This is a genomic window from Variovorax sp. N23 (genome assembly GCF_025486315.1).
Lineage (GTDB): Bacteria > Pseudomonadota > Gammaproteobacteria > Burkholderiales > Burkholderiaceae_C > Variovorax.
The window spans coordinates 283,376-336,536 of record NZ_JAOOPY010000005.1 but is presented as its reverse complement, the minus strand read 5'-3'; the positions used below and the strand labels follow the sequence as shown (position 1 = coordinate 336,536).

Genomic DNA, 53,161 nt, shown 5'->3' with positions numbered 1-53,161 from the left:
CAGAACGCGACGAGCTCGGAAGAGCTGGCGGCCACGGCCGAGGAGATGAGCAGCCAGGCCGAGCAACTGCAGCGCACGATGAGCTTCTTCAAGCTGGCCGGTGCGGCTGCGACCTCGCAAGCACGCAAGCCGAACAAGAGCGCGCCTGCCAAGGTGGCCAAGCCGGTGGCAGCGAGCCGCAAGAACGCCCACCCGAGGCTGGCGTTGACGGGCGTCGACCTGGCTGACGTGGACGAGAGCCACTTCGCGAGTTACTGAGTCGCCAGCATGCAAGCGAAGGCACTTTCTCTGCTGAAGAGGTCGGCGCTGATCGTCGACGACAGCACCGTGCAGCGCCAGCATGCCGTGGCGCTGTGCCGTGCGGCCGGCATCGCGGCGGTGCACGAGGCCGCCGACGGGTTGGAGGCGCTGGCGGCCATCGAGTCGCTCGATGTGCTGCCGGGGTTGCTCATCGTCGACCTCGAGATGCCCCGCATGGACGGCATCGAACTGATCGAGGAACTGAACCGGCGCGGCATCCGTGCGCCCATCGCACTGGTGTCGTCCCGGGAGCATCCGCTGATCGAGTCGGTGCAGGCCCTGGGTCATTCGGTCGTCGCCGGTCTTCGCAAGCCTTTGTCGCGCGACACGCTGGAGCAGATCCTGAGCGCGGCGGCCGCCTTCCACGCTGCGATTCCAGCGCGCAGCCGCTTGCTGCGCCTGCCGATCACCGTGGCGATGCTGCGCCAGGCGATCGCCGAGCGCGCCATCGTCCCGCACTTCCAGCCCAAGGTCGACACGCAAAGCTGTGCGCTGCGGGGGGTGGAGGCGCTGGCAAGGTGGTCGCACCCCACGCTCGGCATGGTTCCGCCGGACGAGTTCATCCCGATCGCGGAGAGCACGGGCCTGATCCACGCGCTCACGCTGTCGATCATGGAGCAGGCCTTCGCCCAATGCGCGGCCTGGAACGAGCAGGGCCTGGTCCTGTCGGTGGCCATCAACCTGTCGCCAAGGCTGCTCGTGCATCCGGAGATCGTGATGCAGATCTGCGACTTGCAGCGGCGCTACCGGCTGCGCGCCGAGCAGGTGATTCTGGAGGTCACCGAAAGCTCGGTGGTCGATGCCACGGGGTCTGCGCCCGGCGTGCTTGCGCGCCTGCGGCTCAAGGGCTTCGGGCTGTCGATCGACGACTACGGCACCGGCTTCTCGTCGCTGCAGCAGCTCACGCGCATTCCCTTTACCGAACTGAAGATCGACCGCGCCTTCGTCTGCGGTGCGCACCGGCGCGACAGCATCCGCACCATCCTCGAGTCGGCCATCGACCTGGCGCACCGGCTGCAGCTCGCGACGGTGGCCGAGGGCGTGGATGCGGTCGACGACTGGCGGCTGCTGCAGTCCTTTCGCTGCACCCAGGGCCAGGGATGGCTGATCGCGCCAGCGATGGCGGGGCCAGAGCTGCAGGCCTGGGCGGCGACCTGTCAAGAACGCCTTGCGCCGTTGCAGGCGCCGACGCATCCATCCTCACCATGAACAGCCAGTCCATCTCCGACCGCGACTTCGCCAACTTCCAGCGCTTCATCTTCGACGCGGCGGGCATCACCTTGTCGCCGGCCAAGAAGGCGCTGGTCTGCGGGCGCCTGGCCAAGCGCGTGAGCGCGCACGGCCTGGACGGCTACGCCGCCTACTTCTCTCTCCTCAAGAAAGGCGACGCGCCCGGCGAAGTGCAGGCCGCCATCGACCTGCTCACGACCAACGAGACCTACTTCTTTCGCGAGCCCAAGCACTTCGAGCTGCTGCGCGCCGCCGCGGCGGCCCATACCGGCCCCGGGCCGTTCAGGGTGTGGAGCGCGGCGAGCTCCAGCGGCGAAGAGGCCTACAGCATCGCGATGGTGCTGGCCGACTGCCTGGGCGAGCGGCCCTTCGAGGTCCTCGGAACGGACATCAGCACCCGCGTGCTCGCGCGCGCCCGCCTGGGCCACTACCCCGAACAGCGCGTCCGGCAGATCCCGCAGAACTACCTCAAGAAGTACTGCCTCAAGGGCATGGGCGATCAGCAGGGCACCTTGCTGGTCGACCGCTCGCTGCGCCAGAAGGTGCGCTTCGCGCATGCCAACCTCAACGATCGGCTGCCCGAGCTGGGGAGCTTCGACGTGGTGTTCCTGCGCAACGTGCTGATCTATTTCAACGCCGAGACCAAGCGGCAGGTGGTGGCGCGCGTGCTGGCGCCGCTCAAGCGCGGCGGCTTCTTCTTCATCGGCCATTCGGAGAGCCTCAACGAGGTGAGTTCCGAGGTGGTGCAGATGGCGCCGGCCGTTTACCGCAAGCCCTGACCGAAGACCGGCATGAAGTCCACCATCAAGGTTCTCGTGGTCGATGATTCGGCGGTCGTGCGCCAGGTGCTGACGGCCCTGATCGACGCCACGCCCGGCATGGAGGTCATGCACGCCGCCGCCGATCCGCTGCTCGCCATGGAGCGCATGAGGCAGCAATGGCCCGACGTGATCGTGCTCGACGTCGAGATGCCGCGCATGGACGGCATCACCTTCCTGCGCAAGATCATGACGGAGCGGCCGACGCCGGTGGTGATCTGCTCCACGCTGACCGAGCAGGGCGCCAAGACCACGATGGAGGCGCTGTCCGCCGGCGCCGTGGCGATCGTGACCAAGCCCAAGCTGGGCCTCAAGCAGTTCCTGACGGATGCCGCGGACGACCTCGTCACCACCGTGCGGGAGGCCGCCCGGGCCAACGTGCGGCGGCTGGCGCCGCGGCGCGAGGCCGCGCCCTTGCAGCCGGTCGCCAAGCTCACGGCCGACGCGATCCTGCCGCCGGGTGCCGGCCGCGCCATGACGCAGACCACCGAGCGCGTGGTGGCCATCGGCACGTCCACCGGGGGCACGCAGGCGCTCGAGGAGGTGCTGACGGCGCTGCCGCGTGTGTGCCCGGGCATCGTGATCGTGCAGCACATGCCCGAGAAGTTCACGGCCGCATTCGCCAGCCGGCTCGACAGCGTCTGCCGCATCGCCGTGAAGGAGGCGGAACACAACGACCGCGTGCTGCCCGGCCGCGCGCTGATCGCCCCGGGCGGCAAGCACATGGTGCTGCGGCGCAGCGGCGCGCAGTACTACGTGGATGTGGTGGACGGCCCGCTGGTCAACCGGCACCGGCCGTCGGTCGACGTGCTGTTCCGGTCGGTGGCCAAGTGCGCGGGCGCCAATGCGGTGGGCATCATCATGACCGGCATGGGCGACGACGGCGCGGCGGGCCTGCTCGAGATGCACAACGCCGGCGCACGCACCGTGGCGCAGGACGAGGAAAGCTGCGTCGTGTTCGGCATGCCCAAGGAAGCGATCAAGCGCGGCGGCGTCGACAAGACGGTGACGCTGTCGGCGATCTGGCGCGAGATCGGCGCCTGACGGCGGCTAAGGCTTTTCTTCGGCGCCGCCGTCGGCGTCGAACACCATGCCGGGGCGGTACTTCGCCGATTCCTTCTGCAGTCGCAGGAACTCTGTCGCATAGGTGCCCGTGAGTTGCGGCCAGCGGCGGAACAGGTTGAAGTTCTCGGCGTTCTGCTCGGCCCCGGCACGGGTGAAGTTCATCGAGCCGAAGCCGACCGTGTCCTGGTCGATGACCACGAACTTGTGGTGCATGACCGGGTAGCGCGCGTTGATCCACAGCGGCACGCCGTGGTTGTGGAAGTAGGTCGCGCTCGAATAGCGCAGGCTCACCTGCGAGCGGTCGAGCAGCACGCGGACGTCGAGCCCGCGTGCATGCGCCTGCTCGAGCGCCTTGGCGATGGTCGAGGAGGTGAAGTAGTAGCCCGCGATCCAGACGCGCTGGCGCGCCTGGCCCAGGGCCTGGGCGATGGCGCGATCGGTTCCGTCGTCGGGGGAGAAGAAGACCTGGGCCTGGGCGCCCGCCGACGGGACCGGCAGCGGGACCACGGTGGCGTCGGCGTGGGTGGCCAGAACGGCCAGGAGCGCCAGGGCGCAGGCGAGGGTGGGCCCCCGGAATGGCTTCATGCAATCTTCCCTGAGTGAACGGCACCCGATGTGCCGGGCCGCTCATTGTCGCGGCCGCCGCGCGGGCCGTGTCAGGCCGGTACGGCCCGCCCAGCCGGTTGCGTCTTCGGGGTCGCGAGCGAAGGCAGGGGCAGCACGTCGAGCACGCTGCGCCAGAGGCGCGACCACTGGGGCCAGTCATGGCCACCCTCGGTCGTGAAGACGTGGCCATCGGGCAGCACGTCGGCCAGCAGCTGATGGTTCGCGGCGAAGCGATCGGCCAGGCCGTAGCCCAGGTACAGCGGCGGGAGCTTGCCGGCAGCCGGCTGCGGGGAGGCGTACTGCTGCAGCCAGGGCCAGAGCTTGCGGTCGATCTCGTCGTCGGTCGGCGCTTCGGGTGCCTTCCAGGCGCGCAGGCCGCCGGCCTTCTGGATGTCGGCGCCGAGCGGCCGGCGGCCCAGGTAGGGCGCGAGGACCACGATGCCGTCGACCAGGCCGGGGCGGCTCAGTTCATGGGTGAGGGCGCCGAAGCCGCCGATCGAGATGCCGACCAGCCAGATGGCGGCGTAGCCGGCGCTGCGCGCGGGGGCCAGCACGTCGTCGCTGAGCCGCTGCACGAAACTCTGGTCGTAGTAGTACGACACGTTCGCGTCGACCAGCATGACGTCGGCCGCGAGGTGCCGCTCGCGCACGGCACCGACGAAGCCCTCGCGCTCGAACTCCTCCGGCTTCAGAAAGGCACCCGGCAGGAACACCAGGAGCGTGTCCGAACGCTGGCCTGGCTTGGCGGTCTGCAGATGTGTATCCAACGGGGAGCCCCTTCATGTCGAGGCCCCGCTGAACACGGGCTTTTCAGCGGAAGCGCGACCTCGAATTAAGAAAATAGTTTTGTAAAACAATCACTTGGCGTGATCTTTTACACACCTTTCAGATTGAAGCATAAAAAAAGCCGGCCACGAATCTGGCCGGCTGAGGTCACGGGGGAAAAGTGTAAGTAAAAGCGGCGAGGTGCCGCCTCCACGCCCCTCAGTGGATGGCGAGTTGCTGCACCTGGCTCACGGGCACGACCTTGCCCAGCTTGAGGGTCAGGACGCCGTTCTCGAGCCGCGCGTCGCTGGCGGCCACGTCGATGGCCTGCGGCAGTTCGTAGGCGGCCTTGAAAGGGCGCTTGGCCTCGGCCCTGGTTTCGATGCGCACGACGGCGCCTTCGATGCCGATGCTCAGGTCGTCACGCGACAGGCCGGGGACGTCCAGGCTGAGCGTCCAGGTCTTGTCGTCCTGTTCGACGTTCAGCGAACGCTGCGGGCCGCTCGGGAGGGTGTCGTTGACGAAGCGCTCGAAGCTGCGGTCGAAGGCGCGGGGGGCGAAGCGTGCGGTGCGGACGGCGGGTGCAAAAAACATGGTGAGACTCCAGAGGATGAACACAATGGGGACAAGAAAGGTGTGTCCCGTACACTGCGCGGCCGTTCAACATGAGTGCCGCTTGCCACCTCATCTAGGCCTGCGCGCACGCGTTTCAAGAGAATGAATCAGAGCTTTATTTGGCGCCGTCGGGCCTTGAAATTCGCGGCCTCGGCGCTATGCGTGGCCGCCGCTGCGCCCGCCGTGCAGGCCCAGTCCGCGGCGCCCATCCGCCTGGCCCTGATCGAGAGCATGAGCGGCCCCTTCGCGAACACCGGCGAGGCCGTCTTTCGCAACATCCTCTGGGCCGTGGAGCGCGTCAACGCCCGCGGCGGCGTCAAGCTGCCGGGCGGCGCACGCCTGCTGCAGCTCGAGCGCTACGACAGCAAGGGCCAGAACGAGGAGGCGCTGTCGGCACTGCGGGCCGCCATGGACGACGGCGCGCGCGTCGTGCTGCAGGGCAACTCGTCGGCGACGGCGGCGGCGCTGATCGACGCCATCGACAAGAACAACGAGCGTGACCCGTCGCGCCGCGTGCTGTTCCTGAACTACTCCGCGGTCGACCCGGTGCTGACCAACGAGCGCTGCAGCTTCTGGCACTTCCGCTTCGATGCGCACGCCGACATGCGCGTGACCGCGCTGATGGACGTGGTGAAGGACGACGCGTCGCTCAAGCGCGTCTACCTGATCGGCCAGGACTACAGCTTCGGCCAGGCCGTGCTGCGCGAATCGAAGCGCCAGCTCGCGGCGCTGCGGCCCGATGTGCAGGTGGTCGGCGACGAACTGCACCCCATGGGCCGGGTGAAGGACTTCTCGCCCTACGCCACCAAGATCATCGCCAGCGGTGCGCAGGCCGTGATGACGGGCAACTGGGGCAATGACCTCACGCTGCTGGTCAAGGCAGCGCGCGAGGCCGGCTTCAACGGCAGCTTCTACACCTTCTACGGCAACGCGCTGGGCGCGCCCGCAGCCATCGGCGACGCGGGCATCGGCCGCGTGATCGCGGTGGCCGACTGGCTGCCGAACGTGCAGACGGCCCCATCGGAGGCCTTCTACCGGTCGTTCCGCGCACGCTTCCCGAAGCCTTCCGAGGACTATGTGCACATGCGCATGCAACTGCTGGTCGAGGCGCTGGCCCAGGCGATCGAGCGCGCCGGCAGCACCGACACGGTGGCGGTCGCGCGCGCCCTGGAGCGTGCCGACGTCACGCTGGCCGGCCAGCGCGGCCGTATGCGCGCGGCGGACCACCAGTTCCAGCAGCAGCTGGTCGTCGGCATGATGGACAGGCAGGGCGCGCCCGGCGTGAAGTTCGACGTCGAAGGCTCGGGCTACGGCTTTCGCGTCGTGAAGACCGTGGCTGCCGAGCGTGCCGAGATGCCCACCACCTGCAAGATGCAACGCCCCTGAACGGGGCCGGAGAAACAGACATGCGCCAAGCCATCCTCGACCTCGAGGCCTCCAAGATCCGTGAAGTCGCCAATGCCGGCATCGGTCGCGACGATGTGCTCGCCTTCTGGTTCGGCGAGAGCGACGAGGTCACGCCCGAGGTCGTGCGCCAGGCCGCGATCGATTCGCTGCAGCGCGGCGAAACCTTCTACGCCCACAACCTGGGCCTGCCCGAATTGCGCGAGGCGATCGCCGGCTACGCCAGCACGCTGCACCCGCGGATCGACGCGTCGCGCATCGCAGTCACCTCCGGCGGCGTGAACGCGCTGATGCTGGCGGTGCAGGCGCTGGTTGATGCGGGCGACGAGGTCGTGGCCGTGACGCCGGTATGGCCCAACCTGGTGGCGCAGCCGGCCATCATGGGGGCGACGGTGCGCACCGTTGCCCTCAAACCAGTCAATGGCGAGTGGACGCTCGACCTCGATGCGCTGCGCGCCGCCATCACGCCGCGCACCAGGCTGCTGATCGTCAACGCGCCGAACAACCCGACCGGCTGGACGCTGACCGGCGACGAGCAGCGCGCCATCCTCGACCATTGCCGCCAGACCGGTACGTGGATCCTGGCCGACGAGGTCTACGAGCGCCTGTACTTCGAGCCGACGCCGAACGGTTGCGCCCCCAGCTTTCTGGACGTGGCCGCGCCGGACGACCGCCTGGTCGTCGCCCACAGCTTTTCCAAGAGCTTCCTGATGACCGGCTGGCGCCTGGGTTGGCTGGTGCTGCCGCCGGCGCTGATGGACGGGATGGGCAAGCTGATCGAGTTCAACACCTCGTGCGCGAGCGTGTTCACCCAGCGTGCTGGCGTGGCCGCCATCCAGCACGGCCAGGACATCACGCCGCGCGTCGTGGCCCACCTGAAGGCCTGTCGCGACGTGCTGGTGCCGCTGCTGGCGGCCGTTCCCGGTGTGCAGGTGGCGCCGGCCAAGGGCGGCATGTATGCCTTCTTCAAGCTGGACGGCTTCGACGATTCGCTCGACGTCGCCAAACGCCTGGTCACCGAAGCCGGCCTGGGCCTGGCGCCCGGCAGCGCCTTCGCGCCCGAGGCGCAGGGCTGGCTGCGCTGGTGTTTCGCGTCGAAGGACCCGCAACGCTTGGTTGAAGGCGTCCGCCGTCTCCGAACCTGGCTTGCCGCCGAAAGTAAGTCCATCCGTTGAGCCGGCGCCGGCCGAAGGCCGCGCGCCTGTTCGTGGAACACCGCGGAACCGGCTTCGCCGGGCCGCTGGTGTTGCCCCCGGTAGGGGGTGCGGAGCGCTACACGCAGTGAGCGCGACCTGGGGGCGAGCTATAATCCTAGGCTATCCGCCGCAAGGCACACGGTGCGTGCAGTTCCAGCGCACACCGCAAGTCAAACTATTTGGAACGAAGGAAATCATCATGATCGCAGCCTCCATCAAGGCCGAAGTCGTCAAGGACAACGCCCGCGCCGCCAACGACACGGGCAGCCCCGAAGTGCAGGTCGCACTGCTGACCGCCCGCATCAACGAACTCACCCCCCACTTCAAGACCCACGCCAAGGACCACCACGGCCGTCGCGGTCTGCTGCGCATGGTGAGCCGCCGCCGCAAGCTCCTGGACTACCTCAAGTCCAAGGATGCCGACCGTTACACCGCGCTGATCGCCAAGCTGGGCCTGCGCAAGTAATTCGAATCGCATGCAAAAAACGCCTGGGTTAGTCCGCTAGCTCAGGCGTTTTTTACTTCGCGAACAAGTTTCGGAGCGACAGAACAGAGCGAAGCTGTGTCATTCCAGGGAGGCTCGAGCCGAGCTTCACTGGAATGGCATCGTGTTCTGCGAAGCGCTCCAACCCCTGCGGGTGCTGCCGATACGGTGGTTCGCCGCTCTCAAATCAGGAGCAAACATGAGCCTCTTCAACAAAGTCACCAAGTCCTTCCAGTGGGGCGACAAGACCGTCGTCATGGAAACGGGCGAAATCGCCCGCCAGGCCGGCGGCGCGGTCAAGGTCGACATCGACGGTACCGTCGTGCTCGCCACCGTGGTCGCCTCCAAGTCGGCCAAGCCCGGCCAGGACTTCTTCCCGCTGACCGTCGACTACATCGAGAAGACCTATGCCGCGGGCAAGATTCCCGGCAGCTTCTTCAAGCGCGAAGCCAAGCCCAGCGAACACGAAACCCTGACCAGCCGCCTGATCGACCGCCCGATCCGCCCGCTGTTCCCCGAAGGTTTCCTGAACGAAGTGCACGTGGTTATCCACACGCTGTCGCTCAACCCCGAGGTCGATGCCGACATCGCCGCCATGATCGGCGTGTCCGCCGCGCTGTCGGTCTCCGGCATTCCGTTCAGCGGCCCGATCGGCGCCGCCCGCGTGGGCTACATCAACGGCCAGTACGTGCTGAACCCGGGCCAGACCGCCCGCAAGGATTCGCAGATGGACCTGGTCGTCGCCGGCACCGAAGCCGCCGTGCTGATGGTCGAGTCCGAAGCCCTGCAGCTGTCCGAGGAAATCATGCTGGGTGGCGTGGTGTTCGGCCATGAACAGGCCAACATCGCGATCAACGCGATCCATGACCTCGTCCGTGACGCCGGCAAGCCGGTGTGGGACTGGTCGGCACCGGCCGAAGACGAAGCCTTCGTCGCCAAGGTCAACGGCCTGGCCGAAGAGAAGCTGCGCGCGGTCTACCAGATCCGCAGCAAGCAGGCCCGCACGCAAGCCCTGCGCGAAGCCAACGCCAGCGTGATGGCTGCGCTGAAGGAAAGCGGCGAGCCCTTCGACGCCGGCAAGGTCAACGACCTGCTGTTCGCGATCGAATCGAAGATCGTCCGCAGCCAGATCCTCGAAGGCGAGCCGCGCATCGACGGCCGCGACACGCGCACCGTGCGCCCGATCGAGATCCGCAATTCGGTGCTGCCGCGCACCCACGGTTCGGCCCTGTTCACCCGCGGTGAAACCCAGGCGCTGGTCATCACCACGCTCGGCACCGAACGTGACGCCCAGCGCATCGACGCGCTGGCCGGCGAGTACGAAGACCGCTTCCTGTTCCACTACAACATGCCTCCCTTCGCCACCGGCGAAGTCGGCCGCATGGGCTCGACCAAGCGCCGCGAGATCGGCCACGGCCGCCTGGCCAAGCGCGCGCTCGTCGCCGTGCTGCCGTCGAAGGAAGAATTCCCGTACACGGTGCGCGTCGTGTCCGAAATCACCGAGTCGAACGGCTCGTCGTCGATGGCTTCGGTCTGCGGCGGCTGCCTGTCGATGATGGATGCCGGCGTGCCGATGAAGGCCCACGTGGCCGGCATCGCCATGGGCCTGATCAAGGAAGGCAACCGCTTCGCGGTGCTGACCGACATCCTGGGTGACGAAGATCACCTGGGCGACATGGACTTCAAGGTGGCGGGCACGACCAACGGCATCACCGCGCTGCAGATGGACATCAAGATCCAGGGCATCACCAAGGAAATCATGCAGGTCGCCCTGGCCCAGGCCAAGGAAGCGCGCATGCACATCCTGGGCAAGATGCAGGAAGCGATGGGCGAAGCCAAGGCCGAGGTCTCGACCTTCGCACCGCGCCTGACCACGCTGAAGATCAACCCCGAGAAGATCCGCGACGTGATCGGCAAGGGCGGCGCGGTCATCCGCGGCCTGCAGGAAGAAACCGGCACGACGATCAACATCGACGAAGACGGCACCATCACCATCGCGTCGACCGACCCTGAAAAGGCCGAACTGGCCAAGAAGCGCATCGAGCAGATCACGGCGGAAGTCGAAATCGGCAAGGTGTACGAAGGACCGGTCACGAAGATCCTGGACTTCGGCGCGCTGATCAACCTGCTGCCCGGCAAGGACGGTCTGCTGCACATCAGCCAGATCGCCCACGAGCGCGTCGAGAAGGTCTCCGACTACCTGAGCGAAGGCCAGATCGTGAAGGTCAAGGTCCTCGAGACGGACGAGAAGGGCCGCGTCAAGCTGTCGATGAAGGCCCTGACCGAGCGTCCGGCCGGCATGGAGTTCCAGGAGCGTGCACCGCGCGAAGACCGCGGCGACCGTCCGCCGCGCAGCGACCGCGGCCCGCGTGAAGACCGCGGTGACCGCGCTCCTCGCGGTGATCGTCCCCCGCGCTTCGAAGAGCGCGGCAACGGCGGCGAGCCAGCACCCGAGCAGGGTGCAGCGCAGCCGACGCCGGACACCAACCGCGGCGGCGACCAGCAAGGCTGAGAAAGAAGAGGGCGGTGCGAGCCGCCCCATCTTTCGTTCCCATCATGAAAGCCATTGAAATCACTTCGTTCGGTGCGCCGGACGTGCTGCGTGTCGTCGATCGACCGGACCCGGTGGCGGGCGAGGGCGAACTGCTGATCCGTGTCGCGGCCAGCGGCGTGAACCGTCCGGATGTGCTGCAGCGCACCGGCAACTACCCGGTGCCGCCGGGGGCGTCGGACCTGCCGGGCCTCGAGGTGGCCGGTGAGATCGTCGCGGGCGACGCCAAGGCGCTGGCCGATGCCGGTCTGGCCCTCGGTGACCGCGTCTGTGCGCTGGTGGCGGGCGGCGGCTATGCCGAGCGATGCGTGGCGCCGGTCGCGCAGTGCCTGCCGGTGCCCAAGGGCTGGAGCGACATCGAGGCCGCTTCGCTGCCCGAGACCTTCTTCACCGTCTGGAGCAACGTGTTCGAGCGCGGTCGCCTGCAGCAGGGCGAGACGCTGCTGATCCAGGGCGGCTCCAGCGGCATCGGCGTGACCGCCATCCAACTGGGCAAGGCCATGGGTGCGACGGTGATCGTTACGGCCGGCAGCGACGACAAGTGCGAGGCCTGCCTGAAACTGGGCGCCGACCACGCGATCAACTACAAGTCGAGCGACTTCGTCGCCGAAGTGAAGCGCATCACGGACGGCAAGGGCGTCGACGTGGTGCTGGACATGGTGGCGGGTGCCTACGTCGCGCGCGAGATCGAGTGCCTGGCCGAAGACGGCCGGCTGGTGATCATCGCGGTGCAGGGCGGCGTCAAGGCCGAGATCAATGCCGGGCTGGTGCTGCGTCGCCGCCTGACGGTCACGGGTTCGACCCTGCGGCCGCGCTCGATCGCCTTCAAGGGCGCCATCGCGCAGGCGCTGCGCGACAAGGTGTGGCCCCTGCTCGAGCGCGGTGCGATCAAGCCGGTCGTGCACAGCACCTTCGCCGCCATCGGCGATCCCAGCGGCGGGGCGCAGGCCCATGTCCTGATGGAATCGAACCAGCACATCGGCAAGATCGTGCTGACCTGGTGAACAACGAGACAAGATGACGATGACCAATCGGAAGCTGATTGCCGGCAACTGGAAGATGAACGGTAGCCTGGTGGCCAACGAGGCGCTGCTGAATGCCGTGCTGCAAGGCATCGGCACGCCGGGTTGCGACGTCGCTGTCTGCGTGCCGGCGCCGTACTTCGCGCAGGTGCAGGCCCTGATTGCCGGTTCGCCTGTCGCGCTCGGTGCGCAGGACCTCTCGGCGCAGCCGCAAGGGGCCTTCACCGGCGAGCAGTCGGCGGCGATGCTCAAGGACTTCGGTGTGCGCTACGCCATCGTCGGCCACTCGGAGCGGCGCCAGTACCACGGCGAGACCGATGAGGCCGTGGCAGCCAAGACGGCGGCCGCGCTGGCCAACGGCATCACGCCGATCGTCTGCGTGGGCGAAACGCTCGCGGAGCGTGAGGCCGGCCGCACGGAGGAGGTGGTGAAGCGCCAGCTCGCCGCGGTCATCCACGTCAACGGCCATTGCATCAGCGAGATCGTGGTGGCGTATGAGCCCGTCTGGGCCATCGGCACGGGCAAGACGGCCACGCCCGAACAGGCGCAGGGCGTGCACGCCGTGCTGCGTGCGCAGCTGCACCACGCTGCCAGCGAGCACGCCGCGGGCATCCGCATCCTCTACGGCGGCAGCATGAATGCGGCCAATGCCGCGGAACTGCTGGCCCAGCCCGACATCGACGGCGGCCTGATCGGTGGCGCATCGCTCAAGGCGCCGGACTTTCTACACATCATTGCGGCCGCACGCTGAATCGCGCGCGGCCGATCCTTAGGAGAAACAACGAATGAACATGGTCCTCAACATCCTCGTCGGCGTGCAGATGCTCACCGCGCTGGCGATGATCGGCCTCATCCTGGTGCAGCACGGCAAGGGCGCCGACATGGGCGCGGCCTTCGGCAGCGGCAGTGCCGGCAGCCTGTTCGGCGCCAGCGGCAGCGCGAACTTCCTGTCGCGCACCACGGCCGTCCTCGCCGCGGTGTTCTTCGTGTGCACGTTGCTGCTGGCCTACTTCAGCCATGCACGCCCCGCGTCGGGCGGCAACAGTCTGCTCGAGCGTGCGGCCATCGGTGCGCCGGCACCGGCTGCCTCCGGTGCTGCAACGCAGATTCCGGCCCCCGGCACGCCTGCTGCGCCGAGCGCCGGCGCAGCGGCCTCGGCACCTGCCGTGCCCGCTTCCGGGGCAGGGCAGATTCCGACGAAGTGATGTGTGTGAATCTGTGTGCATTCATTGCACCGGCACAGTGAAAACAACTGTATTTCAGGGTAAACTCTAAAGCTGTCCGGAGAGCCAAAACCCTCTCGGGTTCCTCATGCCATCTGGACAGGCAAAAACCGCGGTCGTGGTGAAATTGGTAGACACGCTATCTTGAGGGGGTAGTGGCGAAAGCTGTGCGAGTTCGAGTCTCGCCGACCGCACCAAATCTCACCGGCAGGTGGCAACCATCGGGTGGCCGCCTGCCGGTGGCAAGCGGTATAGAACCCCCTGATGAACCTCGATTCCTACCTCCCCGTCCTGTTGTTCATTCTGGTCGGCATCGGGGTCGGCATCGCCCCCCAGGTTCTGGGCTATATCCTCGGCCCCAACCGGCCCGATGCGGCCAAGAATTCCCCCTACGAATGCGGCTTCGAAGCGTTCGAGAACGCCCGCATGCAGTTTGATGTCCGCTACTACCTGGTGGCCATCCTCTTCATCCTGTTCGACCTGGAAATCGCCTTCCTCTTCCCCTGGGCCGTCGCGCTCAAGGAAGTGGGGCCGGCGGGCTTCTGGGCGGTCGTGATCTTCCTGGCCATCCTCGTCGTGGGCTTCGCCTACGAATGGAAAAAGGGTGCGCTTGACTGGGAATAGCCGGAACTCGGCAACAAGGTACAGCCATGGCCATTGAAGGCGTTTTCAAAGAAGGCTTCGTCACCACGTCCTACGACTCGGTGGTGAATTGGGCCAAGACCGGCTCGTTGTGGCCCATGACCTTCGGTCTGGCCTGCTGCGCGGTCGAGATGATGCATGCGGCCGCTGCGCGCTACGACATCGGGCGCTTCGGCGCCGAGGTGTTCCGCGCCAGCCCGCGTCAGTCCGATCTGATGATCGTGGCCGGCACGCTGTGCAACAAGATGGCGCCGGCGCTGCGCAAGGTGTACGACCAGATGGCCGAGCCCCGCTGGGTGTTGTCGATGGGCTCGTGCGCCAACGGCGGCGGCTACTACCACTACAGCTACTCGGTCGTGCGCGGCTGCGACCGCATCGTGCCGGTCGACGTCTACGTGCCCGGCTGCCCGCCCACGGCGGAGGCTCTGATCTACGGGATCATCCAGCTGCAGCAGAAGGTGCGCCGCACCAACACCATCGCCCGCGCCTGAACGGGACCGACATGACAGTCTTTGCGATCGATCCTGGTGCCCTGAAGGACACCATTGCCCTGGCCCTTGGCGACAAGGTCAAGAGCATCAACGTGGCGCTCGGCGAGGTGACGCTGGTGGTGAAGGCCGCCGACTACCTGGCCGCCATGCAGACCCTGCGCGACGCGCCGGGCTGCCAGTTCGAGCAGCTCGTCGACCTCTGCGGCGTCGACTATTCGTCGTACCGCGACACCGAATGGGAAGGCCTGCGCTTCTGCGCGGTGTCACACCTGCTGTCGGTGAGCCTGAACCAGCGCGTGCGCGTGAAGGTGTTCTGCGCCGACGACGACTTCCCCGTGCTGCCGTCGGTGATGCACCTGTGGGCCTCTGCCAACTGGTTCGAGCGCGAAGCCTTCGACCTGTTCGGCATCGTGTTCGAAGGGCACGAAGACCTGCGCCGCATCCTGACCGACTACGGCTTCATCGGCCACCCGTTCCGCAAGGACTTCCCGCTGTCGGGCCATGTCGAGATGCGCTACGACGAAGAACTCAAGCGCGTGGTCTATCAGCCGGTGTCGATCGAACCCCGCGAAGTCACGCCGCGCGTGATCCGCGAAGAGAATTACGGCGGGCTCCACTGACCATGGCTGAAATCAAGAACTACACGCTGAACTTCGGTCCGCAGCACCCGGCTGCGCACGGCGTGCTGCGCCTGGTGCTCGAGCTCGACGGCGAAGTCGTCCAGCGCGCCGACCCGCACATCGGCCTGCTGCACCGCGCGACCGAAAAGCTCGCCGAGCACAAGACCTATATCCAGTCGCTGCCCTACATGGACCGCCTCGACTACGTGTCGATGATGTCCAACGAGCACGCCTACTGCCTGGCCATCGAAAAGCTGATGGGCCTCGAGGTGCCGATCCGCGCGCAGTACATCCGCGTGATGTTCGCCGAGATCACGCGGCTGCTGAACCACCTGATGTGGCTCGGCTCGCACGGCAACGACTGCGGCAGCTCGACCATCCTGATCTACGCCTTCCGCGAACGCGAAGACCTGTTCGACATCTACGAAGCCGTCTCGGGTGCGCGCATGCACGCGGCGTACTTCCGCCCGGGCGGCGTCTACCGCGACCTGCCGGACACGATGCCGCAGTACAAGGTCAGCAAGATCAAGAACGCCAAGGCCCTCGAGCGCATGAACGAGAACCGCCAGGGTTCGATGCTCGACTTCATCGATGACTTCACGAAGCGTTTCGTCAAGCACATGGAGGAGTACCACACGCTCCTGACCGACAACCGCATCTGGAAGCAGCGCACCGTGGGCATCGGCGTGATGACGCCCGAGCGCGCGCTCAACCTCGGCCTCACCGGCCCGATGCTGCGCGGTTCGGGTATCGCCTGGGACCTGCGCAAGAAGCAGCCGTACGACGTGTATGACCGCATGGACTTCGACATCCCGGTCGGCAAGACCGGCGACTGTTACGACCGCTATCTGGTTCGCATGGAAGAGATGGCGCAGTCCAACCGCATCATCAAGCAGTGCGTCGACTGGCTCCGCGTGAACCCCGGCCCGGTCATTACCGACAACCACAAGGTGGCAGCACCGGCCCGTGAGTCCATGAAGGGCAACATGGAAGAGCTGATCCACCACTTCAAGCTCTTCACCGAAGGCTTCCATGTGCCCGAAGGCGAGGCCTATGCCGCCGTCGAGCACCCGAAGGGCGAGTTCGGCATCTACCTGGTGAGCGACGGTGCCAACAAGCCGTACCGCCTGAAGATCCGTGCACCCGGCTTCGTGCATCTGTCGGCGCTCGACGAGATGACGCGCGGCCACATGATCGCGGACACCGTCGCCGTGATCGGCACCCTGGACATCGTGTTCGGAGAAATCGATCGATGAGCAACCCCAGCACCCCCGCGGCGATGAAGCCGCTGTCCGCCTCCGCGCTGGAACGCTTCGCGCGCGAAGTCGCCAAGTACCCGGCCGACCAGGCACAGTCCGCTGTGATGGCCTGCCTGGCCATCGTGCAGCAGGAACAGGGCTACGTGAGCCTCGAGAGCGAGAAGGTCGTCGCCGACTTCCTCGGCATGCCGCAGATCGCGGTGCACGAGGTCACGACCTTCTACAACATGTACAACCAGCAGCCGACCGGCCGCTTCAAGCTCAACGTGTGCACGAACCTGCCGTGCCAGCTGCGCGACGGTGTCACGGCACTGACGCACCTCGAGAAGAAGCTTGGTGTGACGATGGGCGGTACCACGGACGACGGCATGTTCACGCTGCAGCAGAGCGAATGCCTGGGCGCCTGCGCCGATTCGCCGGTGATGCTGGTCAACGACCGCACCATGTGCAGCTTCATGAGCAACGAGAAGCTCGATCAGCTCATCGACGGCCTGCGCGCCTCGTCGAAGGGAGACGCCGCATGACGCCTGAACAAGTCCTCTCGCAGTTCCAGGCCACCGGTGTCCAGACCTGCTTTCACGACCGCCACCTCGGCCCGCAGATCTACGCCGGCCTCGACGGTACGAACTGGCGCCTGGCCGACTACGAAGCGCGCGGCGGCTACCAGGCGCTGCGCAAGATCCTGACCGAGGGCCTCACGCCCGACCAGGTGATCGCCGAAGTCAAGGCCTCCGGCCTGCGCGGCCGCGGCGGCGCGGGTTTCCCGACCGGGCTGAAGTGGAGCTTCATGCCGCGCCAGTTCCCGGGCCAGAAGTACCTCGTCTGCAATTCCGACGAAGGCGAACCGGGTACCTGCAAGGACCGCGACATCCTGCAGTTCAACCCGCACATCGTGATCGAAGGCATGGCCATCGCGGCTTACGCGATGGGCATCAGCGTCGGGTACAACTACATCCACGGCGAGATATTCCAGTCCTACGAACGCTTCGAGGAAGCGCTGGAAGAGGCTCGTGCGGCTGGCTATCTCGGCGACAAGATCATGGGCAGCACGTACAACTTCCAGTTGCACGCGGCCCACGGCTTCGGTGCGTACATCTGCGGTGAAGAAACCGCGCTGCTCGAATCGCTCGAGGGCAAGAAGGGCCAGCCTCGCTTCAAGCCGCCGTTCCCGGCGAGCTTCGGCCTGTACGGCAAGCCGACGACCATCAACAACACCGAGACCTTCGCGGCGGTGCCCTGGATCATCCGCAACGGCGGTCCGGCCTACCTCGAGTGCGGCAAGCCCAACAACGGCGGCACCAAGATCTTCTCGGTCAGCGGCGACGTCGAACTGCCCGGCAACTACGAGATTCCGCTGGGCACGCCGTTCAGCAAGCTGCTCGAACTCGCCGGTGGCGTGCGCAAGGGCCGTCAGCTCAAGGCCGTGATCCCCGGCGGATCGTCGGCACCGGTGCTGCCGGCGTCGGTCATGATGGAGACGACGATGGACTACGACGCCATCGCCAAGGCCGGCTCGATGCTCGGCTCGGGCGCCGTCATCGTGATGGACGACAGCCGCTCGATGGTCGAGTCGCTCAAGCGCCTCTCGTACTTCTACATGCACGAATCCTGCGGCCAGTGCACGCCCTGCCGCGAAGGCACGGGCTGGATGTGGCGCGTGATCGATCGCATCCACACCGGCCACGGCAAGCCCAGCGACATGGACCTGCTGAACTCGGTCGCCGACAACATCCAGGGCCGCACGATCTGTGCGCTGGGCGACGCTGCGGCGATGCCGGTGCGCGCCATGATCAAGCATTTCCGCCACGAGTTCGAGGCGCTGATCCCGGGCTATGTGCCCAAGGCGCCGGCCAAGGCCTGAGCACGAAAACGCAACACATATGGTTGAAATCGAACTCGACGGCAAGAAGGTCGACATCGTCGAAGGCAGCATGATCATGCATGCCGCCGACAAGGCGGGCACGTACATCCCGCACTTCTGCTATCACAAGAAACTCAGCATCGCGGCCAACTGCCGCATGTGCCTGGTCGACGTGGAAAAGGCGCCCAAGCCGATGCCGGCCTGCGCCACGCCCGTGACCCAGGGCATGATCGTCCGAACCAAGAGCGATAAGGCCATCAAGGCCCAGCAGTCGGTGATGGAGTTCCTGCTCATCAACCACCCGCTGGACTGCCCGATCTGCGATCAGGGCGGCGAATGCCAGCTGCAGGATCTGGCCGTGGGCTACGGCGGCTCGTCCTCGCGCTACGAGGAAGAGAAGCGCGTGGTGTTCCACAAGGACGTGGGCCCGCTCATCAGCATGGAAGAGATGAGTCGCTGCATCCACTGCACGCGCTGCGTCCGCTTCGGCCAGGAAGTGGCCGGTGTGATGGAGCTCGGCATGATCCACCGCGGCGAGCACTCCGAGATCACCACCGTGCTCGGCGAGACCGTCGACTCCGAGCTCTCGGGCAACATGATCGACATCTGCCCGGTCGGCGCGCTCACCAGCAAGCCCTTCCGCTACAGCGCCCGCACCTGGGAGCTGTCGCGCCGCAAGTCGGTCAGCCCGCATGACTCGACCGGTGCCAACCTGATCGTCCAGGTCAAGAACAACCAGGTGATGCGCGTCGTTCCGCTGGAGAACGAAGACGTCAACGAATGCTGGATCGCCGACCGCGACCGCTTCTCCTACGAAGCGCTCAACAGCGACGAGCGTCTGACGCAGCCCATGCTCAAGCAGGGCGGCCAATGGCAGGCCGTCGACTGGCAGACCGCCCTCGAATACGTGGCCAACGGCCTGCGCCAGATCAAGACCGACCATGGCGCGTCTGCCATCGGCGCGCTGGTCAGCCCGCACAGCACGGTCGAAGAGCTGGCCCTGGCCGGTGCGCTGGTGCGCGGCCTGGGCAGCGAGAACATCGACTATCGCCTGCGCAGTGCCGACTTCACGCCGGCCGGCGGCATCCGCTGGCTCGGCACCTCGATCGCGTCGCTGTCGAATCTGCAGCGCGTGCTGGTCGTGGGCTCGAACCTGCGCAAGGACCATCCGCTGTTCGCGCAGCGCATCCGCCAGGCGACCCGCAAGGGCGCCGCCGTGAGCGTGATTGCCTCGTCGAACGAGTTGCCATCGCGGGACGCGTGGGCCATGGCCCTGGCCGGCGTGACGACCGTGGCTGCCAGCGGCTGGGCGCAGGCCCTGGCCGACGTGGCCACCGCCATCGGGGCAGAGAAGGGCGTTTCGGCGCCCGTCCAAGGCAGCGCGAGCGACGAGGCCAAGGCCTTCGCGCAATCGCTGCTGGGTGGTGAACGCAAGGCGATCCTGCTTGGCAACGCCGCAGCCCACCATGCCGACGCGTCGCGCCTGCTGGCGCTCGCGCAGTGGATCGGCGAACAGACCGGCGCCAGCGTCGGCTACCTTACCGAGGCTGCCAACACGGTCGGCGCCCAGTGGGCGAACGCACTGCCCGGCGCGAATGGCCTGAACGCCGGCCAGATGCTGTCGGGCGGCCTGAAGGCCGTGCTGCTGCTCAACAACGAACCCGAATTCGACTCGGCTGCCGGCGCCCGTGCGGCGGCCGGCCTCGAGCATGCACAGATGGTCGTGACCCTGAGTCCCTTCAAGGCGAACCTCGCCATCAGCGATGTGCTGCTGCCGATCGCGCCGTTCAGTGAAACGCCGGGCACCTTCGTCAATGCCGAAGGCCGCATCCAGAGTTTCCATGCCGTGGTCAAGCCGCGCGGCGAGGCCCGTCCGGCCTGGAAGGTGCTGCGCGTGCTGGGCAACATGCTCGGCCTGTCGAACTTCGATTTCGAAACCGCCCAGGACGTGCTGGCGTCGGTGCGTGGGGCCGATGCCGGCGCCACGCACATCGCCGCCGACCGGCTGTCGAACGCCGCTCCCGCGGATGTCGACCTGTCGAAGGCGGTCGCCGATGCGGCGGCGCCGGTCACGGCGTCGATCTATCAGTTGGACGGCCTCACGCGCCGCGCTACCTCGCTGCAGCTCACCGCCGACGCGCGCGGTGCCGCGCATGCGGCGCTGGGGGTGTGGCCCGGTCAGCACCCGGTGCTCGACGAGGTGACGGCATGATCGATTCCATCTACGGTTTCGGCCACGGCCTCATCGGCGCGACCTGGTGGACCGCCGGCGGCTGGCCGGTGCTCTGGGCGCTGATCAAGATCATCTGCGTGCTGCTGCCGCTGCTCGGCGCCGTGGCCTATGCGACGCTGTGGGAGCGCAAGTTCCTGGGCTGGATCCAGGTCCGCCACGGCCCCAACCGCGTGGGCCCGTTCGGCCTGCTGCAGCCCATCGCCGACGCGCTGAAGCTGCTGACCAAGGAGCTGATCAACCCCACCGCCGCGTCGCCCGGGCTGTTCCGCCTCGGCCCGATCATGGCGATCATGCCGGCGCTGGCCGCCTGGGTCGCGATTCCCTTCGGCCCTGAAGCGATCCTCGCGAACGTCAACGCCGGCCTGCTGCTGATCATGGCGATCACCTCGATCGAGGTGTACGGCGTGATCATCGCCGGCTGGGCATCGAACTCGAAGTACGCCTTCCTGGGCGCGCTGCGCGCGTCGGCCCAGATGGTGAGCTACGAAATCGCCATGGGCTTCTGTCTGGTCGTTGTCATCATGGTGACGGGCAGCCTGCACCTGGGCGACGTGGTCGCTTCGCAGGGCAAGGGCATGGGCGTCAACATGGGCCTGGGCTTCCTGTCGTGGAACTGGCTGCCGCTGCTGCCGATCTTCGTGGTCTACGTGATCTCCGGCGTGGCCGAGACCAACCGCCACCCCTTCGACGTGGTTGAGGGCGAAGCGGAAATCGTGGCCGGCCACATGGTCGAGTACTCGGGCATGGGCTTCGCGATCTTCTTCCTGGCCGAATACGCCAGCATGTGGCTCGTGTCGATCCTGGCCGCGCTCATGTTCCTGGGCGGCTGGCTGTCGCCGATCGGCTTCCTCGATTTCATCCCGGGCTGGATCTGGCTGGGCCTGAAGACCTTCTTCGTGCTCACGCTGTTCATCTGGATCCGCGGCACCTTCCCGCGCTTCCGTTATGACCAGATCATGCGTCTGGGCTGGAAGATCTTCATTCCGGTCACCCTGGTGTGGCTGCTGGTGGTCGGGGGCTGGATGCAGACGCCCTGGAACATCTGGAACTAAGCGGAGAACCCCACGATGTCTTCAGCTGTTGCTGCTTCCACCTTCTCGGTGAAGGACTTCCTCAAGAGCTTCATGCTCACGGAGCTCCTCAAGGGCATGGTCCTGACGGGGCGCTACGCGTTCCGCCGCAAGATCACGGTCCAGTTCCCGGAGGAAAAAACCCCGCTGTCGCCGCGCTTCCGCGGCCTGCACGCCCTGCGCCGTTACGACAACGGCGAAGAGCGCTGCATCGCCTGCAAGCTGTGCGAGGCCGTGTGCCCGGCGGTGGCGATCACCATCGAATCCGACGTGCGCGACGACGGCTCGCGCCGTACCACCCGCTACGACATCGACCTGACCAAATGCATCTTCTGCGGCTTCTGCGAAGAGAGCTGCCCGGTCGACTCGATCGTCGAGACGCACATCCTCGAGTACCACGGTGAAAAGCGGGGCGACCTGTACTTCACCAAGGAAATGCTCCTGGCTGTCGGCGACCGCTACGAAAAAGAGATCGCTGCCAACAAGGCAGCCGACGCGAAATACCGTTAACGGCAGACGCCCGCAAAGAAAAATTCCATGGACGTCAAGACTGGCTTCTTCTATCTGTTCTCGTTGGTGCTGCTGTTCGCGGCCTTCCGAGTCATCACGGCGCGCAACCCCGTGCACGCCGTGCTCTACCTGATGCTCGCGTTCTCGCAGGCATCGGCCGTCTGGCTGCTGCTGCAGGCCGAGTTCCTGGCCATCGTGCTGGTGCTGGTCTACCTGGGCGCGGTGATGGTGCTCTTCCTGTTCGTCGTGATGATGCTCGACCTGAACATGGACAGCCTGCGACAGGGCTTCTGGAAGCACTTTCCGCTGGCCGCGCTGGTCGGCGTGGTGATCGCGCTCGAGATGGCCTACGTACTGATGGGCGGCTTCCGAGAGATGCCCGCCGCGGCGCAGGCGGCCATGACGCAGGGTGGTTCCAACACCAAGGCGCTGGGCATCCTGCTGTACACCGAATACCTGTACCCCGTGCAGATCGCCGCCGTGATTCTGGTGGTGGCCATGATCGCGGCCATCGCGCTCACGCTGCGGCAACGCAAGGACACCAAGTTCATCGACGTGAGCGACCAGATTCACGTGAAGGCACGCGATCGCATGCACCTCGTGAAGCTCGACGTCACGCGTGCGGCACCGCCGCCTCCGCCGGCCGAGCCCGCACCTGTCGCACCCGCCGCCGCACCGGAGAAGAAGGCATGACACTGACCCTCTCACATTACCTGTCGCTCGGCGCGATGCTGTTCGCGATGTCGGTCATCGGCATCTTCCTGAACCGCAAGAACCTGATCGTGCTGCTGATGTGCATCGAACTGATGCTGCTGGCAGTCAACATGAATTTCGTCGCCTTCTCCCACTACCTGGGTGACATGCACGGCCAGATCTTCGTGTTCTTCATCCTGACGGTGGCCGCGGCCGAGTCGGCCATCGGCCTGGCGCTGCTGGTGCTGCTGTTCCGCAACAAGTCGAGCATCAATGTCGACGAGCTCAACACGCTCAAGGGATAAGGCTTTCTCATGAGCGCAACACTCTCCGCATCCACGCTGCTGGCGGTCCCCATGGCGCCGCTGGTCGGTGCCGCACTGGCCGGCCTGTTCGGCACGAAGTTCGGCGGCAACCACATCGGCCGCAAGGTCACGCATTCGCTGACCATCCTGGGCGTGCTGATCGCCTTCATCATCTCCGCCATGACGCTGCGCAGCGTCATCGTCGACGGTGCGCGCTTCAACGCCACGCTGTACGAATGGATGATCGTCGGCGGCCTGAAGATGGAAGTCGGCTTCCTGGTCGACGGCCTCACCGCCATGATGATGTGCGTCGTGACCTTCGTGTCGCTGATGGTCCACATCTACACGATCGGCTACATGGAAGAAGACGAGGGCTACAACCGCTTCTTCTCGTACATCTCGCTGTTCACCTTCTCGATGCTGATGCTCGTGATGAGCAACAACATGCTCCAGCTGTTCTTCGGCTGGGAAGCGGTGGGCCTGGTGTCGTACCTGCTGATCGGCTTCTGGTTCAACAAGCCGACCGCGATCTTCGCGAACATGAAGGCCTTCCTGGTCAACCGCGTCGGTGACTTCGGCTTCATCCTGGGCATCGGCCTGATCGCGGCCTACGCCGGCACGCTGAACTACGGCGAAGCCTTCGCCAAGGCCGACGACCTGGCCAAGCTGACGTTCCCGGGCACCGAGTGGATGCTCGTGACCGTGATCTGCATCTGCCTGTTCATCGGCGCGATGGGCAAGAGCGCGCAGTTCCCGCTGCACGTGTGGCTGCCCGACTCGATGGAAGGCCCGACCCCCATCTCGGCGCTGATCCACGCAGCGACCATGGTGACGGCCGGCATCTTCATGGTGGCGCGCATGTCGCCGCTGTTCGAGCTGAGCGACACGGCCCTGAGCTTCATCCTCGTGATCGGTGCCATCACGGCGCTGTTCATGGGTTTCCTGGGCATCATCCAGAACGACATCAAGCGCGTGATCGCGTACTCGACGCTCTCGCAGCTCGGCTACATGACGGTGGCGCTCGGCGCGTCGGCGTATTCGGTCGCGGTGTTCCACCTGATGACGCACGCCTTCTTCAAGGCGCTGCTGTTCCTGGGGGCCGGCTCGGTGATCATCGGCATGCACCACAACCAGGACATCCGCTGGATGGGCGGCGTGCGCAAGTACATGCCGATCACCTGGATCACCTTCGTCCTGGGCTCGCTCGCCTTGATCGGTACGCCGCTCTTCGCCGGCTTCTACTCGAAGGACAGCATCATCGAAGCGGTGCACGAGAGCCATCTCTGGGGCTCGGGCTTTGCGTACTTCGCGGTGCTCGCCGGCGTGTTCATCACGGCCTTCTATTCGTTCCGTCTGTACTTCCTGGTATTCCACGGCAAGGAGCGCTACGACCAGAACCCGGACGCTCACCACGACGACCACCACGACGATGCGCATGCGCACGGCCACGACGATCACGGCCATGGTCACGATGCCCACAAGCCGCATGAGTCGCCCTGGGTCGTCTGGCTGCCGCTGGTGCTGCTGGCGATCCCGTCGGTCGTGATCGGCTTCATGACGATCCAGCCGATGCTCTACGGCGACTTCTTCAAGGACGCGATCTTCTTCAATCTGGAGAAGCATCCCGCGATGGAAGAGATGAAGGCCGCCTTCCACGGCCCCTGGGCCATGGCGCAGCACGGTCTGACGACCATGCCGTTCTGGCTGGCACTCGCCGGCGTCGTGGTCGCTTACTACATGTACATGATCAACCCGGCCTTGCCGGCGGCGATCAAGCGCGCTTGTGGCCCGGTCTACCGCCTGCTCGAGAACAAGTACTACCTCGACTGGATCAACGAGAACATCGTGGCGCGCGGCGCCCGTGCGCTCGGCACCGCCTTCTGGAAGGGTGGCGACCAGGCCCTGATCGACGGTGCCGTGGTGAACGGCTCGTGGAAGCTGATCGGCCGCATCGCCGGTGTGGTGCGATGGATGCAGTCGGGCTACATCTACCACTACGCCTTCGCGATGCTGTTGGGCATCTTCGTGCTCATGACGTACTTCGTCTGGTTCAACAAGTAAGCGTGCGCGCTGGAGAAAAAGAAAAATGGGTTTGTTGAGCCTTGCCATCTGGGTGCCGATCGCCTTCGGCGTCCTGCTCCTGGCCATCGGCCGTGACGACCGTGCCAGCATGGTCCGCTGGATCGCGCTGGTCGGTTCCATCGTGAGCTTCCTGGTCACGATTCCGCTGTACACGCGTTTCCAGCTCGGCACCGCAGCGATGCAGTTCGTCGAGAAGCAAAGCTGGATCCAGCGCTTCAACGTGAGCTACCACGTCGGCATCGACGGTCTGTCGCTGTGGATGGTGCTGCTGACCGCCTTCATCACCGTGATCGTCGTGATCTCGGCGTGGGAGGTGATCACCGAGCGCGTCAGCCAGTACTTCGGTGCCTTCCTGATCCTGTCGGGGCTGATGGTCGGCGTCTTCTCGGCGCTCGACGGCATCCTGTTCTACGTCTTCTTCGAAGCCACGCTGATCCCGATGTACCTCATCATCGGCATCTGGGGCGGCCCGAACAAGATCTACGCCGCCTTCAAGTTCTTCCTGTATACGCTGCTTGGCTCGCTGCTCATGCTGGTCGCGCTGATCTACCTGTACAACAAGTCGGGCGGCAGCTTCGACATCCTGACCTGGCACCGGCTGCCGCTGGCCAGCGGTGCGCAGAGCTTCCTGTTCTTCGCCTTCTTCGCGGCCTTCGCCGTGAAGGTGCCGATGTTCCCGTTCCACACCTGGCTGCCCGACGTGCACGTCGAGGCGCCCACCGGCGGCTCGGCGGTGCTGGCCGCGATCATGCTGAAGTTGGGCACTTACGGTTTCCTGCGCTTCTCGATGCCGATCGCGCCGGACGCTTCGCGCGAATGGGCCTGGCTGATGATCGGCCTGTCGCTCATCGCCGTGATCTACGTCGGCCTGGTCGCCCTGGTGCAGAAGGACATGAAGAAGCTGGTGGCGTACTCGTCGATCGCCCACATGGGCTTCGTCACGCTCGGCTTCTTCATCTTCAACGAGCTGGGCGTCTCGGGCGGCATCGTGCAGATGATCGCGCACGGCTTCGTCTCGGCGGCCATGTTCCTGGGCATCGGCGTGCTGTACGACCGCGTGCACTCGCGCCAGATCGCCGACTACGGCGGCGTGGTCAACACCATGCCCAAGTTCGCCGCCTTCGCGCTGCTGTTCGCCATGGCCAATTGCGGCCTGCCGGGCACTGCCGGCTTCGTGGGCGAGTGGATGGTGATCCTCGGGGCGGTCAAGGCCAACTTCTGGGTCGGCTTCGGTGCGGCCACCGCGCTGATCTTCGGCGCGGCCTACACGCTGTGGATGTACAAGCGGGTCTACCTGGGTCCGGTGGGCAACGACCATGTGAAGGAACTCAAGGACATCAATGCCCGTGAGTTCCTGATGCTGTCGCTGCTGGCCATCGCCGTGCTGTGGATGGGCCTGGCTCCGAAGCCCTTCACCGATGTGATGGACGCTTCCGTGAGCAACCTGTTGCAGCACGTCGCCGCGTCCAAGCTTCCCTGAAATCCACGCTGACAAGAGAACGAGATGATTGACAAACTCAGCTGGATGGCGATCTACCCCGAAGTGGTGCTGCTGGTCATGACCTGCATCATTGCCCTGGTGGATTTGTCGACGACCGGTGCACGCCGCACCCGCACCTACATCCTGACGCTGCTCACGCTGGCGGTGGTGGCGGCGCTGACCGGCCTCAACGCCTACAACGGCCACACGTTCTACGGCTTCCACGGCATGGTCGTGAGCGACCCGATGGGCAACTGGCTCAAGTGCTTTGCCACCGTGGCGCTGATGGTGACGCTGGTCTACGGCCGTCCCTACGCGGCCGACCGCGGCATGCTGCGCGGCGGCGAGATGTTCACGCTCAGCATGTTCTCGCTGCTGGGCGGCTTCGTGATGATCTCGGGCAGCAACTTCCTGTTGATCTACCTGGGCCTGGAACTGCTCACGCTCTCCAGCTACGCCCTGGTGGCGCTGCGCCGAGACAACGCGACCGCCAGCGAAGCCGCCATGAAGTACTTCGTGCTCGGCGCCATGGCCAGCGGTTTTCTGCTGTACGGCCTGTCGATGATGTACGGCGCCACCGGTTCGCTCGACGTCAACGAGGTGTTCAAGGCCATCGCGAGCCGCAAGGTGAACCATCAGGTGCTGGTGTTCGGCCTGGTCTTCATCGTCGCCGGCCTGGCTTTCAAGGTCGGCGCCGCGCCGTTCCACATGTGGGTGCCCGACGTCTACCAGGGCGCGCCGACGGCGATCACGCTGCTGATCGGCGCCGCGCCCGAGCTGGCCGCCTTCGCGATCATCATCCGCCTGCTGGTGGAAGGCCTGCTGCCGCTGGCCATCGACTGGCAGCAGATGCTGGCGGTGCTGGCCGTCGCGTCGCTGCTGGTGGGCAACCTGGCCGCCATCGCGCAGACCAACCTCAAGCGCATGCTGGCCTACTCGACCATCTCGCAGATGGGCTTCATGCTGCTGGGTCTGGTGGCGGGCGTGGTCAACGGCAGCACCTACAACGCGCAGTTCGCGTACAGCGCCTCGATGTTCTACGTCGTGACCTACGTGCTGACCACGCTGGCGAGCTTCGGCATCATCCTGCTGCTGGCGCGCGAGGGTTTCGAGAGCGAAGAGATCACCGACCTGGCCGGCCTCAACCAGCGCAGCCCGCTGTACGCCGGCGTGATGGCCATCGCGATGTTCTCGCTGGCCGGCCTGCCGCCGCTGGTCGGCTTCTACGCCAAGCTGGCCGTGCTGCAGGCGCTGATCGCGTCGGGACAGGCCATCTACATCGGCCTGGCCGTGTTCGCGGTGATCATGTCGCTGATCGGCGCCTTCTACTACCTGCGCATCGTGAAGGTCATGTACTTCGATGCGCCCGTCACGGCGACGACCGTGTCGGCACCGCGCGACGTGCGTGCCGTGCTGACGGTCAACGGCGCGCTGATCCTCATCCTCGGCATCGTGCCCGGCGGCCTGATGACGCTGTGCGCCCAGGCCATCGTGGCCACGCTGGCGAACTGACGACGGCGTGTCGCAAAGTGCCTCCGTCTGGCTGGTCCTGCTGCTGGCCCTGGTGGCGGCGAACCTGCCGTTCCTGAACGAGCGATTGCTCGCGCTGGTGCCCGTCGGCACCGGCGGCAGGAAGTCGCTGGCGATCCGGCTGGCGGAACTGGTGCTGCTCTATTTCATCGTCGGCGGCATCGGGCTGCTGTTCGAGCGCCGGGTCGGGCAGATCGCGCCCCAGGGCTGGGAGTTCTACGCCATCACCGGCGCACTCTTCATCGTGCTGGCCTTTCCCGGTTTCACCTGGCGCTACCTGCTCAAACACCGGAACTGACCCCCATGGACGAAGCGCATCTAAAGGAAGAGGGCATCGCGAGCGAATCGCTCTTCGAGGGCAATTTCCTCCACGCCAAGCGCGACACCGTGCGCCTGCCCGACGGCCATACGGCCACGCGCGAGTACGTGATCCACCCTGGCGCCGTCGTGGTGGTGCCGCTGCTCGACGACGGCCGGCTCGTGCTCGAGCGGCAGTACCGCTACCCGGTGGGGCAGGTGATGACCGAGTTCCCGGCCGGCAAGCTCGACGCGGGCGAGTCGCCGCTGGTCTGCGGCCAGCGCGAGCTGCTGGAAGAAACCGGCTACACCGCCCGCGAGTGGGCCTATGCGGGCCTGATGCATCTGGCGGTCGGCTACTCCACGGAGATCATCCACATCTTCTTCGCCCGCGGGCTCACGCTCGGCGATCGCCAGCTCGACCACGGCGAGTTCGTCGACGTGTTCACGGCGACGCCGCAGGAGCTGTTCGACGGCTGCCGCGACGGCCGCGTGACCGACGCCAAGACGCACAGCTGCATGCTCTGGCTGCAGAACGTCCTGTCGGGCGTGTGGACGCTCGACTGGCAGACCCTGCCCGCCGCGAACGGCGGCTGATAATCGCCGGCATGAAGGTTCTCGACCTCCAATGCCGGCACGGCCATGCCTTCGAGGGCTGGTTCGCCTCCCACGATGCCTTCGAGGAACAGCGCGCGGCCGGGCTGGTCGCATGCCCGATCTGCGGTGACACGTCCGTTGCCAAGCTGCTGTCCGCACCGCGCCTCAACCTGAGCGGTGCGAGGGCGCCCGACATCCCGTCGGCACCGGCCAACGCCGTGACCACCCCGGATTCACCCGAGGCGCGCTGGATGCGCGCCGTGCGCGAGGTGATGGCGAAGACCGAAGACGTCGGCGACCGCTTTGCGGACGAAGCGCGTCGCATGCATTACGGTGAGACCGCTGAACGCGGCATCCGTGGCCAGGCCACGCGCGAGCAGACCGAGGCCTTGCTCGACGAGGGCATCCCGGTGCTGCCGTTGCCGCTGCCCGCGGCGCTCAAGGAAACGCTGCAGTAGCGTCAGCGTTGGGCGCTCGCAGCGCGACCCCGCCGCGCGAACTCAGGCCGTGAACTGCAGCGCGGCCAGCCGCGCATAGGCGCCGCCCTGTGCCACCAGCGTGGCGTGCGTGCCCTGTTCGACGATGGCGCCGTGGTCGAGCACGACGATGCGGTCGGCCTTCTGAACGGTCGCCAGCCGGTGCGCGATCACCAGAGTGGTCCGGCCGGTCATGGCCGACTCCAGTGCCGCCTGCACCATGCGCTCGCTCTCGGCGTCGAGCGCGCTGGTGGCTTCGTCGAGCAGCAGCAGCGGCGGGTTCTTGAGCATCGCCCGCGCGATCGCGATGCGCTGGCGCTGACCGCCCGACAGCCGCACGCCACGCTCGCCCAGGAAGGTGTCGTAGCCCTCGGGCAGGGCCTTCAGGAAGTCGTCGGCGTAGGCCGCCCGCGCGGCGGCGTACACCTCGTCCGGGCTGGCTTCGGGCCGGCCGTAGCGGATGTTCTCGAAGGCGCTGGCCGAGAAGATGACCGCATCCTGCGGCACCAGGCCGATGCGGTGGCGCAGGTCCTCGAGCGCGAGGCTGTCCAGCGGCGCGCCGTCGAGCACGATGCGGCCGGTGCCGGGGTCGTAGTAGCGCAGCAGCAGCTGGAACACCGTGCTCTTGCCGGCGCCGCTCGCGCCCACCAGCGCCACCGTTTCGCCGGGCGCCACCTGCAGACTGAAGTCGCGCAGCGCGGGCGTGAGCGGCCGCGAGGGGTAGTGGAAGGTCACCGCGTCGAAGCCGACGCTGCTGCCGGCCGGCGGTACCGGGGCCGCGACCGGGCGCGCCGGCGAGGCGATGGCCGAGCGGGCGTGCAGCAGTTCCATCAGCCGCTCGGTGGCGCCGGCGGCACGCAGCAGGTCGCCGTAGACCTCGCCCAGCACGGCAGCCGCGCCGGCCAGGATGATCACGTACACCACCGTCTCGCCCAGGTGGCCCGCGGTGATCGTGCCCTGCAGCACCGCCTGCGTGCCCTGGTACAGGCCCCACAGCAGCGCGGCCGAGGTCGCGATGATGATGAAGGCGACCAGCACCGAGCGCGCCTTGGCGCGGCGCACGGCGGTGTGGAAGGCGTTGTCGGTCGAGGCGTCGAAGCGGGCCGCTTCGCGCGCCTCCGCCGTGTAGCTCTGCACCACCGGAATGGCGTTCAGCACCTCGGCCGCGATGGCGCTCGAGTCGGCCACGCGGTCCTGGCTGGCGCGCGACAGCTTGCGCACGCGGCGGCCGAACCACATGCTCGGCAGCACCACCAGCACCAGCACGCCCAGCACCTGGCCCATGACGTAGGGGTTGGTCCACACCAGCATCCCCAGCGCGCCGATGCCCATCACCGCATTGCGCAGTCCCATGCTCAGCGACGAGCCCACCACCGTCTGTACCAGCGTCGTGTCGGCCGTGAGGCGCGACAGCACCTCGCCGGTCTGCGTCGTCTCGAAGAACTGCGGGCTCTGGCGCAGCACGTGCGCATAGACCGCATTGCGCAGGTTGGCCGTGATGCGCTCGCCGAGCCAGCTCACCGTGTAGAAGCGCGCCGCCGAGAACAGGCCGAGCGCCACGGCCACGCCGAAGAGGGCGAAGAAGTGGTCGCGCAGCGCCATCGTCTGCGCGCCGCGGTCGGTGGTCACCAGTCCGCCGTCGATCAGCCGACGCAGCGCCAGCGGGAACACCAGCGTGGCGCCGGCTGCCGCCACCAGAAAAACAGCCGCGAGTGCGATCTGCCAGCGGTACGGCCGGAGAAAGGGGAGCAGGCCCGACAGGGATTTCGGAGAGCCTTTTGCAGGCGAGCGGGAAGCGGAGACGGCCATGGGTGCCGATTCTACTGACCGATTGCCTTTGCAAAGGTAGCCTTGACAGTAATTGCCTAAGCAAATAATATCGCGTCCCCATGAACGATCCCATCCGTCCCGAGAACTCCGATGCCGGCGCGACGCCGCTGGCCGTGCCGAACTTCTATTCGGCGGCCACCTACCGGTCCGAGGAGAGCGTCGGCTACCTGATGCGGCGCATCATGACCGCGGTCGGGCAGGCTGTGGATTGCCAGATTTCCGATCCGGACGGCCCGACCTATCCGCAATGGATTCCATTGCACAAGCTGGAGGTGGGGGCCGCCACCACCGTGGCCGAACTCGCGCGCGAATGCCTGCTGGACGCCGGCGCGATGACGCGGCTGCTCGACCGGCTCGAGGCCAAGGGCCTGTGCCGTCGCGTGCGTTCGCTGGAAGACCGCCGCGTCGTCAACATCGAACTGACCGACGAGGGCCGGGCGGCCGCCCTGCAGGTGCCCGAGATCCTGAGCCGGGTGCAGAACGAGCACCTCGCGGGCTTCAGCGACGCCGAGTGGGAGCAGCTCAAGAGCTACCTGCGCCGCATCCTCGACAACGCACAGGCCCTGGCGGCCCGTGGAGAAAAGAAATGACCCGTTCCCTGTCCGTGTTCCGTCGCGGCGTTGCGTTTCCCGTCGCCACGGCCGTTCTCGTGCTGCTCGCCGGCTGCGCCGACATGTCGGGCATCGCATCGCAGTCCAAGCTGCGCGATGCCGATTCGCTGGGCCTGAAGGCCGCACCGTTCAGCACCGGCCTCAGTGCGGTCGATGCGCGCTGGTGGGCGGGCTTCGGCGATGCGCAACTCGATGCGCTGGTCGACGAGGCGCTGGCCGGCAGTCCGAACATCGCGGTGGCACGGGCGCGGCTGTCGCGTGCGCAGGCCGCCATCGCCACGGCCGAATCGGCCGACCGGCCGCAACTGAACGGTTCGCTCGACGCCACCCGCCAGAAGTTCAGCAGCAACTACATCTACCCGGCACCGCTCGCCGGCTCCATTCAAGAGGTGGGCACGCTGCAGCTCAACGGCAGCTGGGAGATCGACTTCTTCGGCAAGAACCGCGCGGCGCTCGACAGCGCCCTGGGTTCTTCCAATGCGGCGGCGGCGGAGGTCGATGCCGCGCGCATCCTGCTCGCCAGCAATGTGGCGCGCGGCTACATCCAGTGGGCGCGCCTGAACGATCAGCTCGCCGTCGCGAAGCGCACGCTCGCGCAGCGCGACGAGACGCTGCAGCTGGTGCGCGACCGCGTGTCGGCCGGCCTCGACACGCGCCTGGAGCTGCGCCAGAGCGAAGGCGGCCTGCCCGAGGCGCGCCAGCAGATCGAGGCGCTCGACGAGCAGATCGCGATCGCGCAGCACGCCCTCGACGCCTTGGTGGCCCGCCCCGACGCCACCAAGGCGCTGACCCCGCCCAGCCTGGCGTCGCTGCACGCCGTTGCACTGCAGCCGAACATCCCGGCCGACCTGCTCGGGCGGCGCGCCGACATCGCTGCGGCGCGCTGGCGCGTGGAGGCCGCCACCGGCGACGTGGCCGGTGCGAAGACGCTGTTCTATCCGAACGTCAACCTCACGGCCTTCGTCGGCCTGCAGAGCCTGGGCTTCGACAACCTCCTGAAGTCGAACAGCGCGCAGTGGGGCGTTGGCCCGGCCGTCCGCCTGCCGATCTTCGAGGGCGGACGGCTGCGCGCCAACCTGCGCGGCAAGGCGGCCGACCTCGATGCCGCGATCGAGAGCTACAACGCCAGCGTGCTCGACGCGGTACGCGACGCGGCCGACCAGGTGAGCAGCGCGCAATCGGTGGCACGCCAGCAGGCGCAGCAGCGCGAGGCGCAGGCCGCCGCCGAAGGCGCCTACGAGATCGCCGTGCAGCGCTACCGCGCCGGCCTCGGCAACTACCTCAACGTGCTGACCGCCGAATCGACCGTGCTGGCGCAACGCCGCCAGGCGGTCGACCTCGCGGCGCGTGTGCTCGACACCCAGGTGGGCCTGGCGCGCGCGCTCGGCGGCGGATGGCAGCCGCCCGTCGCGGTCGCCGCCACGGGCAAGACCGCCGCGGCCCACTGAAACACGGGCGCGCTGACCGCGCGCCACCCAACGCCTGAACTCGAAGGACACTGACATGGACAACAACAACGCACCCGCCGCTCCCGCCCCGGCCGCGAAGGCCGGCAACCCGAAGCGCCGCCGCGCGCTCACCGCGCTGGCCGCGGTGGTCGTCGTCGCCGGCGGTGGCTGGGGCCTCTACGAATGGCTGGTGGCCAGCCACTACGAGGACACCGACAACGCCTACGTGCAGGGCAACGTCATCCAGATCACGCCGCAGGTCACCGGCACCGTGCTGTCGATCATGGCCGACGACACCGACTTCGTGAAGGCCGGCCAGCCGCTGGTGCAGCTCGACCCGGCCGACGCCCGGCTCGCGCTCGCCCAGTCCGAAGCCGCGCTGGGCCAGGCCGTGCGCCAGGTGCGCACGCTCTACGCCAACAACGGCTCGCTGGCCGCGCAGGTGACGCTCAAGCAGGCCGACATCGCGAGGGCGCAGAGCGACATCGTCCGCGCGCAGGACGACCTCAGGCGCCGCCAGGCGCTCACCGGCAACGGCGCGGTGTCGAAGGAAGAGCTCAACCATTCCGAGACGGCGCTGGCCAACGCGAAGAGCGCGCTCGCCGCCGCCCAGGCCGGCGTCGCGTCGGCCCGGGAGCAGCTCGCCAGCAACCAGTCGCTGACCGAAGGCACCAGCGTCGAGCAGCACCCGAACGTGCTGGCGGCCGCGGCCAAGGTGCGCGAGTCGTGGCTCGCGGTGCAGCGCGTCGCGCTGCCGGCACCGGTCGACGGCTACGTCGCCAAGCGCACCGTGCAGTTGGGCCAGCGTGTGGCCGCGGGCACGCCGATGATGTCGATCGTGCCGCTCAACCAGCTGTGGGTCGACGCCAACTTCAAGGAAGTCCAGCTGCGCAACATCCGCATCGGTCAGCCCGTGAAGCTCACGGCCGACCTGTACGGCAAGAAGATCGAGTACGACGGCAAGGTGGCTGGCCTGGGCGTGGGCACCGGTGCCGCCTTCGCGCTGCTGCCGGCGCAGAACGCCACCGGCAACTGGATCAAGGTGGTGCAGCGTGTGCCGGTGCGCATCGCGCTCGACGCCGAGCAGCTCAAGGCCAGCCCGCTGCGCGTCGGCCTGTCGATGGATGCCGAAGTCGATGTGACCGACAAGGCCGGCAAGGCGCTGGCCGATGCGCCGCGCAGCACCGCCTTCGCACAGACGCAGGTGTATGCCGACGTCGATCGGGACGCCGAGGCGGATGCCGATGTTGCCCGCATCATCGCGGCCAATCTCGGTCGCCCCGTGAAGCCGCAGGGCGCAGCCGCGACGCCGGCAGAAGGCACGCCGCCATCGAGCCTGCACCCGGCCGCGCAGAATGGGCGTGGCGCCACGCTGGCCATGCACCAGGCCGCGCGCGGCTGATCGGCACGCCGCCCCATGGCCACCACCGCCGCACCCGTCGCTCATCCGCCACTGGAAGGGTCGGCGCGCATTCTCGGGACGATCGCGCTGTCTGCCGCGACCTTCATGAACGTGCTCGACACGTCGATCGCGAACGTCTCGCTGCCCGCCATTTCGGGCGACCTCGGCGTCAGCTCGACACAGGGCACCTGGGTCATCACGAGCTTCGCCGTGGCGAACGCCATCGCCGTGCCGCTCACCGGCTGGCTCACGCAGCGCTTCGGGCAGGTGCGCCTGTTCCTGCTCAGCATCCTGCTGTTCGTGATCAGCTCCTGGCTGTGCGGCCTGGCGCCGAACATGACCACGCTGATCCTGTTCCGCGCCGTGCAGGGCTTCGTCGCGGGGCCGATGATCCCGCTGTCGCAGACGCTGCTGCTGGCGAGCTACCCGCGCGCGCTGGCCGGGACGGCGATGGCGATGTGGGCCATGACGACGCTGGTCGCGCCGGTGATGGGGCCGCTGCTGGGCGGCTGGATCACCGACAACGTCTCCTGGCCGTGGATCTTCTACATCAACATCCCGGTGGGCATCCTGGCCGCGGGCATCACCTGGTCGATCTACCGCAAGCGCGACAGCCAGATCAAGCGCCTGCCGATCGACGGTGTCGGCCTGGCGTTGCTGGTGCTCTGGGTCGGCGCGATGCAGCTGATGCTCGACAAGGGCAAGGAGCTCGACTGGTTCCACTCGCCGGCGATCGTGACGATGGCCGTGGTGGCGGTGGTGGGCTTCGCCTTCTTCATCATCTGGGAGCTGACGGACGAGCACCCGGTGGTCGACCTGTCGCTCTTCCGGCGACGCAATTTCTGGTCGGGCGCGGTGGCGACCGCGGTGGCCTACGGGCTGTTCTTCGGCAACCTCGTGCTGATGCCGCTGTGGCTGCAGCAGTACATGGGCTACACCGCGACGCAGGCCGGGATGGTGCTGGCGCCGGTCGGTGCGTTCGCGATCGTGCTGTCGCCGATCGTGGGGATGACGGTGGCCAAGGTCGACCCGCGTCGCTACGCGACCTTTTCCTTCCTCGTGTTCGCGCTGGTGCTGTGGATGCGCTCCAACTTCAACACGCAGGCCGACATCGGCACCATCATGATCCCGACGATCATCCAGGGCATCGCGATGGCGTTCTTCTTCATCCCGCTGGTGACGCTCACCTTGTCGGGCCTCACGCCGGACCGCATTCCGGCGGCGTCGGGGCTGTCGAACTTCCTGCGCATCACGGCCGGTGCCATCGGGACGTCGGTCGTCACGACCGTGTGGGACAACCGCGCGACCGTGCACCACGCGCAGCTCGCGGAGTCGATCAACCCGGGCAACGCGACGGCGATGGCGACGATGAACAGCCTGAGCAACAGCGGCCTGAGCGCCGACCAGGTGCTCGCGCAGATCAATCGCCTGATTGACCAGCAGGCGTTCATGCTGGCATCGAACGACGTGTTCTATGCGTCGGCCGTGCTGTTCATCTTCCTGATCCCGCTGGTCTGGCTGGCACGTCCGCAGATGGGCGGTGCGGGTTCGGATGCCGCAGCGGGCGCGCACTGAGAAGGTGCCGGGCGGCGAGCGCTGACGCGGCCCTGACGGCGGCCCGCCCACAACGCGCGCAGGTTGCAGTGCAGCATAGGCATTTGCCCCAGTAGGCACGGGGGAGGGGGTCGCCAACAATGCGGACGCGCTCAAGGTGGGCGCGAACAGACGCAACGCATGACCGACCTTTCCCCTCAGCCCACGGCCCCCCGCGCGAGATGAGCGACATCATTCTCGAAACGCGCCAGCTCACCAAGGAATTCAAGGGCTTCACCGCGGTCAGCCAGGTCGACCTGAACGTCGTGCGCGGGTCGATCCATGCGCTCATCGGCCCCAACGGCGCGGGCAAGACGACCTGCTTCAACCTGCTGACGAAATTCCTCGAGCCCACCTCGGGCGCCATCCTGTTCAACGGCCAGGACATCACGGGCGAACGCCCGGCGCAGATCGCGCGGCGCGGCATCATCCGCTCGTTCCAGATCTCGGCGGTGTTCCCGCATCTCACGCTGCTCGAGAACGTGCGCCTGGGCCTGCAGCGCGCGCTCGGCACCTCGTACCACTTCTGGAAGAGCGAGCGGTCGCTCAAGCCGCTCGACATCCGTGCCCGTGCACTGCTGGCCGAGGTCGGGCTCGAAGACCTCGCCGACGAGCTCACGGTGAACCTGCCCTATGGCCGCAAGCGGGCGCTCGAGATCGCGACCACGCTGGCGATGGAGCCCGAACTGATGCTGCTCGACGAGCCCACGCAAGGCATGGGCCACGAAGACGTGCACCGCGTGGCCGAACTCATCAAGCGCGTCTCGGTCGGCCGCACCATCCTCATGGTCGAACACAACATGAGCGTGGTGTCGACCATCGCCGACACGATCACGGTATTGCAGCGCGGCGCGGTGCTGGCCGAAGGGCCGTATGCCGAGGTCTCCAGGAACCCGCAAGTGATGGAGGCCTACATGGGCACGACCGACGGCCAACTGCAGGGAGCGCATTGATGACCCCCACGCTCCTCACTTCGTGTAGTTCGCTGCCCCCCGAGGGGGCGCGTGCCTCCCTTGGGGCGGCCCGGCGGGAGGCACACTGATGTCGGCACCTGCACTTCAAATCCAGGGACTCCAGGCCTGGTACGGCGAATCGCATGTGCTGCACGGCGTCGACATGGTCGTGCAGCCCGGCGAAGTCGTCACGCTGCTGGGCCGCAACGGTGCCGGCCGCACGACCACCATGCGCGCCATCATGGGCCTCGTGGGTGCGCGCAAGGGCAGCATCCAGGTCAACGGCGTCGAGACCATCGTCATGGCGACGCACCGCATCGCGCACCTGGGCCTGGGTTATTGCCCCGAGGAACGCGGCATCTTCGCGAGCCTGTCGGCCGAAGAGAACCTGCTGCTGCCGCCTGCGCTCAAGGGCATGGGGCCGGGCATGTCGATCGACGAGATCTATGCCATGTTCCCCAACCTGGCAGAGCGTCGCCACAGCCAGGGCACGCGCTTGTCGGGCGGCGAGCAGCAGATGCTGGCCGTGGCGCGCATCCTTCGCACCGGCGCCAAGCTGCTGCTGCTCGACGAGATCTCCGAAGGGCTCGCTCCCGTCATCGTGCAGGCGCTGGCCCGGATGATCACCATGCTGCGCGGCAAGGGTTACACGGTGGTCATGGTCGAGCAGAACTTCCGCTTCGCCGCACCGCTGGCCGACCGCTTCTACGTGATGGAGCACGGCCGCATCGTCGAGACCTTCGGTGCGTCGGAACTCGACGCGAAGATGCCGGTGCTCAACGAGCTGCTCGGCGTCTGACGGCCCGCTTTCTTCACGACAACGACACGGAGACAAGACCATGAAAAGAAAACTGAGTGCCATCGGCCTGGCAACTGCATCGCTGCTTCTGGCGACCACCGGGGTGCAGGCCCAGGAGAAGGTCACGATCGGCTTCGTCACCGACCTGTCCAGCCTCTACGCCGACCTGGAAGGCAAAGGCGGCATCACCGCGATCCAGATGGCGATCGAGGACTTCGGCGGAAAAGTCCTCGGGCAGCCGATCGAGCTGCTCACGGCCGACCACCAGAACAAGGCCGACGTGGCGGCGTCGAAGGCGCGCGAGTGGATCGACACCGCCGGTGTCACGATGGTCTTCGGCGGGACCAACTCCGGCACCGCGCTGGCCACCGCCAAGGTGGCGCAGGAGAAGAAGCGCGTCTACTTCAACAATGGCGCGGGCACCTCGGCCCTGACCAACGAGCAATGCAGCCCCTACACCGTGCACTACGCCTACGACACCGTGGCGCTGGCCAAGGGCACGGGTGGCGCGGTGGTCGACAAGGGCGGCAAGAGCTGGTTCTTCCTGACCGCCGACTACGCCTTCGGCCACGCACTGGAGGCCGACACCTCGAAGGTCATCAAGGCCAAGGGTGGCACCGTGGTCGGCGCCGTGCGGCATCCGCTGAATGCATCGGACTTCTCGTCCTTCCTGCTGCAGGCACAGAACTCCAAGGCCCAGATCCTGGGCCTGGCCAACGCCGGCGGCGACTTCATCAACGCGGTGAAGGCGTCGAAGGAGTTCGGCATCAACAAGACGATGAAGACGGCTGGCCTGCTGGTGTTCCTGAGCGACATCCACAGCCTGGGCCTGAAGAACACCGAAGGCCTGCTGCACACCACCAGCTGGTACTGGGACCTGAACGACGACACGCGCAAGTTCGCCAACCGTTTCTTCGAGAAGACCAAGCGCATGCCGACCGACGTGCAGGCGGCCGACTACTCGGCCACGACGACCTACCTGAAGGCGGTGGCCGCCGCCAAGACCACCGACTCGGACAAGGTGATGGCGCAGCTCAAGAGCATGAAGATCGACGACTTCTACGGCAAGGGCCAGATCCGCGCCGACGGCAGCTTCATCCACGAGATGTACCTGGTCGAGGCGAAGTCGCCCGCCGAGTCGAAGAAGCCGTGGGATTACCTGAAGGTCGTGGCCAAGCTGCCGGGCGAGCAGGTCTTCACGACCAAGGCCGAGACCAAGTGCGCCCTCTGGAAATGATCCGCCCGCCACGACGACCCGAACCCCGCATCGACCGCACCCCATTCATCCAGGAGACACCATGAAACGCACCCTCATCGCCACCGTCTGCACACTCGCCGCCGGCCTCATCGGTGCCTCCGCGGCACAGGCCCAGGCCACCGACAAGGTCAAGATCGGCTTCATCACCGACATGTCGAGCCTGTACGCCGACGTGGAAGGCAAGAACGGCGCGCTGGCCATCCAGATGGCCATCGACGACTTCGGCGGCAAGGTCAACGGCATGCCGATCGAGCTGCTCACGGCCGACCACCAGAACAAGGCGGACATCGCGGCGTCGAAGGCGCGCGAGTGGATCGACACGCAGGGCCTGACGATGCTCTTCGGCGGCACCAGTTCCGGCACCGGCCTGGCCATGGCCAAGGTGGCGCAGGAGAAGAAGCGGGTCTTCATGGTCAACGGCGCCGGCAGCTCGGCGCTCACCAACGAGCAGTGCACCCCGTACACGGTGCACTACGCCTACGACACCGTGGCGCTCGCCAAGGGCACCGGCGCTGCGGTGATCGCGCGCGGCGACAAGAGCTGGTTCTTCCTGACGGCCGACTACGCCTTCGGCCATGCGCTCGAAGCCGATGCGAGCAAGGTCGTCAAAGAGAAGGGCGGCACGGTGGTGGGCGCGGTCAGGACGCCGCTCAACACCTCGGATTTCTCGTCCTTCCTGCTGCAGGCGCAGAACTCGAAGGCGCAGGTGCTGGCGCTGGCCAATGCCGGCGGCGACACCATCAATTCGATCAAATCGGCGCGCGAGTTCGGCATCACCAAGTCGATGAAGATGGTCGGCCTGCTGGTGTTCGTCACCGACATCCACAGCCTGGGCCTGAAGAACACCGAAGGCCTGCTGCTGACCACCAGCTGGGACTGGAACCTCGACGACAAGACCCGCGCCTTCGGCAAGAAGTTCTTCGAGAAGACCAAGCGCATGCCCACCGACATCCAGGCGGCCGACTACTCGGCCACCATGACCTATCTGAAGGCCTTGCAGGCCGCCAAGACGACCGACGCCGACAAGGTGATGGAGTACATCAAGAAGACGCCGATCGACGACTTCTACGCCAAGGGCTACGTGCGCCCCGACGGCCGCTTCGTGCATGACATGTACCTGATGCAGGTGAAGTCGCCGGCCGAGTCGAAGCAGCCGTGGGACTACTACAAGGTGGTGCAGAAGCTCAAGGGCGAGGACGTCTTCACGACCAAGGCCGAGTCGCGCTGCACGCTCTGGAAGTAGTCGGCGGCCCATGCGCGGGCGGGCCGGCCGCCCGCCGCTGAATCAGAAACTCGATCGTTGTTGTTGAAGCGTCTTCCATGAATATCTCCCTGCCGGCCTTGTTGAGCCAGCTCCTCCTGGGGCTGGTCAACGGCTCGTTCTACGCGATCCTGAGCCTGGGGCTGGCCGTGATCTTCGGTCTGCTCAACGTGATCAACTTCGCCCACGGGGCGCTGTTCATGCTGGGGGCGGTGCTCAGCTGGATGGCGATGGAGTATTTCGGCATCAACTACTGGGTGATGCTGCTGGCCGCACCGGTCATCGTGGGCCTGTTCGGCGTGCTGATCGAGCGGCTGCTGCTGCGCTGGATCTACAAGCTCGACCACCTCTACGGCCTGCTGCTCACGCTCGGCCTCACGCTGCTGATCGAAGGCGTGTTTCGCTCGGTCTATGGCGTCTCGGGCCTGGCCTACGACGCGCCGGATGCGCTCTCCAGCGCCACCGACCTCGGCTTCATGGTGCTGCCCAACTACCGCGCCTGGGTGGTGGTCGCATCGCTGGTGATCTGCTTTGCCACCTGGTATGTCATCGAGAAGACCCGGCTGGGCGCCTACCTGCGCGCGGGCACCGAGAACCCGCGGCTGGTCGAGGCCTTCGGCGTCAACGTGCCGCTGATGATCACGCTGACCTATGCCTTCGGCTGTGCGCTCGCCGCCTTCGCCGGTGTGCTGGCGGCGCCGGTGATCCAGGTGTCGCCGCTGATGGGGCAGAACCTCATCATCGTGGTGTTCGCGGTGGTGGTGATCGGCGGCATGGGCTCGATCATGGGTGCCATCCTCACCGGCCTGGGCCTGGGCGTGGTCGAAGGGCTCACCAAGGTGTTCTATCCGGAGGCCTCCTCCACCGTCGTGTTCGTGATCATGGTGATCGTGTTGCTGATTCGTCCGGCCGGCCTGTTCGGCAAAGAGAAATAAGAAGCGCGGTATGAAGAAGCTATCTCTCGTCATCTACCTGCTGCTGCTCGTCGCATTGCTGGTCGCACCTTTCGTCGGGGCGTACCCGGTGTTCGTCATGAAGCTCATGTGCTTCGCGCTGTTCGCTTCGGCCTTCAACCTGCTGCTGGGCTACACCGGTCTGCTGTCCTTCGGCCATGCGGCCTTCCTGGGCGGCTCGGCCTACGTGGCCGGCCACGCGATGAAGGTCTGGGGCCTGACGCCCGAGCTCGGCCTGCTGGCCGGCACGCTGGCGGGCGCGCTCATGGGCTGGCTCTTCGGCGTGCTCGCCATTCGCCGGCAGGGCATCTACTTCGCGATGATCACGCTGGCGCTGGCGCAGATGATGTTCTTCGTCGCGCTGCAGGCCAAGTTCACCGGCGGCGAGGACGGCCTGCAGGGCGTGCCGCGCGGCAAGCTGTTCGGCGTGATCGACCTGTCGAACGACCTCACGATGTACTACGTGGCGCTGGCCGTCGTCGTCGCTGCCTTCCTCTTGATCGTGCGCACCATCCATTCGCCTTTCGGCCAGGTGCTCAAGGGCATCAAGGAGAACGAGCCGCGCGCGCTGTCGCTGGGCTACGACGTGGCCCGCTTCAAGCTGCTGGCCTTCGTGATCTCGGCCGCGCTGTCGGGTCTGGCGGGTTCGCTCAAGACGCTGGTGCTGGGCTTCGCCACGCTGTCCGACGTGCACTGGACGGCGTCGGGCCAGGTCATTTTGATGACGCTGGTGGGCGGGCTGGGCACGCTGTCGGGCCCGATCGTCGGTTCGGCGGTCGTGGTGCTACTGGAGAACAAGATCGGCGAACTGGGCAACTTCCTGGCGCGCGTCACCACCATCGACTGGTTCAACACGCTGGGCGAGTCGGTGACCATGGTCACCGGCCTGATCTTCGTGGTCTGCGTGCTGGCCTTCCGCAAGGGCATCATGGGCGAGATCATCGCCTTCATCGAGCGGCGGCGCGGCAAGCGCGCCTGAAGCCTCCCAGATTCCTCCGCAGTCGCTGCCGATCATGGCAGCATGCATTTTTCCAACTTTCGCCTGCTGGGCGCGGCCGCTGCGGTGGCCGGCGCACTGGCAGCCCCAGCCGCCTGGGCCATCGAACCTTTCGCCGTGCGCGACATCCGCGTGGAGGGGCTCCAACGCGTCGAGCCCGGCACCGTCTTCGCCACCGTGCCGCTGCATGTCGGCGACACCTACACCGACGAGCGAGGGTCGGCATCGATCCGTGCGCTGTTCGAGCTCGGAGTCTTCAAGGACGTGCGCATCGACGTGCGCGACGGCACGCTGATCGTCATCGTGGAGGAGCGCCCCACGGTGGCCGACGTCGACTTCGTCGGCGCCAAGGAGTTCGACAAGAAGGCGCTGCTCAAGGCCCTGGCCGAGGTGGGCCTGGCCGAAGGGCGCGCCTACGACAAGGCGCTGACCGACCGCGCCGAGCAGGAGATCAAGCGCCAGTACGTCAGCCGCAGCCTCTACAACGCCACGGTGGTGACCACCATCACGCCGATCGATCGCAACCGCGTGAACCTGAATTTCAATGTGACGGAGGGCGAGCCCGCCCGCATCCGCGAGATCCGCATCGTGGGCCAGCGGGCCTTCTCGGAGGACACGCTGCTGAGCCTGTTCGACCAGGACAGCGGCGGCTGGATGAGCTGGTACACCAAGTCGAACCAGTATTCGCGCACCAAGCTCAATGCCGACCTGGAGACGCTGCGTTCGTACTACCTGTCGCGCGGCTACATGGAGTTCCGCATCGACTCGACGCAGGTGGCCGTCTCGCCCGACCGGCAGGACCTCAGCGTGACGGTGAACATCACCGAGGGCGAGCGCTTCGTGGTTGCCGGCGTGCGGCTCGACGGCGACTACCTGGCGCGCGAGAAGGAGTTCCAGGCGCTGGTGGACGTCCGCGTCGGCGAGCCCTACAACGGCGAGCAGGTGACGGCGACGACGAAGGCCTTCACCGACTACTACGCGAGCTTCGGCTTCGCCTTTGCAAGGGTCGTGGTGCAGCCGGACATCGACCGCGAGCGGCGCCGCGTGACGCTGGTGCTCAAGGGCGAGCCGCAGCGGCGCGTGTACGTGCGGCGCGTGAACATCGGCGGCAACAGCCGCACCCGCGACGAGGTGATCCGGCGCGAATTCCGCCAGTACGAAGCGAGTTGGTACGAAGGCGACAAGATCAAGCTCTCGCGTGACCGGGTGGACCGTCTGGGCTACTTCACCGACATCAACATCGAGACGCAGGAGGTCGCGGGCTCGCCCGACGAGGTGGACCTGATGGTCGACGTGAAGGAGAAGCCCACCGGCAGCCTGCAGCTGGGCGCCGGCTTCTCCAGCAGCGACAGCGTCACGCTGACCTTCGGCATCACGCAGGAGAACGTCTTCGGCTCGGGCAACTACCTGGGCTTGTCGGTGAGCGCCGGTTCTTACAGCAAGGCGATCTCGCTGTCGGCGACCGACCCGTACTTCACGCGCGACGGCATCTCGCGCACGGTCTCGGCCTTCTATTCGACGTCTCGGCCGTACTACGACGTCGACGGCAACTACGAACTGGTGCATGAGGGGGCGTCGATCAAGTTCGGCGTGCCCTTCAACGAGATCGATCGCGTCTTCTTCGGCATCGGCCTCGAGAAGTACCACTTCGACCCCGGCTCCAACGGCACCACCACGACGGTCGATGGCACGACCTACGACACCGGCGTGCCGCAGTCCTATAGCGACTACTTCGCCTGCAGCCGCGACGCCAGCAGCGGCGTGGTCACGAACTGCACGAAGGCAGGCGTCTGGGGCATTCCGCTGACCGTGGGCTGGTCGCGCGACGACCGCGACAGCGCGCTGGTGCCGACCAAGGGCCGCCTGCAGTCGGCCAACCTGGAGGTCGGCGTCGGCGGCGACATGCGCTACCTCAAGACCGACTACCAGTACCAGCAGTACTTCGCGCTCAACAAGCAGTACACGCTGGCGGTCAACGGGCAGCTCGGCTATGCCAAGGCGCTGGCCGGTCAGACCTACCCGGTGTTCAAGAACTTCTATGCGGGCGGCCTGGGCTCGGTGCGCGGCTTCGAGAGCAACTCGCTGGGGCCGCGCGACAGCGTGACCGACGGCGCGCTGGGCGGCACCCGCAGGGCGATCTTCAATGCCGAGCTGAGCACGCCCTTCCCGGGTGCGGGCAACGACCGTACGCTGCGGCTCTACAGCTTCTTCGACATGGGCAATGTGTTCGCCGAACGCAGCGCCAGCCTGACCGATGCGCAGTGGAAGGCCCAGCAGGCCCTGCGGGCGTCGGTGGGCCTGGGCATCAGCTGGATCTCGCCGCTCGGGCCGCTGCGCGTGGCCTATGCCATTCCGGTCAAATACCAGAAGGCGGACGACACGAACGGCATCGCGAAAGACCGGACGCAGAGCTTCCAGTTCCAGATCGGCACGGCGTTCTGAGCCCGTGGGCTCAGGGCAGGCGATCGAGGAGCTCGCCCACCAGCTGCGCCAGCGCGACCAGCGCGTGCCAGAGCGCTTGCAGGGCGCGGAGGAATTCCATTCGTGTATTTCTTGCCGGCGCTGCCCGTGCTCGTGGGCGGCCGGCCCTAGATCAGCGGGTGCTGCAATGCGCCTTGCGAAGGGGGGTGCGATGCGGGCCACGCCGAGCCGTCGACCGTGGTGCCGAGCGCACCCTGCAGCCGGTACAGCAGCTTGATCCAGCCCAGGGCGAGCGTGCCGCTGGCGCTGCTGAACTGCTGCGAATACAGCATGAGCTGCTGGTAGCGTTCCAGCACGTCCAGCTCCGAGCCGGAACCGTCCTGCTGGCGCGCCAGGGCGTCTTCGAGCGACCGGCGGACGTTGGTGGCCTGTGCCTCCAGTGCGGCGGTCTCGGCGTGCTGCGCCTGCAGTTCGTGCACGGCGGCCGAGATCTCGGCCGTTGCGTGCGCGACCACGCCGTGGAGGTAGCCGTCGTTGCCCGCCGTCGTGCGCGAGGGCGCGGCGATGGCGCGCAGCGCCTGCGCGAGCACGACGTCCTGCCGTTTGAAAACCCAGTCCATCGGCGCCTGTTCGGGAAGGCGCGCGGTGAACTGCGGCAACCGTTGTTCGGCCAAGGCCGGCATGACGAGTGCCTCAAGCGCCTGGGCGCCCATCCCGCAGCGGGTGGACAGGAGCGCGAGCAGCATGGCGCGCCGGTCGACCAGCGTGCGCTCGGCCGCGATCGCGTCGGTCATGCGCTGCTGCAGTACCGACCGGTTGACCTCCGAGAGCGTTCCGGCGGCCATCAGCTCGGCTTCCCGCCGCGTGGCCGCCATGGCCTCGCGGATGAGCTCGATGCCGATGCTGTCGACCTTGGCGCTCACGTAGGCCGCAGCCACCTGCATGTCGAGCGGCAGGGCGAGCGCGTCGCCCGCCACGGTCAGCGTGGCGGTGGCGCCCGGCATCCCGCTGGCATGGTGGCGGGCGGCGAGGATCAGCGCGTTCAGCGTGTCGTCCTGGAAGCCCAGCCACCAGGCGTCCGACGCGAAGGGCGCCGCGCTTGCAGCGCGCGTGGCCGAGCCGCTCATCGTCACGGCGACGGGCCGTGTCAGCGAAGGCGCCATCACGAGATTGGCTTCGGCACCGACGGCGGCCGAGAGGCCGAGCAGCGCCAGGAAGGGAAGGGGAATCCGCATGCGCGCCTCGCGGGCTCAGGGCTGGCGTCCGGGCCGGACCACCGGCTGACCATCGTCGTCGCGCTCGCGACTGCCCTCCAGCGCCTCGCCCGGTGGGCGAGGCGTATGGGGTGGCGGTGGGGGCGGAAATGGCGGCGGGGGCGGCAGCATGACACAGCCGCTCAGCGCCAGGGCGGCCATCACGGCCAATACGCCATCGCGTCTTTTCATCACTCGACTCCTTGTTGAGAAGCCTCGACTGTGCGCAGCGAATGCGGAGGAATATGGGAACGCGACGCTGCGCCCGTGACGGCCGGGTCAGGCGTCCGGCGCCTCCAGCGAGAAGCCGATGCCGTACACCGAACGGATCCAGTCGTGCGACGGCGAGCGTGCGGAGAGCTTGCGTCGCAGGTTCTTGATGTGGCTGTCGACGGCGCGTTCGGTCACGTCGTCGACCGGCTCGTAGGCCAGCTCGAGCAGTTGCCCGCGCGAGAAGATGCGGCCGGGGTGGCGCGCCAGTGCCTGCAGCAGGCGGAACTCGCGCCGTGTCAGGTTGAGCGGCTCGCCATGCAGGTTGGCGCTCCACTGTTCCTCGTCGAGCGCGAGCGCACACGCGGGGCCGTTCGACACGGCGGCCTGCTGGGCCGTGCGGCGCAGCACTGCGCGCACCCGCGCCACCACTTCGCGCGGCGAGAAGGGCTTGCAGATGTAGTCGTCCGCCCCCAGCTCGAGGCCGATCAGCCGGTCGATTTCCTCCGTGCGCGCGGTGAGCATGATCACCGGCGCGTCGGAGTGCGCGCGGGCGCCGCGCAGCACGGCCAGGCCGTCGAGCCGCGGCAGCATGACGTCCAGCAGCGTCAGGTCGGGCGGGTCGGCCTGGATGCGTGCCAGCGCGAGCTGCCCATCGGCGATGTGCTCGGTGTCGTAGCCCTCGTGCCGCAGGTAGTCCTGCAGCACCGAGGCGATGTCGTGTTCGTCTTCGACGATGAGAATGCGGGTCATGGGGCGGGGCTCAGGGGAAGGGTGACGATGACGCGCAGGCCGCCCATCGGCGACGGCGAGGCGTCGATGCTGCCGCCGTGTTCTTCGACGATGGTGCGGCAGATGGACAGGCCGAGGCCGGAGCCGCCGGTTTCGCGGCTGCGCGATGCCTCGCCGCGGAACAGGCGGTCGAACAGCCGCGGGACCTCGTGCACCAGCGGGCCGGGCGCGCTGTCGTCGAAACGCAGGTGCAGCAGGCCGTCGCTGGTGCTGCCTTCGACGCTGGCGCTCAGCCGCACGCTGCCGCCGGCGTCGGTGTAGTTGAGCGCGTTCTCCAGCAGGTTCATGAAGACCTGGTGCATGCGCGGCGCATCGCCACGCATGGCCAGCCCGTTGTCGACGCTGCCCAGGCGGCGCGTGTCGACCGCGATGTCGCGCTGCGCGAAGCGCTCGCGCATCATCTCGACGGCCTCGGTCAGCAGCGTGAAGGGGAACACGGTTGTGAACGGGGAGATGCCGTGCGCGGTCACGCCGTCCGGCTCGCGCATGCTGCTGCGCAGGTCGTCGACCAGCTGGCCGAGCCGCATCACCTGGCGGTGCAGCCGCAGCGCGGTCTTGTCGTCGAAGCGGCGCACGCCGTCCTGCAAGGCTTCGATCTCGGCCCGCATCGCGGCCAGCGGGGTGCGCAGCTCGTGCGCGACGTCGGCCAGCCAGGCGCGGCGCGAGGTTTCGATGGTGTCGAGCCGTTCGGCCATGGAGTTGAAGGTCTGGCCGAGCAGCGCGAGCTCGTCGGTGCCGTCCACCACCACGCGGGTGTGGAGGCGACCGTGGGCGATCTCCTGCGCGGCGCGGCTGAGCCCATCGATGGGCGCGAGCCAGCGGCGTGCCACCAGCCACGACAGCACCAGCGCCACGCCCAGCCCGACCAGGCCGGTCCAGGCCAGGAAGCCCGACTGGCGCGCCAGGAAGGCGCGATCGACCTGGCCCCGGAACACCTCCGGTGGCGCCAGCACGAGGTAGCCGACGACCCGGTTGCGTTGCATCAGGGGCAGGCGCGCCGCGTCGGGCGTGTTGACATGCGCCCCGGCCACATGAGCGCCGTCGGCATCGATCACGCCGAGGTGCTTGAAGATCAGGTCGGGCCCGCCATCGGGGGTTTCGTCGGGCGGCGGTGGGAGGAATGCGCGGCCGTTCAGGGGCAGCACGCCGTCGCCGGGCGGCGGGCCGGAGCGGTCGTACCAGGGCGGCAGGCGGCGCCCCCCGAGCTGCGCGCCGGCCACGTCGCGCTCGCCCCACTGCAGGCGCGGCCAGACCAGGCCGTCGCGCCGCAGCACGTCCCAACTGCCGTCGACGGCGTACTTCTTCTGCAATTGCTCGACCAGCCAGGTCATGCGGCGGATCTGGATCTCCGCCGCGTAAGGCCCGAGGCCGCGCTGCAGGCCGACGATCGAGAACGCGGTGAAGATCAGCAGCAGCAGGACGAGCAGCGTCGCGAGCGCGAGGAAGATCTTTCGGGAGAGCGTCAGGCGAGGAAAAAGAGGGCGGCGCACAGGGGTCCGTTTCGGAGAAGGCGCGGTGCGCTGCGGGTGGTGCATCGACAGGGCCGAGGTGACGGCGCGATCTTGCGGGGGAATGTCGGAGAGATTTGGGAGATGCGGGCGATGCGGTGGTGGGCATCGCGACCGCCAGCGATTCTCGGGACGGCACGAACACGCCAGGTGTCGGCCGTGTAAAGGCCGTGTGAAGCCGGATGCAGCGGCCGCTACAGCCGCAGGCGCGCCGCGTAGCCCGTCATTTCCAGGTAGCCCCGCCCGACGCGCCGGCCCTGGTCGTCGAGCAGCTCGCTCAAGCCTTCCCAGTACACGGCGCCGGTCGAGCCGCGGCTGTCGAGCTCCTGGTCGTCGAGCAGCGCCCGCACGGTGAAGCGCCCGGCGGGCGTGCCGATGCGCCACTGCACCGGGTAGGCGGCCTGCGTGCGCGGGCTGGCCCAGCGGCGCTCGGCAGCGAAGTGCACGGCGTCGGCACCGAAGCTGCGCGCCTCGCCGCCGCGCGGCCGCCACGAGCCGCCGCCCCACAGCGCGCTGCCGTCGGCGCGCCGCAGATGGAAGGCGGTAAGCGCGCTGCCGTCGTCGAGGTTCATGCCGATCCAGTCCCAGCCGACCGCCTCGGGGTGCATCAGCGCCTCGCTCCACTCGTGGTCGAGCCACGCGGTGCCTTCGACGTCGAAGGCCTGGCCCTGCGCCATGAGCCGGCCGCGCGTGGCGAGCTGCGGCTCGCTGTAGTAGTAGCTGGCCTGCTCGGGCTGCGGCCCCTTGCGCGACAGGCCGGCGCTGCCCTGCAGCAGCACCGGCTGCGTGGGCATGAAGTCGAGCGCCAGCGCGAAGTCGCCGGCCGGCAGCCGCGCCTGGTAGCCGCCGCCGGCACTGCGTTGCAGCGTCCAGTCGCGCAGGCGCACGTCGGTATCGGCCTCACCGGCCTCTGCGATGCCGAAGCCGGCGCGCGCGATGCGCTGGTCGTGCAGCAGCCGGCGGCCCTGCAGGTCGGTGACGGCGGCGTGCGCGAAGATCAGTTGCTTCGCCGCGAAGGCCGAGCGCATGGCTTGGGTGTCGTCCACGCGCGAGCGGAAGAAGGTCAGCTGGAAGCCGAATTCGCGCGTGCCCGACTGCGCGTGGCCGGTGATGTACCACCACTCGGTGCGCAGGTCGGGGTGGCTGCCGAAGTCGCGCGGAAACTGCAATGCCCGCGGCGGCAGTGCCCAGGCGGCGGGCGCCGACAGCATCGCCAGCAGCAGGGTGCGGCGATGCATCGGGTTCATGCGAGTGCGCGGCCCTGCGCGAGGTAGCTGGCCATCTCGTCCTCCGGCACCATCCCGCCGCCGGTGGCCCACACCAGGTGCGTGGCGTGCGCCATCCGTTCGCTGGACAGCCCCATCCGTTGGCGGTAGCCCTGTGTCTCGGTCAGCACCTGCACCATGCCGGGCAGGCCAGCCACGGCCGAGGGCTCGAGCCGCACACCCTCGAGCGCGTCCATCTGCGCGATGCGCCGGTACAGCGTGTCGTCGCTCACCGTGATGTAGCCGTCGATGAGGCGTTGCATCGCGCGCCCGACGAAGCCCGAGGGCCGGCCCACGGCCAGGCCGTCGGCGGCGGTCACACCGTCGATGCCGAAGTCCTGTACCGCCACGTCTTCGTGCAGGCCGGTGCGCACGCCCAGCAGCATGCAGGGCGCGTGCGTAGGCTCGGCGAAGACGCAGTGCACCGCGTCGCCGAAGATCAGCTTCAGCCCGAAGGCCACGCCGCCCGGCCCGCCGCCCACGCCGCAGGGCAGGTAGACGAAGAGCGGGTGCTCGACATCGACCGCGATGCCCTCGGCGGTCAGTTGCTGCTGCAGCCGCTCCGCCGCGACCGCGTAGCCGAGGAAGAGGTCGGTCGAATTCTCGTCGTCGACGAAGTGGCACTGCGGATCGGCCTCGGCCTGGCGGCGACCCTCCGCCACGGCGGCGCTGTAGTCGGACGCGTACTCGACCACGTGCACGCCGTTCGCGCGCAGCCGCGCCTTCTTCCAGGCGCGCGCGTCGGCCGACATGTGGACCGTGACGTGGAAACCGAGCTTGGCGCCCATCAGGCCGATCGACAGGCCGAGGTTGCCGGTCGAGCCGACGGCGATGCGGTGCCGGCCGAAGAAGGCGCGGAAGGCGTCGCTGTCGAGCCGTGCGTAGTCGTCGTCCTCGCGCAGCAGGCCGGCGGCCAGGGCCAGGCGCTCCGCATGCGCGAGCACCTCGTAGATGCCGCCGCGCGCCTTGATCGAGCCGGAGATGGGCAGGTGGCTGTCCTTCTTGAGCCACAGCGCGCCCTGCGGCGTGATGCCGGCGTCGCGGCACAGCGCGGCCTGCATCGCGGGCAATGCGGCGATGTCCGATTCGATCAGCCCGCCGGCGGCCCGCGTCTCGGGGAACACACGCGCGATCCACGGCGCGAAGCGCTGCAGCCGCGCGCTGGCCGCGGCGACGTCCGATGCATCCAGGCCGACATCGGCCAGCGCTTGCGCCGTGGGCGCGATGCCGGGGTTGAACCAGCTCAGTTCCTTCAGCGCGACCAGGTCGTCGATGAGCGGGATGGCGCTGCGCCATTCGGCGGCGCTGCGGCCGCCCAGGGTGTCGTCTTTGTTCATATTTCAGGGTTCTCTCTACCAATCTTCCTTGACCGCCAGCACGGCGTCGCGCCCGGCGGCCGCGCGGCCCGCCAGCCAGGCCGTGAGCGTACCGGCTGCGACCACCGCGGCGCACAGCGCCACCAGCCGCCGCCAGGGCACCAGCAGGTCCATCGTCCAGTGGAAGCTCTGCGGGTTCACCACATGCACCAGCACGACCGACACCGCCAGCCCCAGCGCCAGCCCCGCGACGGCGCCGATGGCCGTCCATGCCGCGCCTTCGCCGGCGACCACGGCCAGCACCTGGCGGCGCGTGAAGCCCAGGTGCGCCATCAGGCCGAATTCCTTGCGTCGCGCCAGCACCTGCGCGCTGAAGCTCGCGGCGATGCCGAACAACCCGATGGCGATCGCCACCGCCTGCAGCCAGTAGGTGACCGCGAAGCTGCGGTCGAAGATGCGCAGCGAGGTCGCGCGGATCTGTGCCACCGACGACAGCTCCACCGCATCGCCCAGCCCTGGCTCGTCGGCCGCCAGCTGGCGCACCGCCGCCTGCACCTCGCCCTCGGCCGCGCCGGGCGTGAGCCACAGCGACACGTCGCTCGCGCTGCGGTCGCCGGTCAGGCGCTCGAAGTCGCGTGCGTCCATCGTGATGGTGCCGAACTGGCGCACGTAGTCGCGCCACACGCCGGCCACGAAGAACGTCGACGTCGTGCCGAGCCCCCGCGCCAGCGGCGCGAAGGTGGTGCCCGGCCGGGCGTCGTACAGGTCGACCATCGCCTCGCTCACGTAGATGCCGATCTGCCCCGCGGGCACCGGCAGCGCCTCGCCGACCAGCGGCAGCGTGCGCGCGGCACCGCCGTCCTCGAAGCTGCGGCCGATCAGCGAGACGGCCGGGCGTGCCGGGTCGAGCAGCAGCGGACGCAGCCGCAGCGTGCCGGTGCGCGCCACCCCCGGCAACTGCGCGAGTCGCTGCACGAAGGCGGGCGTGAAGGCCGCGTCGTCGCCACCGTTGCTGCCCGTGCTGCCGGCCACGCGCAGGTACAGATCGGCCGGCAGCACCACGTCGAGCCAGCGCGTGACCGAATCGCGGAAGCTCGCGACCATCACCGTCAGCGCCACCGCGAGGCTCAGGCTCGCGACCACGCCGCTCACCGCGACCGCCGCGGTGCCGCGCATGCGGCGCGCGCGCTCGATCGCCAGCATCGGCAGCACGCGCTGCGCGAAGGCCGGCGCCAGGCGGTCGTACAGCAGCGCGATCAGCCAGGGCAGGGCGGCGATGCCGCCCACCAGCAGGAAGCCGACCGAGAGGTACGCCGCCACCGGGATGTCGGCGATCGGCGGCAGCCTGGCGAGCGCGACGCCGATCGCCAGCAGCGCCAGCGGCACGAGTCGCCCGCCGCGCTGCGGGGCCGTGGCGCCGAGGCCCTTGAGCGTCTGCGCCTCCGGCAGCGACTGCGCCGCGCGCGCCGGCCACCAGCCGCCGACGCCGGCCGCGGCGATGCCCAGCGCGCCGTAGAGCAGGGCGGCCCCGCTGCTCCAGCGCAGCGTGGGCGCGACGCCTGCGAAATAGCCGCCGCCGAGGTCGCCGCCGAGCACCTTCAGCGCGAACACGGCCAGCGCCGCGCCGAGCGCGATGCCCGCGACGCTGCCGACCGCGCCGAGCAGCAGCGATTCGGCCAGCACCAGCCCGAGCCGGCCGCGCGGCGTGAGGCCCAGCACGCCGAGCAGCGCGAACTGCTGCGCCCGCTTGGCGACGCTGAGCGCCAGCACTGAGAACACCAGGAAGGCACCCGTGAAGAGCGCGACCAGCGCCAGCACCGTGAGGTTGACGCGGTAGGCGCGCGAGAGGTTGCTCACGCGCTCCGC

General features: G+C 67.5%; 49 protein-coding genes, 1 tRNA gene and 1 pseudogene (1 of these 51 only partly in view). 40 read left to right on the top strand and 11 right to left on the bottom strand.

The genetic code is table 11. The annotated features are described in order from the left end of the window. The 4 genes and pseudogenes from N8A90_RS10720 to N8A90_RS10705 all read left to right on the top strand — a co-directional run. Positions 1 to 258, top strand: a pseudogene (locus N8A90_RS10720) (hypothetical protein); the annotation flags it as partial. A 9-nt stretch (positions 259 to 267) separates the two neighbouring features. Then, the gene (locus N8A90_RS10715; protein ID WP_262074835.1) at positions 268 to 1,509 is read left to right on the top strand and encodes an EAL domain-containing response regulator; all 1,242 of its coding nucleotides are present in this window, start codon (positions 268 to 270) and stop codon (positions 1,507 to 1,509) included. Next, positions 1,506 to 2,309, top strand: coding sequence for a CheR family methyltransferase (locus N8A90_RS10710; RefSeq protein ID WP_262074834.1), 804 nt, complete (start codon positions 1,506 to 1,508; stop codon positions 2,307 to 2,309). Before N8A90_RS10715 ends, N8A90_RS10710 begins: the two co-directional genes overlap by 4 nt. A gap of 12 nt (positions 2,310 to 2,321) precedes the next feature. Further along, entirely contained in the window at positions 2,322 to 3,392 is a 1,071-nt protein-coding gene (locus N8A90_RS10705) for a chemotaxis response regulator protein-glutamate methylesterase (protein ID WP_262074833.1), read from the top strand. 6 nt (positions 3,393 to 3,398) lie between these two features. Here N8A90_RS10705 and N8A90_RS10700 read toward each other — a convergent pair whose 3' ends face one another. The 3 genes from N8A90_RS10700 to N8A90_RS10690 all read right to left on the bottom strand — a co-directional run bounded on the left by N8A90_RS10700 (position 3,399) and on the right by N8A90_RS10690 (position 5,378). Continuing rightward, entirely contained in the window at positions 3,399 to 3,998 is a 600-nt protein-coding gene (locus tag N8A90_RS10700; RefSeq protein ID WP_262074832.1) for a phospholipase D family protein, read from the bottom strand. Positions 3,999 to 4,069: 71 nt separating this feature from the next. Then, positions 4,070 to 4,786: an alpha/beta fold hydrolase gene (locus tag N8A90_RS10695; RefSeq protein WP_262074831.1), complete on the bottom strand. Its 717-nt coding sequence runs from the start codon at positions 4,784 to 4,786 to the stop codon at positions 4,070 to 4,072. A 217-nt stretch (positions 4,787 to 5,003) separates the two neighbouring features. Continuing rightward, entirely contained in the window at positions 5,004 to 5,378 is a 375-nt protein-coding gene (locus tag N8A90_RS10690) for an Hsp20/alpha crystallin family protein (RefSeq protein ID WP_262074829.1), read from the bottom strand. A gap of 123 nt (positions 5,379 to 5,501) precedes the next feature. On the opposite strand from N8A90_RS10690, the gene N8A90_RS10685 reads away from it, so the two are divergent. The 25 genes from N8A90_RS10685 to N8A90_RS10565 all read left to right on the top strand — a co-directional run bounded on the left by N8A90_RS10685 (position 5,502) and on the right by N8A90_RS10565 (position 29,407). Then, entirely contained in the window at positions 5,502 to 6,785 is a 1,284-nt protein-coding gene (locus N8A90_RS10685) for a branched-chain amino acid ABC transporter substrate-binding protein (RefSeq protein ID WP_262074828.1), read from the top strand. Between the two features lie 20 nt (positions 6,786 to 6,805). Continuing rightward, complete coding sequence (locus N8A90_RS10680) at positions 6,806 to 7,978, top strand: pyridoxal phosphate-dependent aminotransferase (protein ID WP_262074827.1); 1,173 nt, start codon at positions 6,806 to 6,808, stop codon at positions 7,976 to 7,978. A 220-nt stretch (positions 7,979 to 8,198) separates the two neighbouring features. Beyond that, a complete protein-coding gene (rpsO, locus tag N8A90_RS10675; protein ID WP_007837783.1) occupies positions 8,199 to 8,465 on the top strand; it encodes a 30S ribosomal protein S15 in 267 nt (88 codons plus the stop codon). 217 nt (positions 8,466 to 8,682) lie between these two features. Continuing rightward, on the top strand, positions 8,683 to 10,995 hold the full coding sequence (gene pnp / locus N8A90_RS10670) for a polyribonucleotide nucleotidyltransferase (RefSeq protein WP_262074826.1): 2,313 nt from the start codon (positions 8,683 to 8,685) through the stop codon (positions 10,993 to 10,995). Between the two features lie 44 nt (positions 10,996 to 11,039). Next, the gene (locus tag N8A90_RS10665) at positions 11,040 to 12,038 is read left to right on the top strand and encodes an NAD(P)H-quinone oxidoreductase (RefSeq protein ID WP_262074825.1); all 999 of its coding nucleotides are present in this window, start codon (positions 11,040 to 11,042) and stop codon (positions 12,036 to 12,038) included. A 19-nt stretch (positions 12,039 to 12,057) separates the two neighbouring features. Further along, entirely contained in the window at positions 12,058 to 12,807 is a 750-nt protein-coding gene (gene tpiA / locus N8A90_RS10660; protein ID WP_262074824.1) for a triose-phosphate isomerase, read from the top strand. A 34-nt stretch (positions 12,808 to 12,841) separates the two neighbouring features. Continuing rightward, positions 12,842 to 13,261 carry a preprotein translocase subunit SecG gene (gene secG / locus N8A90_RS10655; protein WP_262074823.1) on the top strand — a complete coding sequence of 140 codons (420 nt, stop codon included), beginning with the start codon at positions 12,842 to 12,844 and terminating at the stop codon, positions 13,259 to 13,261. A 130-nt stretch (positions 13,262 to 13,391) separates the two neighbouring features. Then, a tRNA-Leu gene (locus N8A90_RS10650) sits at positions 13,392 to 13,476 on the top strand. Between the two features lie 67 nt (positions 13,477 to 13,543). After that, complete coding sequence (locus N8A90_RS10645; RefSeq protein ID WP_262074822.1) at positions 13,544 to 13,903, top strand: NADH-quinone oxidoreductase subunit A; 360 nt, start codon at positions 13,544 to 13,546, stop codon at positions 13,901 to 13,903. Between the two features lie 26 nt (positions 13,904 to 13,929). After that, entirely contained in the window at positions 13,930 to 14,412 is a 483-nt protein-coding gene (locus N8A90_RS10640) for a NuoB/complex I 20 kDa subunit family protein (protein WP_140839331.1), read from the top strand. Between the two features lie 11 nt (positions 14,413 to 14,423). Further along, the gene (locus tag N8A90_RS10635) at positions 14,424 to 15,032 is read left to right on the top strand and encodes an NADH-quinone oxidoreductase subunit C (protein WP_262074821.1); all 609 of its coding nucleotides are present in this window, start codon (positions 14,424 to 14,426) and stop codon (positions 15,030 to 15,032) included. Between the two features lie 2 nt (positions 15,033 to 15,034). Next, positions 15,035 to 16,288 (top strand): NADH-quinone oxidoreductase subunit D, encoded by a 1,254-nt coding sequence (locus N8A90_RS10630; protein ID WP_262074820.1) that lies wholly within the window; start codon positions 15,035 to 15,037, stop codon positions 16,286 to 16,288. Beyond that, positions 16,285 to 16,815: an NADH-quinone oxidoreductase subunit NuoE gene (gene nuoE, locus N8A90_RS10625; RefSeq protein WP_262074819.1), complete on the top strand. Its 531-nt coding sequence runs from the start codon at positions 16,285 to 16,287 to the stop codon at positions 16,813 to 16,815. Before N8A90_RS10630 ends, nuoE begins: the two co-directional genes overlap by 4 nt. Then, positions 16,812 to 18,152, top strand: coding sequence for an NADH-quinone oxidoreductase subunit NuoF (nuoF, locus tag N8A90_RS10620; RefSeq protein WP_262074818.1), 1,341 nt, complete (start codon positions 16,812 to 16,814; stop codon positions 18,150 to 18,152). Before nuoE ends, nuoF begins: the two co-directional genes overlap by 4 nt. A gap of 19 nt (positions 18,153 to 18,171) precedes the next feature. Continuing rightward, complete coding sequence (nuoG, locus tag N8A90_RS10615; protein WP_262074817.1) at positions 18,172 to 20,364, top strand: NADH-quinone oxidoreductase subunit NuoG; 2,193 nt, start codon at positions 18,172 to 18,174, stop codon at positions 20,362 to 20,364. After that, positions 20,361 to 21,437 carry an NADH-quinone oxidoreductase subunit NuoH gene (gene nuoH, locus N8A90_RS10610; protein ID WP_262074816.1) on the top strand — a complete coding sequence of 359 codons (1,077 nt, stop codon included), beginning with the start codon at positions 20,361 to 20,363 and terminating at the stop codon, positions 21,435 to 21,437. Before nuoG ends, nuoH begins: the two co-directional genes overlap by 4 nt. 15 nt (positions 21,438 to 21,452) lie before the next feature. Further along, positions 21,453 to 21,965: an NADH-quinone oxidoreductase subunit NuoI gene (gene nuoI / locus N8A90_RS10605; protein WP_262074815.1), complete on the top strand. Its 513-nt coding sequence runs from the start codon at positions 21,453 to 21,455 to the stop codon at positions 21,963 to 21,965. A 27-nt stretch (positions 21,966 to 21,992) separates the two neighbouring features. Further along, positions 21,993 to 22,658 carry an NADH-quinone oxidoreductase subunit J gene (locus N8A90_RS10600; RefSeq protein ID WP_262074814.1) on the top strand — a complete coding sequence of 222 codons (666 nt, stop codon included), beginning with the start codon at positions 21,993 to 21,995 and terminating at the stop codon, positions 22,656 to 22,658. Continuing rightward, positions 22,655 to 22,963: an NADH-quinone oxidoreductase subunit NuoK gene (gene nuoK / locus N8A90_RS10595; protein ID WP_262074813.1), complete on the top strand. Its 309-nt coding sequence runs from the start codon at positions 22,655 to 22,657 to the stop codon at positions 22,961 to 22,963. Before N8A90_RS10600 ends, nuoK begins: the two co-directional genes overlap by 4 nt. A 9-nt stretch (positions 22,964 to 22,972) precedes the next feature. Next, positions 22,973 to 25,024: an NADH-quinone oxidoreductase subunit L gene (gene nuoL / locus N8A90_RS10590; RefSeq protein WP_262074812.1), complete on the top strand. Its 2,052-nt coding sequence runs from the start codon at positions 22,973 to 22,975 to the stop codon at positions 25,022 to 25,024. A 25-nt stretch (positions 25,025 to 25,049) separates the two neighbouring features. After that, positions 25,050 to 26,525, top strand: a complete 1,476-nt coding sequence (locus N8A90_RS10585) for an NADH-quinone oxidoreductase subunit M (RefSeq protein WP_262074811.1) — start codon at positions 25,050 to 25,052, stop codon at positions 26,523 to 26,525. A gap of 24 nt (positions 26,526 to 26,549) precedes the next feature. After that, positions 26,550 to 28,037 carry an NADH-quinone oxidoreductase subunit NuoN gene (gene nuoN / locus N8A90_RS10580; RefSeq protein WP_262074810.1) on the top strand — a complete coding sequence of 496 codons (1,488 nt, stop codon included), beginning with the start codon at positions 26,550 to 26,552 and terminating at the stop codon, positions 28,035 to 28,037. A gap of 7 nt (positions 28,038 to 28,044) precedes the next feature. Continuing rightward, positions 28,045 to 28,353 carry a DUF2818 family protein gene (locus tag N8A90_RS10575; protein ID WP_262074809.1) on the top strand — a complete coding sequence of 103 codons (309 nt, stop codon included), beginning with the start codon at positions 28,045 to 28,047 and terminating at the stop codon, positions 28,351 to 28,353. 5 nt (positions 28,354 to 28,358) lie between these two features. Next, positions 28,359 to 28,949 (top strand): NUDIX domain-containing protein, encoded by a 591-nt coding sequence (locus tag N8A90_RS10570; protein WP_262074808.1) that lies wholly within the window; start codon positions 28,359 to 28,361, stop codon positions 28,947 to 28,949. Positions 28,950 to 28,960: 11 nt separating this feature from the next. Further along, entirely contained in the window at positions 28,961 to 29,407 is a 447-nt protein-coding gene (locus tag N8A90_RS10565) for a DUF1178 family protein (protein ID WP_262074807.1), read from the top strand. Positions 29,408 to 29,449: 42 nt separating this feature from the next. Here the strand turns inward: N8A90_RS10565 and N8A90_RS10560 are convergent, their stop codons facing one another. Further along, on the bottom strand, positions 29,450 to 31,234 hold the full coding sequence (locus tag N8A90_RS10560) for an ABC transporter transmembrane domain-containing protein (RefSeq protein WP_262074806.1): 1,785 nt from the start codon (positions 31,232 to 31,234) through the stop codon (positions 29,450 to 29,452). A gap of 80 nt (positions 31,235 to 31,314) precedes the next feature. Between N8A90_RS10560 and N8A90_RS10555 the strand changes: the two genes are divergently transcribed. From N8A90_RS10555 to bamA, 11 genes are all read left to right on the top strand, one after another. Continuing rightward, positions 31,315 to 31,845: a MarR family winged helix-turn-helix transcriptional regulator gene (locus N8A90_RS10555; RefSeq protein ID WP_262074805.1), complete on the top strand. Its 531-nt coding sequence runs from the start codon at positions 31,315 to 31,317 to the stop codon at positions 31,843 to 31,845. Beyond that, entirely contained in the window at positions 31,842 to 33,314 is a 1,473-nt protein-coding gene (locus N8A90_RS10550; protein ID WP_262074804.1) for an efflux transporter outer membrane subunit, read from the top strand. The genes N8A90_RS10555 and N8A90_RS10550 overlap by 4 nt, the downstream gene beginning before the upstream one ends. Before the next feature lie 55 nt (positions 33,315 to 33,369). Next, on the top strand, positions 33,370 to 34,716 hold the full coding sequence (locus N8A90_RS10545) for an HlyD family efflux transporter periplasmic adaptor subunit (protein WP_262074803.1): 1,347 nt from the start codon (positions 33,370 to 33,372) through the stop codon (positions 34,714 to 34,716). A 15-nt stretch (positions 34,717 to 34,731) separates the two neighbouring features. Continuing rightward, entirely contained in the window at positions 34,732 to 36,291 is a 1,560-nt protein-coding gene (locus N8A90_RS10540) for a DHA2 family efflux MFS transporter permease subunit (RefSeq protein ID WP_262074802.1), read from the top strand. Positions 36,292 to 36,491: 200 nt separating this feature from the next. Next, positions 36,492 to 37,262 (top strand): ABC transporter ATP-binding protein, encoded by a 771-nt coding sequence (locus N8A90_RS10535; RefSeq protein WP_262074801.1) that lies wholly within the window; start codon positions 36,492 to 36,494, stop codon positions 37,260 to 37,262. 88 nt (positions 37,263 to 37,350) lie between these two features. Then, complete coding sequence (locus N8A90_RS10530) at positions 37,351 to 38,061, top strand: ABC transporter ATP-binding protein (RefSeq protein WP_262074800.1); 711 nt, start codon at positions 37,351 to 37,353, stop codon at positions 38,059 to 38,061. A 40-nt stretch (positions 38,062 to 38,101) separates the two neighbouring features. Beyond that, on the top strand, positions 38,102 to 39,298 hold the full coding sequence (locus tag N8A90_RS10525) for an ABC transporter substrate-binding protein (RefSeq protein WP_262074799.1): 1,197 nt from the start codon (positions 38,102 to 38,104) through the stop codon (positions 39,296 to 39,298). A gap of 61 nt (positions 39,299 to 39,359) precedes the next feature. Continuing rightward, positions 39,360 to 40,562, top strand: coding sequence for an ABC transporter substrate-binding protein (locus N8A90_RS10520; RefSeq protein WP_262074798.1), 1,203 nt, complete (start codon positions 39,360 to 39,362; stop codon positions 40,560 to 40,562). 77 nt (positions 40,563 to 40,639) lie between these two features. After that, a complete protein-coding gene (locus N8A90_RS10515) occupies positions 40,640 to 41,515 on the top strand; it encodes a branched-chain amino acid ABC transporter permease (protein WP_262074797.1) in 876 nt (291 codons plus the stop codon). A gap of 10 nt (positions 41,516 to 41,525) precedes the next feature. Beyond that, positions 41,526 to 42,512, top strand: coding sequence for a branched-chain amino acid ABC transporter permease (locus tag N8A90_RS10510; RefSeq protein ID WP_262074796.1), 987 nt, complete (start codon positions 41,526 to 41,528; stop codon positions 42,510 to 42,512). 42 nt (positions 42,513 to 42,554) lie between these two features. After that, complete coding sequence (bamA, locus tag N8A90_RS10505; protein ID WP_262074795.1) at positions 42,555 to 44,972, top strand: outer membrane protein assembly factor BamA; 2,418 nt, start codon at positions 42,555 to 42,557, stop codon at positions 44,970 to 44,972. Positions 44,973 to 45,118: 146 nt separating this feature from the next. On the opposite strand, the gene N8A90_RS10500 is transcribed toward bamA, so the two are convergent. The 7 genes from N8A90_RS10500 to N8A90_RS10470 all read right to left on the bottom strand — a co-directional run. Next, positions 45,119 to 46,186 carry a hypothetical protein gene (locus tag N8A90_RS10500; protein WP_262074794.1) on the bottom strand — a complete coding sequence of 356 codons (1,068 nt, stop codon included), beginning with the start codon at positions 46,184 to 46,186 and terminating at the stop codon, positions 45,119 to 45,121. Positions 46,187 to 46,201: 15 nt separating this feature from the next. Next, entirely contained in the window at positions 46,202 to 46,396 is a 195-nt protein-coding gene (locus N8A90_RS10495; RefSeq protein WP_262074793.1) for a hypothetical protein, read from the bottom strand. Between the two features lie 87 nt (positions 46,397 to 46,483). Next, a complete protein-coding gene (locus N8A90_RS10490; RefSeq protein WP_262074792.1) occupies positions 46,484 to 47,167 on the bottom strand; it encodes a response regulator in 684 nt (227 codons plus the stop codon). Then, the gene (locus N8A90_RS10485; RefSeq protein ID WP_262074791.1) at positions 47,164 to 48,696 is read right to left on the bottom strand and encodes an ATP-binding protein; all 1,533 of its coding nucleotides are present in this window, start codon (positions 48,694 to 48,696) and stop codon (positions 47,164 to 47,166) included. Before N8A90_RS10485 ends, N8A90_RS10490 begins: the two co-directional genes overlap by 4 nt. A gap of 212 nt (positions 48,697 to 48,908) precedes the next feature. Further along, a complete protein-coding gene (locus N8A90_RS10480) occupies positions 48,909 to 49,952 on the bottom strand; it encodes a lipocalin-like domain-containing protein (RefSeq protein ID WP_410087660.1) in 1,044 nt (347 codons plus the stop codon). A 5-nt stretch (positions 49,953 to 49,957) separates the two neighbouring features. Beyond that, positions 49,958 to 51,316, bottom strand: a complete 1,359-nt coding sequence (dsdA, locus tag N8A90_RS10475) for a D-serine ammonia-lyase (RefSeq protein ID WP_262074789.1) — start codon at positions 51,314 to 51,316, stop codon at positions 49,958 to 49,960. A 15-nt stretch (positions 51,317 to 51,331) separates the two neighbouring features. Next, positions 51,332 to 53,161 carry the 3' portion of an FtsX-like permease family protein gene (locus tag N8A90_RS10470; RefSeq protein ID WP_262074788.1) on the bottom strand. It continues 717 nt past the right edge of the window, so the window shows 1,830 of its 2,547 coding nt (coding positions 718-2,547); the start codon falls outside the window, past its right edge — the gene reads right to left on this strand; its stop codon occupies positions 51,332 to 51,334.

Coding starts and splice junctions, on each gene's coding strand:
- N8A90_RS10715 (WP_262074835.1), top strand. CDS start 268: ATGCAAGCGAAGGCACTTTCTCTGCTGAAGAGGTCGGCGCTGATCGTC.
- N8A90_RS10710 (WP_262074834.1), top strand. CDS start 1,506: ATGAACAGCCAGTCCATCTCCGACCGCGACTTCGCCAACTTCCAGCGC.
- N8A90_RS10705 (WP_262074833.1), top strand. CDS start 2,322: ATGAAGTCCACCATCAAGGTTCTCGTGGTCGATGATTCGGCGGTCGTG.
- N8A90_RS10700 (WP_262074832.1), bottom strand. CDS start 3,998: ATGAAGCCATTCCGGGGGCCCACCCTCGCCTGCGCCCTGGCGCTCCTG.
- N8A90_RS10690 (WP_262074829.1), bottom strand. CDS start 5,378: ATGTTTTTTGCACCCGCCGTCCGCACCGCACGCTTCGCCCCCCGCGCC.
- N8A90_RS10685 (WP_262074828.1), top strand. CDS start 5,502: ATGAATCAGAGCTTTATTTGGCGCCGTCGGGCCTTGAAATTCGCGGCC.
- N8A90_RS10680 (WP_262074827.1), top strand. CDS start 6,806: ATGCGCCAAGCCATCCTCGACCTCGAGGCCTCCAAGATCCGTGAAGTC.
- rpsO (WP_007837783.1), top strand. CDS start 8,199: ATGATCGCAGCCTCCATCAAGGCCGAAGTCGTCAAGGACAACGCCCGC.
- pnp (WP_262074826.1), top strand. CDS start 8,683: ATGAGCCTCTTCAACAAAGTCACCAAGTCCTTCCAGTGGGGCGACAAG.
- N8A90_RS10665 (WP_262074825.1), top strand. CDS start 11,040: ATGAAAGCCATTGAAATCACTTCGTTCGGTGCGCCGGACGTGCTGCGT.
- tpiA (WP_262074824.1), top strand. CDS start 12,058: ATGACCAATCGGAAGCTGATTGCCGGCAACTGGAAGATGAACGGTAGC.
- secG (WP_262074823.1), top strand. CDS start 12,842: ATGAACATGGTCCTCAACATCCTCGTCGGCGTGCAGATGCTCACCGCG.
- N8A90_RS10645 (WP_262074822.1), top strand. CDS start 13,544: ATGAACCTCGATTCCTACCTCCCCGTCCTGTTGTTCATTCTGGTCGGC.
- N8A90_RS10640 (WP_140839331.1), top strand. CDS start 13,930: ATGGCCATTGAAGGCGTTTTCAAAGAAGGCTTCGTCACCACGTCCTAC.
- N8A90_RS10635 (WP_262074821.1), top strand. CDS start 14,424: ATGACAGTCTTTGCGATCGATCCTGGTGCCCTGAAGGACACCATTGCC.
- N8A90_RS10630 (WP_262074820.1), top strand. CDS start 15,035: ATGGCTGAAATCAAGAACTACACGCTGAACTTCGGTCCGCAGCACCCG.
- nuoE (WP_262074819.1), top strand. CDS start 16,285: ATGAGCAACCCCAGCACCCCCGCGGCGATGAAGCCGCTGTCCGCCTCC.
- nuoF (WP_262074818.1), top strand. CDS start 16,812: ATGACGCCTGAACAAGTCCTCTCGCAGTTCCAGGCCACCGGTGTCCAG.
- nuoG (WP_262074817.1), top strand. CDS start 18,172: ATGGTTGAAATCGAACTCGACGGCAAGAAGGTCGACATCGTCGAAGGC.
- nuoH (WP_262074816.1), top strand. CDS start 20,361: ATGATCGATTCCATCTACGGTTTCGGCCACGGCCTCATCGGCGCGACC.
- nuoI (WP_262074815.1), top strand. CDS start 21,453: ATGTCTTCAGCTGTTGCTGCTTCCACCTTCTCGGTGAAGGACTTCCTC.
- N8A90_RS10600 (WP_262074814.1), top strand. CDS start 21,993: ATGGACGTCAAGACTGGCTTCTTCTATCTGTTCTCGTTGGTGCTGCTG.
- nuoK (WP_262074813.1), top strand. CDS start 22,655: ATGACACTGACCCTCTCACATTACCTGTCGCTCGGCGCGATGCTGTTC.
- nuoL (WP_262074812.1), top strand. CDS start 22,973: ATGAGCGCAACACTCTCCGCATCCACGCTGCTGGCGGTCCCCATGGCG.
- N8A90_RS10585 (WP_262074811.1), top strand. CDS start 25,050: ATGGGTTTGTTGAGCCTTGCCATCTGGGTGCCGATCGCCTTCGGCGTC.
- nuoN (WP_262074810.1), top strand. CDS start 26,550: ATGATTGACAAACTCAGCTGGATGGCGATCTACCCCGAAGTGGTGCTG.
- N8A90_RS10570 (WP_262074808.1), top strand. CDS start 28,359: ATGGACGAAGCGCATCTAAAGGAAGAGGGCATCGCGAGCGAATCGCTC.
- N8A90_RS10565 (WP_262074807.1), top strand. CDS start 28,961: ATGAAGGTTCTCGACCTCCAATGCCGGCACGGCCATGCCTTCGAGGGC.
- N8A90_RS10560 (WP_262074806.1), bottom strand. CDS start 31,234: ATGGCCGTCTCCGCTTCCCGCTCGCCTGCAAAAGGCTCTCCGAAATCC.
- N8A90_RS10555 (WP_262074805.1), top strand. CDS start 31,315: ATGAACGATCCCATCCGTCCCGAGAACTCCGATGCCGGCGCGACGCCG.
- N8A90_RS10550 (WP_262074804.1), top strand. CDS start 31,842: ATGACCCGTTCCCTGTCCGTGTTCCGTCGCGGCGTTGCGTTTCCCGTC.
- N8A90_RS10545 (WP_262074803.1), top strand. CDS start 33,370: ATGGACAACAACAACGCACCCGCCGCTCCCGCCCCGGCCGCGAAGGCC.
- N8A90_RS10540 (WP_262074802.1), top strand. CDS start 34,732: ATGGCCACCACCGCCGCACCCGTCGCTCATCCGCCACTGGAAGGGTCG.
- N8A90_RS10535 (WP_262074801.1), top strand. CDS start 36,492: ATGAGCGACATCATTCTCGAAACGCGCCAGCTCACCAAGGAATTCAAG.
- N8A90_RS10530 (WP_262074800.1), top strand. CDS start 37,351: ATGTCGGCACCTGCACTTCAAATCCAGGGACTCCAGGCCTGGTACGGC.
- N8A90_RS10525 (WP_262074799.1), top strand. CDS start 38,102: ATGAAAAGAAAACTGAGTGCCATCGGCCTGGCAACTGCATCGCTGCTT.
- N8A90_RS10520 (WP_262074798.1), top strand. CDS start 39,360: ATGAAACGCACCCTCATCGCCACCGTCTGCACACTCGCCGCCGGCCTC.
- N8A90_RS10515 (WP_262074797.1), top strand. CDS start 40,640: ATGAATATCTCCCTGCCGGCCTTGTTGAGCCAGCTCCTCCTGGGGCTG.
- N8A90_RS10510 (WP_262074796.1), top strand. CDS start 41,526: ATGAAGAAGCTATCTCTCGTCATCTACCTGCTGCTGCTCGTCGCATTG.
- bamA (WP_262074795.1), top strand. CDS start 42,555: ATGCATTTTTCCAACTTTCGCCTGCTGGGCGCGGCCGCTGCGGTGGCC.
- N8A90_RS10500 (WP_262074794.1), bottom strand. CDS start 46,186: ATGCGGATTCCCCTTCCCTTCCTGGCGCTGCTCGGCCTCTCGGCCGCC.
- N8A90_RS10495 (WP_262074793.1), bottom strand. CDS start 46,396: ATGAAAAGACGCGATGGCGTATTGGCCGTGATGGCCGCCCTGGCGCTG.
- N8A90_RS10490 (WP_262074792.1), bottom strand. CDS start 47,167: ATGACCCGCATTCTCATCGTCGAAGACGAACACGACATCGCCTCGGTG.
- N8A90_RS10480 (WP_410087660.1), bottom strand. CDS start 49,952: ATGCATCGCCGCACCCTGCTGCTGGCGATGCTGTCGGCGCCCGCCGCC.
- dsdA (WP_262074789.1), bottom strand. CDS start 51,316: ATGAACAAAGACGACACCCTGGGCGGCCGCAGCGCCGCCGAATGGCGC.